This window comes from Pseudomonas psychrophila, from assembly GCF_001043005.1.
Classification (GTDB): Bacteria; Pseudomonadota; Gammaproteobacteria; order Pseudomonadales; family Pseudomonadaceae; genus Aquipseudomonas; species Aquipseudomonas psychrophila.
Map to the genome: position 1 here is coordinate 57,672 of NZ_JYKZ01000008.1, position 57,671 is coordinate 115,342.

The 57,671-nt window shown below is 60.3% G+C and carries 47 protein-coding genes (2 of these 47 cut by a window edge); 37 read left to right on the top strand and 10 right to left on the bottom strand.

The annotated features are described in order from the left end of the window. The 4 genes from speA to TU76_RS17230 all read right to left on the bottom strand — a co-directional run. Positions 1-1,076, bottom strand: partial view of an arginine decarboxylase gene (gene speA / locus TU76_RS17215; RefSeq protein WP_019825845.1) — the 5' portion only. It extends 844 nt beyond the left edge of the window; the window shows 1,076 of its 1,920 coding nt (coding positions 1-1,076); it begins with the start codon at positions 1,074-1,076; its stop codon lies beyond the left edge, outside the window. Between the two features lie 207 nt (positions 1,077-1,283). After that, positions 1,284-1,655: a translation initiation factor Sui1 gene (locus TU76_RS17220; RefSeq protein ID WP_019825846.1), complete on the bottom strand. Its 372-nt coding sequence runs from the start codon at positions 1,653-1,655 to the stop codon at positions 1,284-1,286. Between the two features lie 288 nt (positions 1,656-1,943). Then, the gene (locus TU76_RS17225) at positions 1,944-2,486 is read right to left on the bottom strand and encodes an NUDIX hydrolase (RefSeq protein ID WP_048352195.1); all 543 of its coding nucleotides are present in this window, start codon (positions 2,484-2,486) and stop codon (positions 1,944-1,946) included. Between the two features lie 3 nt (positions 2,487-2,489). Further along, the gene (locus TU76_RS17230) at positions 2,490-3,557 is read right to left on the bottom strand and encodes a DUF2333 family protein (protein ID WP_019825851.1); all 1,068 of its coding nucleotides are present in this window, start codon (positions 3,555-3,557) and stop codon (positions 2,490-2,492) included. 266 nt (positions 3,558-3,823) lie between these two features. On the opposite strand from TU76_RS17230, the gene TU76_RS17235 reads away from it, so the two are divergent. The 14 genes from TU76_RS17235 to TU76_RS17300 all read left to right on the top strand — a co-directional run bounded on the left by TU76_RS17235 (position 3,824) and on the right by TU76_RS17300 (position 22,810). Beyond that, a complete protein-coding gene (locus tag TU76_RS17235; protein WP_048352196.1) occupies positions 3,824-5,467 on the top strand; it encodes a response regulator in 1,644 nt (547 codons plus the stop codon). Between the two features lie 998 nt (positions 5,468-6,465). Further along, on the top strand, positions 6,466-7,509 hold the full coding sequence (locus TU76_RS25895; RefSeq protein ID WP_403212524.1) for a methyl-accepting chemotaxis protein: 1,044 nt from the start codon (positions 6,466-6,468) through the stop codon (positions 7,507-7,509). A gap of 404 nt (positions 7,510-7,913) precedes the next feature. Further along, positions 7,914-9,680 carry a protein-disulfide reductase DsbD gene (locus tag TU76_RS17245; protein ID WP_048352198.1) on the top strand — a complete coding sequence of 589 codons (1,767 nt, stop codon included), beginning with the start codon at positions 7,914-7,916 and terminating at the stop codon, positions 9,678-9,680. Between the two features lie 130 nt (positions 9,681-9,810). Then, positions 9,811-10,266 carry a type II 3-dehydroquinate dehydratase gene (aroQ, locus tag TU76_RS17250; RefSeq protein WP_019826878.1) on the top strand — a complete coding sequence of 152 codons (456 nt, stop codon included), beginning with the start codon at positions 9,811-9,813 and terminating at the stop codon, positions 10,264-10,266. Positions 10,267-10,291: 25 nt separating this feature from the next. Continuing rightward, positions 10,292-10,753: an acetyl-CoA carboxylase biotin carboxyl carrier protein gene (gene accB, locus TU76_RS17255; RefSeq protein ID WP_019826877.1), complete on the top strand. Its 462-nt coding sequence runs from the start codon at positions 10,292-10,294 to the stop codon at positions 10,751-10,753. 17 nt (positions 10,754-10,770) lie between these two features. Continuing rightward, positions 10,771-12,129, top strand: coding sequence for an acetyl-CoA carboxylase biotin carboxylase subunit (accC, locus tag TU76_RS17260; RefSeq protein ID WP_046810401.1), 1,359 nt, complete (start codon positions 10,771-10,773; stop codon positions 12,127-12,129). A 298-nt stretch (positions 12,130-12,427) separates the two neighbouring features. Further along, positions 12,428-13,306, top strand: a complete 879-nt coding sequence (gene prmA / locus TU76_RS17265) for a 50S ribosomal protein L11 methyltransferase (protein WP_019826873.1) — start codon at positions 12,428-12,430, stop codon at positions 13,304-13,306. 30 nt (positions 13,307-13,336) lie between these two features. Continuing rightward, a complete protein-coding gene (locus TU76_RS17270; RefSeq protein ID WP_048352199.1) occupies positions 13,337-14,590 on the top strand; it encodes a DUF3426 domain-containing protein in 1,254 nt (417 codons plus the stop codon). A 197-nt stretch (positions 14,591-14,787) separates the two neighbouring features. Continuing rightward, entirely contained in the window at positions 14,788-15,801 is a 1,014-nt protein-coding gene (gene dusB / locus TU76_RS17275; protein WP_019826870.1) for a tRNA dihydrouridine synthase DusB, read from the top strand. Further along, positions 15,798-16,118 (top strand): DNA-binding transcriptional regulator Fis, encoded by a 321-nt coding sequence (gene fis / locus TU76_RS17280; protein ID WP_003439210.1) that lies wholly within the window; start codon positions 15,798-15,800, stop codon positions 16,116-16,118. The genes dusB and fis overlap by 4 nt, the downstream gene beginning before the upstream one ends. Positions 16,119-16,199: 81 nt before the next feature. Then, complete coding sequence (gene purH / locus TU76_RS17285; protein ID WP_019826868.1) at positions 16,200-17,807, top strand: bifunctional phosphoribosylaminoimidazolecarboxamide formyltransferase/IMP cyclohydrolase; 1,608 nt, start codon at positions 16,200-16,202, stop codon at positions 17,805-17,807. Positions 17,808-17,975: 168 nt separating this feature from the next. Beyond that, on the top strand, positions 17,976-19,274 hold the full coding sequence (gene purD, locus TU76_RS17290) for a phosphoribosylamine--glycine ligase (protein ID WP_019826866.1): 1,299 nt from the start codon (positions 17,976-17,978) through the stop codon (positions 19,272-19,274). 99 nt (positions 19,275-19,373) lie between these two features. Further along, complete coding sequence (locus TU76_RS17295; protein ID WP_048352200.1) at positions 19,374-22,154, top strand: hybrid sensor histidine kinase/response regulator; 2,781 nt, start codon at positions 19,374-19,376, stop codon at positions 22,152-22,154. Positions 22,155-22,213: 59 nt separating this feature from the next. Then, a complete protein-coding gene (locus TU76_RS17300) occupies positions 22,214-22,810 on the top strand; it encodes a MarC family protein (protein ID WP_019826862.1) in 597 nt (198 codons plus the stop codon). A gap of 126 nt (positions 22,811-22,936) precedes the next feature. Here TU76_RS17300 and cobJ read toward each other — a convergent pair whose 3' ends face one another. The 4 genes from cobJ to cobG are packed head-to-tail and all read right to left on the bottom strand — an operon-like array spanning position 22,937 to position 27,282. After that, positions 22,937-24,604 (bottom strand): precorrin-3B C(17)-methyltransferase, encoded by a 1,668-nt coding sequence (gene cobJ / locus TU76_RS17305; RefSeq protein WP_048352201.1) that lies wholly within the window; start codon positions 24,602-24,604, stop codon positions 22,937-22,939. Continuing rightward, positions 24,601-25,335: a precorrin-2 C(20)-methyltransferase gene (locus tag TU76_RS17310; RefSeq protein WP_173667384.1), complete on the bottom strand. Its 735-nt coding sequence runs from the start codon at positions 25,333-25,335 to the stop codon at positions 24,601-24,603. Before TU76_RS17310 ends, cobJ begins: the two co-directional genes overlap by 4 nt. Next, entirely contained in the window at positions 25,332-25,958 is a 627-nt protein-coding gene (locus tag TU76_RS17315; RefSeq protein WP_046810051.1) for a precorrin-8X methylmutase, read from the bottom strand. The genes TU76_RS17310 and TU76_RS17315 overlap by 4 nt, the downstream gene beginning before the upstream one ends. Further along, complete coding sequence (cobG, locus tag TU76_RS17320) at positions 25,951-27,282, bottom strand: precorrin-3B synthase (protein WP_276617945.1); 1,332 nt, start codon at positions 27,280-27,282, stop codon at positions 25,951-25,953. Before cobG ends, TU76_RS17315 begins: the two co-directional genes overlap by 8 nt. A gap of 200 nt (positions 27,283-27,482) precedes the next feature. Between cobG and TU76_RS17325 the strand changes: the two genes are divergently transcribed. The 12 genes from TU76_RS17325 (at position 27,483) to TU76_RS17380 (ending at position 40,941) form a co-directional block, all read left to right on the top strand. Continuing rightward, positions 27,483-28,694 (top strand): bifunctional cobalt-precorrin-7 (C(5))-methyltransferase/cobalt-precorrin-6B (C(15))-methyltransferase, encoded by a 1,212-nt coding sequence (locus TU76_RS17325; RefSeq protein ID WP_019826856.1) that lies wholly within the window; start codon positions 27,483-27,485, stop codon positions 28,692-28,694. Further along, a complete protein-coding gene (locus TU76_RS17330) occupies positions 28,687-29,784 on the top strand; it encodes a cobalt-precorrin-5B (C(1))-methyltransferase (RefSeq protein ID WP_019826854.1) in 1,098 nt (365 codons plus the stop codon). Before TU76_RS17325 ends, TU76_RS17330 begins: the two co-directional genes overlap by 8 nt. Continuing rightward, complete coding sequence (locus TU76_RS17335) at positions 29,781-30,509, top strand: cobalt-precorrin-6A reductase (RefSeq protein ID WP_048352203.1); 729 nt, start codon at positions 29,781-29,783, stop codon at positions 30,507-30,509. The genes TU76_RS17330 and TU76_RS17335 overlap by 4 nt, the downstream gene beginning before the upstream one ends. A gap of 244 nt (positions 30,510-30,753) precedes the next feature. Then, the gene (locus TU76_RS17340; RefSeq protein WP_046810048.1) at positions 30,754-31,152 is read left to right on the top strand and encodes a DUF2946 domain-containing protein; all 399 of its coding nucleotides are present in this window, start codon (positions 30,754-30,756) and stop codon (positions 31,150-31,152) included. Between the two features lie 48 nt (positions 31,153-31,200). Next, positions 31,201-31,695 (top strand): copper chaperone PCu(A)C, encoded by a 495-nt coding sequence (locus TU76_RS17345; RefSeq protein WP_048352204.1) that lies wholly within the window; start codon positions 31,201-31,203, stop codon positions 31,693-31,695. 48 nt (positions 31,696-31,743) lie between these two features. Continuing rightward, the gene (locus TU76_RS17350; RefSeq protein WP_048352205.1) at positions 31,744-32,115 is read left to right on the top strand and encodes a DUF2946 domain-containing protein; all 372 of its coding nucleotides are present in this window, start codon (positions 31,744-31,746) and stop codon (positions 32,113-32,115) included. A gap of 99 nt (positions 32,116-32,214) precedes the next feature. Continuing rightward, the gene (locus TU76_RS17355) at positions 32,215-34,272 is read left to right on the top strand and encodes a TonB-dependent copper receptor (protein WP_019826846.1); all 2,058 of its coding nucleotides are present in this window, start codon (positions 32,215-32,217) and stop codon (positions 34,270-34,272) included. Between the two features lie 99 nt (positions 34,273-34,371). Then, a complete protein-coding gene (locus TU76_RS17360; RefSeq protein WP_048352206.1) occupies positions 34,372-35,748 on the top strand; it encodes a PepSY-associated TM helix domain-containing protein in 1,377 nt (458 codons plus the stop codon). Positions 35,749-35,913: 165 nt separating this feature from the next. Next, positions 35,914-38,043, top strand: coding sequence for a TonB-dependent receptor (locus TU76_RS17365; protein WP_048352207.1), 2,130 nt, complete (start codon positions 35,914-35,916; stop codon positions 38,041-38,043). Positions 38,044-38,198: 155 nt separating this feature from the next. Then, positions 38,199-38,987, top strand: coding sequence for an ABC transporter ATP-binding protein (locus tag TU76_RS17370; protein ID WP_019826841.1), 789 nt, complete (start codon positions 38,199-38,201; stop codon positions 38,985-38,987). Continuing rightward, positions 38,984-39,934, top strand: a complete 951-nt coding sequence (locus TU76_RS17375; RefSeq protein ID WP_019826840.1) for an ABC transporter substrate-binding protein — start codon at positions 38,984-38,986, stop codon at positions 39,932-39,934. Before TU76_RS17370 ends, TU76_RS17375 begins: the two co-directional genes overlap by 4 nt. Then, positions 39,931-40,941 carry a FecCD family ABC transporter permease gene (locus TU76_RS17380; RefSeq protein WP_019826839.1) on the top strand — a complete coding sequence of 337 codons (1,011 nt, stop codon included), beginning with the start codon at positions 39,931-39,933 and terminating at the stop codon, positions 40,939-40,941. The genes TU76_RS17375 and TU76_RS17380 overlap by 4 nt, the downstream gene beginning before the upstream one ends. Here the strand turns inward: TU76_RS17380 and TU76_RS17385 are convergent. Together TU76_RS17385 and TU76_RS17390 are read right to left on the bottom strand one after the other, a co-directional pair. Then, positions 40,938-44,384: a DUF4329 domain-containing protein gene (locus TU76_RS17385; RefSeq protein ID WP_048654708.1), complete on the bottom strand. Its 3,447-nt coding sequence runs from the start codon at positions 44,382-44,384 to the stop codon at positions 40,938-40,940. The two genes, TU76_RS17380 and TU76_RS17385, sit on opposite strands and share 4 nt — an antisense overlap. A 98-nt stretch (positions 44,385-44,482) precedes the next feature. Then, positions 44,483-47,932: a DUF4329 domain-containing protein gene (locus TU76_RS17390; RefSeq protein ID WP_330085976.1), complete on the bottom strand. Its 3,450-nt coding sequence runs from the start codon at positions 47,930-47,932 to the stop codon at positions 44,483-44,485. Positions 47,933-48,200: 268 nt separating this feature from the next. Here TU76_RS17390 and urtA point away from each other — a divergent pair, with 268 nt between their 5' ends. The 11 genes from urtA to ureC all read left to right on the top strand — a co-directional run. Continuing rightward, complete coding sequence (urtA, locus tag TU76_RS17395; protein WP_019826834.1) at positions 48,201-49,466, top strand: urea ABC transporter substrate-binding protein; 1,266 nt, start codon at positions 48,201-48,203, stop codon at positions 49,464-49,466. A gap of 149 nt (positions 49,467-49,615) precedes the next feature. Next, entirely contained in the window at positions 49,616-51,118 is a 1,503-nt protein-coding gene (gene urtB / locus TU76_RS17400; protein WP_046810042.1) for an urea ABC transporter permease subunit UrtB, read from the top strand. Beyond that, entirely contained in the window at positions 51,118-52,197 is a 1,080-nt protein-coding gene (urtC, locus tag TU76_RS17405) for an urea ABC transporter permease subunit UrtC (RefSeq protein ID WP_048352209.1), read from the top strand. Before urtB ends, urtC begins: the two co-directional genes overlap by 1 nt. Beyond that, on the top strand, positions 52,194-53,039 hold the full coding sequence (urtD, locus tag TU76_RS17410) for an urea ABC transporter ATP-binding protein UrtD (RefSeq protein ID WP_048352210.1): 846 nt from the start codon (positions 52,194-52,196) through the stop codon (positions 53,037-53,039). The genes urtC and urtD overlap by 4 nt, the downstream gene beginning before the upstream one ends. 121 nt (positions 53,040-53,160) lie before the next feature. After that, on the top strand, positions 53,161-53,859 hold the full coding sequence (urtE, locus tag TU76_RS17415) for an urea ABC transporter ATP-binding subunit UrtE (RefSeq protein WP_019826826.1): 699 nt from the start codon (positions 53,161-53,163) through the stop codon (positions 53,857-53,859). Between the two features lie 32 nt (positions 53,860-53,891). Beyond that, the gene (locus tag TU76_RS17420; RefSeq protein WP_048352211.1) at positions 53,892-54,731 is read left to right on the top strand and encodes an urease accessory protein UreD; all 840 of its coding nucleotides are present in this window, start codon (positions 53,892-53,894) and stop codon (positions 54,729-54,731) included. Between the two features lie 52 nt (positions 54,732-54,783). Then, positions 54,784-55,086, top strand: a complete 303-nt coding sequence (ureA, locus tag TU76_RS17425; RefSeq protein ID WP_016783355.1) for an urease subunit gamma — start codon at positions 54,784-54,786, stop codon at positions 55,084-55,086. A gap of 9 nt (positions 55,087-55,095) precedes the next feature. After that, on the top strand, positions 55,096-55,629 hold the full coding sequence (locus tag TU76_RS17430) for a GNAT family N-acetyltransferase (RefSeq protein ID WP_019826821.1): 534 nt from the start codon (positions 55,096-55,098) through the stop codon (positions 55,627-55,629). After that, positions 55,626-56,159, top strand: a complete 534-nt coding sequence (locus tag TU76_RS17435) for a GNAT family N-acetyltransferase (protein WP_019826819.1) — start codon at positions 55,626-55,628, stop codon at positions 56,157-56,159. Before TU76_RS17430 ends, TU76_RS17435 begins: the two co-directional genes overlap by 4 nt. Further along, complete coding sequence (locus TU76_RS17440; protein ID WP_019826818.1) at positions 56,156-56,464, top strand: urease subunit beta; 309 nt, start codon at positions 56,156-56,158, stop codon at positions 56,462-56,464. The genes TU76_RS17435 and TU76_RS17440 overlap by 4 nt, the downstream gene beginning before the upstream one ends. Before the next feature lie 116 nt (positions 56,465-56,580). Next, positions 56,581-57,671, top strand: the 5' portion of a protein-coding gene (ureC, locus tag TU76_RS17445) for an urease subunit alpha (protein ID WP_048352212.1). 610 nt of this gene lie beyond the right edge of the window; the window shows 1,091 of its 1,701 coding nt (coding positions 1-1,091); it begins with the start codon at positions 56,581-56,583; its stop codon lies beyond the right edge, outside the window.

Here is a 57,671-nt window from a genome sequence, read left to right on the forward strand (position 1 = left end):
TGCACCACCAGCATGGCGTGGTGCGCGGTCAGGGAACGGCCGCTTTCAGAAAAAATGTTGGGATGCGGCAGGTTTTGCGCGTCGCAGAACTCTTTGAGCATACCCACGACCACACCGGCGTAATCGTCCATGTCGTAGTTGATCGAGCTGGCGTTGCGCGAGTGCGTACCGTCGTAGTCCACGCCCAGACCGCCGCCCACGTCGATGTGGTCGACCGGCAGGCCCAGGTTGCGCAGTTCGCCGTAGTAACGGATCGCTTCCTTGAAGCCGTGCTGGTAGTCCGCCAGGTTGGCGATCTGCGAGCCCATGTGAAAGTGCAACAGACGGATGCCCTGGTCCAGACCGGCAGTGCGGAAACGCTCAACCACCGACAGCAGCTGCGCGGCAGACAGACCGAACTTGGATTTCTCACCGCCCGTGTCAGCCCACTTGCTCGAGGCAAGAGAGGACAGACGCACGCGCAGACCCACCTGTGGCTTGACCTTGAGCGAGGCCGCTTCTTCGATCACCAGGTCTACTTCGGATTCTTTCTCGATCACGATAAAGACGTTGTGGCCCAGCTTCTGGCCCATCAGTGCCAGACGGATGAACTCGCGATCCTTGTAACCGTTGCAGACGATGGTGCCGCCCTTGGGGGCCAGCGCCAGCACGGCCAGCAGCTCAGGCTTGGAGCCGGCTTCAAGACCAATGGACACGTCTTTGGTGGCGATGATGTTTTCGATCACCGCTTCTTGCTGGTTGACCTTGATCGGGTACAGCGCGGTGTACTTGCTCTGGTATTCCAGGCGCTCGATATTGGCATCGAAGGCACCGGTCAACTGGCGTACACGGTCTTGCAGGATATCCGGGAAACGCACCAGCAACGGCAAGGACAAGCCGCTGTTTTTGCGCAGTTCGTCGACCTGCTCGTACAGATCGATGGGCGAGCTGTTCGGGCCGTTCGGACGGACTTCTACGCGACCGGCTTCATTGATCGCGAAATACCCGGCCCCCCAATGGCGAATCCCATAAACGCTGCGGCTGTCCGCAACTGTCCATTGGCTGCCATCGTCTTTGCGTGTGCGTCGTACGGACATCGAAGTCCCCTATAAATAAGTCAAATAGCCCAGCCTGAAAGCAGGCTGGCGCAGTCTAAAGTGTGAAAGTGACGATTAGTCAGACCCTGACAACAGCGCCGAGTTTAGAAACCCGTGATAACAGGCTCTGTGAAAACCATGGCGAGCACGATCTGGCCAGCCCTCAGGGGCGTCAGATCGGCTATGCGGTGGTTTTCACAGAGGCTGCTAGCCGCCGGATTTCTTGGCTTTGAACCCGTGCTTGATCAACTCGCCAAGCAACAGCTCGACGTGATCGCCCTGGATTTCGATGATGCCGTCTTTCAAGGCACCACCCGTGCCACAGCGTTTTTTCAACGTCGTGGCCAGTTCCTTGAGCGCGTCTTCAGCCAGCGGCACACCGGTGATGGTCGTCACCGTCTTGCCGCCACGGCCTTTGCTTTCGCGACGCACGCGGGCAATGCCATCACCTTCGGGGATCAGGGTTTGTTTGCAGGTACAGGCGTCCACCGGCTGGCGACAGTCCGGACAGTGACGACCTGCGTCGGTGGAAAATACCAGGCCACCAAGGGCGGCGAAGGATGCGGCTTTTTTGGCCACCGGCAATCCTCATTCGGAGGACAAATAATTGGCCGGTGCATGGCGCTGTTGCGCCAAGGGATACCGACCGCGAAGCCCCACTCTGGCAGGGGCAGCGCAACTCAGGCGGGTAAACCGCCTGAGCCTGAAAAAGGTCGCGCAGTGTAACGACAAAATCGCTGCTGCCCAATAGCCAATCGGCGCAAAAGTCATCGCAAGGGCCACATGACCTTCAACCGTGGGAGCGAGCCTGCTCGCGAACAGCATTCGCGAGCAGGCTCGCTCCCACCAGGGCAGCTGTGCAGCGATCTACAGCGTGTTGATCTGAGCCAGATAACGTTTGAGTGCATCCAGTGAATCAGGGCAGTAGTCCTGTTGCGTACTCAAGCGCAGCGCCTCGTCCACAGGCATGAAGCAGGCCTGCTGAACTTCTTCGGGTTGAACCTGCAAGGGGCCGTCCCACACGGCCGAAAACACCGCGCACCACAGATGGTTTTGCGGGCCTTCAAAGTAAAACCGCTCATGGGCCGTCAGCGTTACACCACTGACTCCCAGCTCCTCGGCCAGCTCACGGGCCGCCGACTCGGCATAAGTTTCATCCAGGCCGACCATTCCACCCGCCGCCACGTCCCAAAAACCCGGGTAAAGCGCTTTGCTGAGGGTGCGCTGATGCACACACAGCTCGCCGGCAGAGTTGAATAATAGGATGAAGGTTCCGCGCCCGATCAGGCCGCGTTCTCGCAATTCGTGGCGCGGCAGTGCGCCCAGCAAACGATCATCACGATCGACCCAGGCAACTTGCTCGACATCAGAGGCCGCACGGTGTGCGGCCTCCAAAGCTGAAATAACCATCGCTTAGCCTTGCGACAGCAATTGACGAAGGTCCATGACCGCCGCGTTGGCGCGGGAAATGTAGTTGGCCATGACCAGCGAGTGGTTAGCCAGAACGCCATAGCCGCTGCCGTTCAGGATCATTGGGCTCCATACCGGCTCTTGAGCCGCTTCCAGCTCGCGGATGATCTGACGCACACTCACCGTAGCGTTCTTCTTGGCCAGCACATCGGCGAAGTCCACTTCAATGGCCCGCAGCAAGTGCGACAAGGCCCAGGCTTGGCCACGTGCTTCGTAGAACACGTTATCGATCTGCATCCACGGTGTTTCGACCACTTCTTCGTCAACCACCGGCACCTGGCCAGGTTGCAAGGACTCAGTCTTCAAGGCGCTATTAAGCTTTACCCGCCCGACACTGGCCGACAGGCGTTGCGACAACGAACCCAACCGCGTGCCCACATCGCCCAGCCAGTTATTCAGGTTATCGGCGCGGGCATAGAACAGTGCGTTTTTCTGATTAGGGTCAGACAGACGCGCCTGATAGCGGCTCAGGGAGTTAATACCTTCCTGATATTCAGACTCGCTGGACGGCAACATCCAGCTCTTGTTGTCGAAGTTGAAGCGCGGCTCAGCCTTGGCCAGGTCCGCGTCTTCCGCCGATTGCGACTGCGAGCGGGCGAAGTCTTTACGCAAGGCTCGGGTCAGGTCGCGCACTTGCACCAGAACGCCGTATTCCCAGCTTGGGATGTTGTCCAGAAAAATGCCCGGTGGAAGACGGTCATTGGACAGGTAACCACCCGATTTGCTGAGCAATGTACCGGCCACGGTCTTGAGGGTTTCGACGGTGGTAAAGCCCGGCACCATCTGCTTGCCTTCTTTCTCGGCCGCCATCTGGGCGTTTTGCTGCACAGGGAACAGGTCCGGTTCCTGGCTCCAGTACCAGCCCACGCCCAGGTTCACCACGATAAAAATCGCCACCAGGACCGCGATCGAGCGGCTCAGCAGAATGCTTTTGAAATAGCCACGCGACTGTGTTTTCGTCTCTTTGACCGACTCGCGGGCACTGCCCTCACGTTTTTTCCAGTCCAGCATGGCTATGTCCTTTCATATGCTTGATTCAACGGTTCGACCACAACCCTAACCCATCGTGCCTTGGGGGCACGGTTTTAAATCCAGGCCAGGCTTCCTGCCGTAACGCAGGGGCCATTTACGCCCGGCACTATAGAACAAGCACGCAGACGATGGGCAAAATGGCTGCCCGTGAGTTAATTTCAAGGAGAAACTCGAACATTTGAAACGAGCTGCTAGCATAGAGCCACTATTCAATTTCAGCATGCTCCCTAACCAGCAGCCAGGATATGACAGAGCAAGAAGACCCCAGTCGCGAACGCCTGAAAAATCACTTTGCCCAGCGGGTCACGCATCAGGCACGCCAGATCCTTGAGCTCTGGCAACGTTTACAAGCCAATGAATGGTCGCCTACCAGCCTGGCTGAACTCGACGACGCCAACTTGCGCCTGCTGCGGTTTGCCAAACGCTTTGAACAGCCGGAGCACACCGAGCTGGCCCGGGCGATCAACGTTGCGCTGCAAGACATGGCCGCCAATCAGAGCCGCCTGAGCAGCCAGCTCATCACTGAGCTCAACCGTTTGATGCAGCGTCTGTCGCGCACCGGCCTGCGCCAGGGCGATGTAGACGTCAACATCCGCCTGCCTGCGCTGCGCAAGCCGGTGTATATCCTGCTGCTGGATCTGGAACGGGCGGACCGCCTGGCCAGGCAACTGGAGTTTTTCGAGCTTACGGCACAAGCGTTCAGCAGCCCGACCGCCTTTCGCCACGCCATGGCCGAGCGCCATCCGGCCGCCATTGTGATGGACGTTGATTTTGGCGGTCCGGGCCTGGGTCTGGAACTGGCTGCTGAAGCCCAGGTCGGCCTGGAGCAAAAGCTGCCGCTGCTGTTTTTCAGCCTGCATGAAACCGATACCCCGACGCGCCTGGCCGCCGTGCGCGCAGGCGGGCAAGCGTTTATGACCGGCACCCTCGAAGCCTCAAGCCTGATGGAAAAAATCGAGGTGCTGACCTGTGTCGCTCAGTACGAGCCATACAAAGTGCTGATTATTGACGACTCCCGAGCACAGGCGCTGCACACCGAACGCTTGCTCAATGGCGCAGGCATTGTCACCCGCACCCTGATCGACCCGATTCAGACCATGGCCGAGCTTGCAGACTTTCAGCCGGACCTGATCATCCTCGATATGTATATGCCCAGCTGTACAGGCACCGAACTGGCCAAAGTCATCCGCCATAACGACCGTTATGTGAGTGTGCCGATCATTTACCTGTCTGCCGAAGACGACATGGACAAGCAACTCGATGCCATGAGTGAAGGCGGCGATGATTTCCTGACCAAACCCATCCAGCCCCGCCATCTGATCACCACAGTGCGCAACCGCGCCGCTCGCGCCCGCCACCTCAAGGCGCGAATGGTGCGTGACAGCCTGACCGGGCTTTATAACCACACCCATATCCTGCAATTGCTCGAAGACTGCACCTTTCGCGCACGCCGTGAAAATCGCCCCCTGAGTTTTGCAATGCTCGACCTGGATCACTTCAAACACGTCAACGATGGCTACGGCCACCCCATGGGCGACCGGGTGATCAAAAGTCTGGCGCTGTTTCTCAAGCAACGCCTGCGTAAAACCGACTTTATTGGCCGATATGGCGGTGAAGAGTTTGCGATCGTGATGCCCGATACCGATCAAGAGTCGGCCTACAAGGTGCTCAATCAGATTCGACAACGCTTTTCCGAGATTCATTACCCCGCCCAGCCAGCAGATCTGTCGTGCTCGTTCAGCGCCGGCGTGGTGCAAATGCAGGGCGAGGCCGACAGCCTGCTGATGGCCTCCCAGGCCGACGAGGCGCTGTACCGGGCCAAGAACAGCGGCCGCAATCAAGTGCAGCGGTTCTCCCACATAAGGCCAATTGCCACTATTTGCTCGTAACCCCCGCTTCCCGTCATACCGCTGTAACGTAAGTGCAATAACTTCTGCCGCTTCTGACTGTGTCGTAGGCAACATTCCACATGCGCCTGAAGCTGCTAACCAACCTCAATACACTGTTGCTGGTCGCCGTGTGCCTCGCCCTTGGCGCAACCTTGTGGTGGTCTCAACAGGCACTGGAACGGCCTTTCCTGTTGATGGAGCGCTACCTCAGCCTCTCACAGCAGTTCCAGAATAAAGTGGCACGCAACATCGAAGACTACCTGGCCAGCGGCGATGCCCTGCGCCTGAGTGATGCCAACAGCGCCCTGGACACGCTCAAGACCGAACTCGAGCCTTTACCACCGGCACTGGCTGATGCGCTGCGCCCCAGCCTTGAAAACCTGAGCACCTACAGCAACACGCAATTACTGGCCGCCGGTAAATTGGCCGGTGATCCACAGGCCTTACTGCTGCAAGCCGAACGCGAGCTGGGCGCCAGCCTCGAACAACTCAGTCAGTACGCCAGCGATGGGGCTTCACCGCAGGCCCGCGCCTATCTGCCTTTGTTGTTTGGCGCCTCGCAACACTTGGCCAAGCTGTCTCTTGGCCGCGACAAACTGGTCAGCAGCGGGCGCAGTGAACTGGCCGGCGACGTGGCGCGTGAACTGGACGGCATTGAGCGCCAGGCCAGACAAATCGACGCCCTGCCCCTGCTCGGTGTGAGCAGCAACAGCGCTTCGGGCACCGACGACTTTGCCGCCATGATGGGGCTTGAATCCGCCGCCACAGCCCAGGCCGAAGACGCCGGGATTGGCCTCAAGCGCGAACTCAACAGCCTGTTGAGCCGCTACCCGGCCGAACTCAAGCGCACTCAGAACCAGATCGAGCAACGCGCTCAACTCAGCGCTGCCACCCATCTAAAACTCGACGCCGTGCAGCAGGCCATAGCCGAACTGGAGCCCGTGGTACGCGCAGAACATGGGCAGATCCAGAACGAAGTGCGGCTGATCCAGGGACTGATGATTGGCCTGATCCTGTTGATTGCACTGCTGATCGACACCCTGCAACGCAAACTGGCGCGGGTACTGACGTATTTGGCACCGCTACTGTCGACCTGGGCCGAGGGCGACTTCAGCCGCGACATTCAACTGGGCAAAACCAACCGCGAATTGCGCGACATCGAAGCCTCACTCAACCGACTGCGCAGCTACCTGGTGAACCTGGTGGGTACCCTGCGTCTTAATGCCGAACAGGTCGCAGGCAGCAGTCAAACCCTGGCCGAACTGAGCACGGGCTTGCACAGCGGCGCACAACGCCAGGCCGGCGATACCGCGCAAATCCGCGACGCCCTGGGTGAGCTGGAAGCCACTATCTCTCAGGTAGCGGGCGATGCCAGTCAGGCCGCCGATGCCAGCCGCAGCGCCGGGCTGGCCGTGGCACAAGGGCAACGGGTGATCGGCCAAAGCCTGACCGGGCTGCACGCGCTGGTGGGGGAAGTGCAAGGGAACGCGCAGACCATCGAACGCCTTGCCGAAGAATCGGCCACCATCGGCGGGGTGCTGACCGTGATTCGTTCCATTGCCGACCAAACCAATCTGCTGGCGCTCAACGCTGCCATCGAGGCTGCCCGTGCAGGTGAAATGGGCCGAGGCTTCGCGGTGGTTGCCGAAGAGGTCCGCTCCCTGGCGCAACGCACGGCGGGCGCGACCAACGAAATCCAGATCCTCATTGGCGGGCTGCAACTGGCCGCCCGCCAATCGGTTGAAGGCATACGCGCACAAGTGACCCACGCTCAGGCCACCGCCCAGCAAGCCCAGGACGCGGACGGCGCGCTGGATGAGATTGTCGGAGCGATTGCGACCATCTCAAACACTGCCGTGCGAATCGCCGACGTCACGGCACAACAGACCGGCGCCGTCAGCGAGATTCGCGACCATAGCGAACGCATTCACGTGCTGGGCGACGAAAACTTGCAACGCATCGGCATTGCCCGCGACCAAAGCCAGCAACTGCTGGCGCTGGGTTCAGAGCTCAACACTGCGGTGCAGGCGTTTCGGGTGTAAGCCCAAACCACCTGCCCCTGTGTGGGAGTGAGCCTGCATCGCGAGCAGGCTCGCTCCCACAATAATCCCTGCAAGGCTCGAATTCTGTGGGCGCTGAAGCCCCTGTGGGAGCGAGCCCGCTCGCGAAGGCATCACCGCGTTCGTTACGGGTAAACCGCGTCGTGTGCATCGCGAGCAGGCTCGCTCCCACAATAATCCCTGCAAGGCTCGAACTCTGTGGGCGCTGAAGCCCCTGTGGGAGCGAGCCCGCTCGCGAAGGCATCACCGCGTTCGTTACGGGTAAACCGCGTCGTGTGCATCGCGAGCAGGTTCCCTCGGCTGAAGGTGAGGCAGCAGCTACAGACGACCAGCACAGGTTTATTGGCCGCGCTATCATGCCCCCACGTTTGATATGCGAGACTCCTATGCGCCGCCTGTTTTTGCTCCTGTGCTTGCTGTTTGCCGTACCCGCTCTGGGCGCGGGGTTGCTGGATAACCGACCCAGTGCGACCTTGGGTGCAATCAATAACAGCAGCGATTTCTTGCCGGTGCGCGAAGCGTTCAAACTGAACCTGATCGACAGCACACCCGAGTCGATCAAGCTGCGCTTTGTGCCCACCGAAGGTTATTACCTGTATCGCCACAAGTTCGCCTTCAAGACCGAACCCGCCGACATCGCCCTGGGTACCGCGCAACTGCCTCCCGGTGAAGCAAAGCACGATGAGTACTTTGGCAACGTCGAGGTCTATCACGGCATTCTCGATGTGGATATCCCTCGCCCAACCAACGATTCGCGTCCTTTCACGCTGGTGGTTACCTACCAGGGTTGCGCCGACAAGGGCCTGTGCTACCCGCCTGAAACCGAGCGCCTGAACATCGAGGGCAGCGCAGCTCCTGCTACTGGCCATCCCGTACAGTCGTGGAGCTGGCGCGAACTGGCGCTGTTTTTCCTCGCGGGCATTGGCCTGACGTTCACCCCCTGCGTGCTACCGATGCTGCCGATTCTGTCGGGCGTGGTATTGCGTGGCCAGGTCGGTGGCCTGCGCGGTTTCAGCCTGTCGCTGGCCTACGTGCTGCCGATGGCGGCGTGCTTTGCGTTGCTGGGTGCGCTGATGGGCATGTTCGGGGCTCAACTCAATCTGCAGGCCCGTCTGCAATCGGTTTGGGTGCTGGTGCCATTTGCACTGTTCTTCGGGATTTTTGCCCTCGCCATGTTTGGCGTATTTGAGCTGAAATTGCCGCAAGCCCTCAGCAGTCGCCTCGATCGCGTGGCCAATCGCACTCAAGGCGGCTCGCTTTGGGGGGCCGCCGTGTTGGGCGTAGTCTCCAGCCTGCTGGTGTCACCTTGCGTGTCCGCACCGCTGGCCGGCGCCTTGCTCTATATCAGTGCCAGTGGCGATGCGCTGGGCGGTGGTTTGAAGCTGTTCGCCCTTGGCCTGGGCATGGGCGCGCCACTGCTGCTGGTCGCCACCGGTGGCGCGGCCTGGCTGCCGAAGAGTGGGCCATGGCTGGTCAATGTCAAAAACGCGATTGGCGTACTGCTGCTCGGTCTGGCCATTGGTTTGCTCAGCCGCGTGTTGCCGGGCCCCGTGACCTTGCTTCTGATCGGTGCATTGGCAGCGGGCGTGGGCCTGTTTCTCGGTACGCTGGAGTTTGTCTACAAAGCCCCGCGCCAACGTCTGGCCCAGTTGCTCGGGCTGTTTTTGCTGGTCTATGGGCTGGCGTGCTGGTACGGCGCCCTGAGCGGCCAAAGTGATCCGTTCAACCCTATCGGGCGCTCGCAAGCCGCCAATACGGCAGTAACCGCTACCGCACAACCGGCCGACCAATGGCTTACCGTCAGCACCCCCGCCGAGCTGGACAGCGCACTGGCCCAGGCCAAGGCCGCTGGCCAGCCTGTCTTGCTGGACTGGTACGCCGACTGGTGTATCAGCTGCAAAGTGATCGAGCACGAAGTGTTGAACAACGCCCGCGTACTCGATCTGCTCAAGGGTTATCGACTGGTGCGTTTCGATATCACTGCCAGCAATGCCGAGCAACGCGCCCTGCTCGATCAGTACAAATTGTTCGGCCCGCCTGCGCTGATGTTCTTCGGAAAAAACGGCGCTGAAAAAAGTGACCAGCGGGTCATCGGAGAGATCAATGCAGCAGACTTCGCCGAACGTGTCGCTATCGCGAATGACCAGATCTAGAGCCGCAGTCACAAACTTTTCGCGAACATCGGTCATCGTGCTGGCTATTGCAGTTAACTGGACAGCGAATCCGCTTTTCGGCATAGTCGCCCGGCACTGACAACTGCACACAGATAATAAGGAACAGCAGATGGCGACTTTTCTGGTTCTACATGGCCCCAACCTGAACCTGCTTGGCACCCGCGAGCCGGGCGTCTACGGCGCAACTACCCTGGCGCAAATCAATCAGGATCTGGAACAGAGAGCCCGTGATGCCGGCCACCATTTGCTCCATCTGCAAAGCAATGCCGAGTATGAATTGATCGACCGCGTACACGCTGCCCGCAACGAAGGCGTGGACTTTATTCTGATCAACCCGGCGGCTTTTACCCACACCAGCGTGGCATTACGTGACGCGCTGATGGCGGTGAGCATCCCATTCATCGAAGTGCATTTGTCTAACGTGCACAAACGCGAACCTTTCCGCCATCACTCCTACTTCTCCGACGTTGCGGTAGGTGTGATCTGCGGCCTTGGCGCCAGCGGTTATCGACTGGCCTTGGAGGCCGCCCTGGAACAGCTTGAACTACAAGCTAAACGCCCCTGACAGACCCATTGGGAGTTGACGATTCATGGATATCCGTAAAGTTAAGAAACTGATCGAACTGCTGGAAGAGTCCGGCATCGACGAGCTGGAAATTAAAGAAGGCGAAGAGTCCGTACGCATCAGCCGTCACAGCAAGACTCCTGCTCAACAGTTCTACGCACCAGCGCCAATGCAGCAAGCACCGGCCGCAGCTCCAGTCGCTGTAGCTCCGGTTGCCACCGTGACCGAAGCGCCTGCTGCACCAAAACTGAACGGTTTTGTGGTCAAGTCGCCAATGGTCGGTACGTTCTACCGCACCCCAGCTCCAACCTCGCCTGCCTTCGTTGAAGTTGGCCAGACCGTCAAGGTTGGCGACACCATTTGCATCGTTGAAGCGATGAAAATGATGAACCACATCACGGCTGAAAAAGCCGGCGTTATCGAATCCATCCTGGTAGAAAACGGTCAGCCGGTTGAGTTCGACCAACCGCTGTTCACCATCGTTTGAACCGCGGGGAGCCAACGATGCTGAAGCCTCAGAAGCTGGAAAAAGTCCTGATCGCCAACCGTGGCGAGATTGCTTTGCGCATCCTGCGGGCGTGCAAGGAAATGGGGATCAAGACCGTCGCGGTGTACTCCACCGCCGACAAAGAGCTGATGCACCTGGGTCTGGCAGACGAAACCGTCTGCATCGGCCCGGCACCGGCCAACCTGTCTTACCTGCACATTCCGGCCATCATCGCGGCCGCTGAAGTGACCGGCGCCACGGCGATTCACCCGGGCTACGGCTTTTTGGCTGAAAACGCCGATTTCGCCGAGCAAGTCGAGAAATCCGGCTTTGCCTTCATCGGCCCGAAAGCCGACACCATTCGCCTGATGGGCGACAAGGTTTCGGCCAAGCACGCCATGATCGCTGCAGGCGTACCTACGGTTCCAGGTTCTGACGGCCCGTTGCCTGAAGACGAAGAAACCGCACTGCGCATCGGCCGTGAAGTCGGCTACCCGGTGATCATCAAGGCTGCAGGCGGCGGCGGTGGCCGTGGCATGCGCGTTGTACACCGTGAAGAAGACCTGATCGAAGCTGCCAAGCAGACCCGCGAAGAAGCCGGCGCCTGGTTCAGCAACCCGATGGTCTACCTCGAAAAATACCTGACCAACCCACGTCACGTGGAAGTTCAGGTCATTTCCGATGGCCAGGGTAACGCGATCCACCTGGGCGACCGCGATTGCTCGCTGCAACGTCGTCACCAGAAAGTGCTGGAAGAAGCACCGGCACCGGGCATCGACGAAACCGCACGCGCTGAAGTTCTGGCTCGCTGCGTAAAAGCCTGTGTCGACATCAACTACCGTGGCGCGGGTACTTTCGAGTTCCTGTACGAAAACGGTCGTTTCTACTTCATCGAGATGAACACTCGTGTGCAAGTAGAGCACCCGGTGTCCGAGATGGTGACTGGCATCGACATCCTGAAAGAGATGTTGAGCATCGCAGCCGGTAACAAGCTGTCCTTCACCCAGGCTGACGTGAACATTCACGGTCACTCGCTGGAGTGCCGGATCAACGCTGAAGACCCTGCGACGTTCATGCCGAGCCCTGGCATGGTCAAGCACTTCCACGCTCCGGGCGGCAACGGCGTTCGCGTCGATTCGCACCTGTACAGCGGCTACAAGGTTCCGTCCAACTACGACTCCCTGATCGGCAAGCTGATCACCTGGGGCTCGACCCGTGACGAAGCCATGGCGCGCATGCGCAATGCACTGGACGAAATCGTGGTTGACGGGATCAAGACCAACATCCCGCTGCACCGCGATCTGGTGAATGACGAAGGCTTCTGCAAAGGCGGCGTCAACATTCACTACCTGGAACACAAACTGGCTAACAAGTAAGTTTGTAATCCGTTCAACAAAGCCGCTTTCGAGCGGCTTTGTTGTTTCTGAGTTTGCAATACCTGTAGTCGCTGTCGAGGCAGAGATACTTCAAGCGTGGGAGCGAGCCTGCTCGCGAAGATCATTCGCGAGCAGGCTCGCTCCCACTGGGGCTTGACCTGGAACAGAGTATCTACAACGCCAGCAGCGATCACTTTTCATCGTTTTTGATTACCCCCCTCTCAGCCCGCTCGCGTAAACTTGCGCGCTTCTCGCAGCCCGACCGGCTGCACACTCCTATATTTCAAAGGTGCCCGCCATGCCTTGGCTGCAAGTACGCCTCGCCATCAGCCCGGAACAAGCCGAAACCTACGAAGACGCGTTCCTCGAAGTCGGTGCTGTTTCGGTTACGTTCATGGACGCCGAAGATCAACCGATTTTCGAACCTGAACTCAACACCACCCCCCTGTGGTCGCACACCCATTTACTGGCCTTGTTCGAAGGCGGTACCGAAGCCGAGCTCGTGCTGTCCCATCTGGAACTGCTCACCGGTTCGCCACTGCCTGAACACCACGCCGAAGTCATTGAAGATCAGGACTGGGAGCGCAGCTGGATGGACAACTTCCACCCGATGCGCTTCGGCCAGCGCCTGTGGATCGTGCCAAGCTGGCACGCAGCTCCGGAGCCTGACGCGGTTAACCTGCTGCTCGATCCGGGCCTGGCTTTCGGTACCGGCACCCACCCGACCACCGCGCTGTGCCTGGAATGGCTCGACGGTCAGGACCTGAAAGACTGCAACGTGCTGGACTTCGGCTGCGGCTCGGGGATCCTGGCCATTGCCGCCCTTCTGCTGGGCGCCAAGGAAGCCATCGGCACCGACATCGACGTACAGGCACTTGAAGCCTCCCGCGATAACGCCGGTCGCAACAATGTCGCCGAAGAGCTGTTCCCGCTGTACCTGCCAGAAGACCTGCCGCAGGTTCAGGCTGATGTCGTGGTTGCCAATATTCTGGCTGGCCCGCTGGTGTCCCTGGCCCCGCAATTGTCGAGCCTGGTCAAGCCGGGTGGCCGCCTGGCACTGTCGGGCATCCTCGCCGAACAGGGCGAAGAAGTCGCCGCGGCTTACGCCAAGGACTTCGATCTGGATCCGATTGCCAATCGCGATGGCTGGGTGCGCATCAGTGGTCGTCGGCGCTAGAATGCACGCCTGCTCAATCCGGATGGTCGCATGAACGATAGCTTCGTTACCCAGTGCCCACATTGCCAAACCAGCTTTCGCGTAAGCCACGCCCAATTGGGCATGGCTCGCGGAGTGGTGCGCTGCGGCGCCTGCCTGCAAGTGTTCAATGCCGCACAGCAACTGCTGAACCAGAGCCCTGAAACAGAGCAGCCGCCTGCGCTGGTGACGCCCGTCGTTGCCGCACCTGAAGTGATTGAGCCTGCACCCGTCCAGGCGCCTGCCACGCCTCTGCCGGCCAGCCCGGCACCGTGGCAGGCAAACGCCATGGACCTTGACCATCTGGATCTGGACGAAGAACTGGCCAAGCTCGAAGAGCGAGAAATCCAGCCCAGCAAAAGCTTCGGCCAACCGCACACACCCAAAAGCAGCGCCCTGAGTGCTCGTCGCGAAAGCTCTGACGCTGAAGAAGGCGAATGGTCTGACAGTCTGTTCAGTGAATCCGCTGCAGACCGCGCCGACACCGCCAAAGAAACCGAGAAAGCAGCCGAGCCCCCCAAGACAGGGCGCACAGAGCCGTCATTGTCACTCGATCTCGACGAACCGGACGACACACCACCGCTCCAGCTTTCACTGGACGACGACCTGGAGCCACCGCTGCCGGGCGAGCGCCTGTCGGCGACCGATGACGATGACGACGAGCTCCCTGAGCCCGCGCCCGTCAGCAAAGACAAGCGCAAGCGCAGTGAGCCGGCCATGCGCGAAGATCCGTTGATGGACCTGGTCGACGATCCTCTGCACCTGGACTGGCAAAAGCGCCGCACCCCCTGGGGCAAGCGCCTGCTCTGGACCTTGCTGGTATTGCTGGCCGCGGCGGCATTGGCCGGGCAGTACATTGCCAACCACTTCGACGAGCTGGCACGTCAGGATCAATACCGCCCGATCTTCCAGCAACTGTGCCCGCAGATCGGCTGCACGGTGCCGTCCAAAGTCGATATCGACCGAATCAAAAGCAGCAACCTGGTGGTGCGCAGCCATCCGGAGTTCACCGGAGCGCTGGTGGTGGATGCAATCCTCTACAACCGCGCACCGTTCTCCCAGCCCTTTCCACTGCTCGAACTGCGTTTCGCCGACCTTAACGGCAAAATGATAGCCAGTCGTCGGTTTAAACCCGGCGAATACCTGACCGGGGATCTGTCCAAAGCCGAAATGCCCCCGCAAACCCCTATCCACATTGCCCTGGACATCCTCGACCCGGGTCCCAAGGCCGTGAACTACAGCCTGAGTTTTCACTCTCCCGAATAACCGCGCTACGCTTTGAGTGACAAACCGCAAGCGGCAAGTGCGGGGCTGTTCAGCCTCCACTTGCCGCTTGCGGTTTGTGTCTTGCGGCTAATTGTTCAAAATTCATCCAATTGCGTCTTTAACCAGTCATCGAGAGCGGGTATCATGCCAACCCTTTTTCGAACTCCCAAGATCCGGCCCCACAACAGGGAAGTCCTATGTCGGCGGTACGCATCGGCCCATATACATTGCACAACGGTTTGATTCTCGCCCCTATGGCGGGCGTCACCGACCAGCCCTTTCGTCAGCTTTGTCGACGGATGGGTGCAGGCCTGGTTGTTTCGGAAATGGTCACCAGTGACATGAGTCTCTGGAACAGTCGTAAATCGCGCCTGCGCATGATTCACGACGGTGATCCCGAGCCCCGCTCGGTACAGATCGCCGGCGGTGATGCGCAAATGCTGGCAGACGCCGCCAGGGCCAATGTGGAACTGGGCGCACAGATTATTGATATCAACATGGGTTGCCCGGCAAAAAAGGTCTGCAACAAGGCCGCCGGCTCCGCGTTGCTAAAAGACGAAGCATTGGTAAACGAGATCCTGCAGGCCGTCGTGGCTGCGGTTGATGTACCGGTTACCCTGAAGATTCGTACCGGCTGGGACCGGGACAACAAGAACGGCATTACGGTGGCAAAGATCGCCGAACAAGCCGGCATTACCGCTCTGGCGGTGCACGGTAGAACCCGTGCCGACCTGTACACCGGCGAAGCCGAGTACGACACCATTGCCGCCATCAAGCAGGCGGTGTCGATACCGGTCTTTGCCAACGGCGACATCGATTCACCCCACAAGGCCCTGCACGTGCTGAACGCGACCGGGGCTGACGGACTATTGATAGGCAGGGCGGCTCAAGGGCGGCCCTGGATTTTCCGCGAAGTTGATCACTTTCTGCGTACCGGGCAACTGTTGCCGGCACCGGAATTGAGCGAAGTGGAACGTATTCTGCTAGAGCATCTGACTGCATTGCATACCTTCTATGGGGAGGTACTGGGCGTACGCATCGCCCGCAAGCATGTTGGCTGGTATCTGGCAACCTTGCCGGGCGCCAAGGAGTTTCGCGCCCACTTCAATCGTTTAGAAGATACGGAAGCACAATGCGCCAACGTTCAGGCGTTTTTCGCCGAACGACACAAGAGCCTGGTGACAGGGGACGAAGGATGGGTGGCCGCATGACGATGATGACCGAGACATTAGTGAGTGGAACAACGCCCGTGAGCGACAACGTCAACTTGAAACAGCACCTCAATACACCGAGCGAAGAGGGCCAGACCCTTCGCGGGAGTGTCGAAAAGGCGCTGCACAATTATTTCGCCCACCTGGAGGGCGCTGAAGTCACGGACGTCTACAACCTGGTACTTTCCGAAGTCGAGGCTCCCCTTCTCGAGTGCGTCATGAACTACGTCAAGGGCAACCAGACCAAGGCCTCCGAGCTGCTGGGCCTCAATCGCGGCACCTTGCGCAAAAAGCTCAAACAGTACGATCTGCTGTAAGCATTCAATCAAACCTGAAAGGCGCCCTGATAAAACAGGTCGCCTTTTTTGCTGACTCCTTTGCTTTTGATGGAAATCGAGATGACCGATCAGACTACCCGCCTGCCGATCCGCCGCGCTCTAATCAGCGTTTCCGACAAAACCGGAATCCTTGATTTCGCCCGTGAACTGGAAGCCCTCGGCGTCGAGATCCTGTCCACTGGCGGTACGTTCAAGCTGCTGCAAGACAACGGCGTAGCCGCCGTTGAAGTGGCTGATTACACCGGCTTTGCAGAAATGATGGACGGTCGGGTCAAGACCCTGCACCCGAAAATCCACGGTGGCATTCTGGGCCGTCGCGGCATCGACGACGACATCATGAGCGAGCACGGCATCAAGCCGATAGACCTGGTAGCCGTTAACCTCTACCCGTTCGAAGCCACCATCTCCAAGCCAGGCTGCGACCTGCCGACCGCCATCGAAAACATCGACATCGGCGGCCCGACCATGGTCCGTTCGGCTGCAAAAAACCACAAAGACGTAGCCATCGTGGTCAATGCCAGCGATTACGCCAGCGTTCTGGAAAACCTCAAGGCCGGTGGCCTGACCTACGCACAGCGTTTCGACCTGATGCTCAAGGCGTTTGAACACACCGCTGCCTACGACGGCATGATCGCCAACTACCTGGGTACCGTGAACCAGGCCGCCGAGACATTGAGCACCGAAGACCGCGGCCTGTTCCCGCGCACCTTCAACAGCCAGTTCATCAAGGCCCAGGAAATGCGCTACGGCGAGAACCCGCACCAGAAAGCGGCGTTCTACGTTGAAGCCAAGCCGGCCGAAGTCAGCATCGCGACGGCTACCCAGCTGCAAGGCAAAGAACTGTCATTCAACAACGTGGCCGACACCGACGCCGCGCTGGAATGCGTAAAAAGCTTCGTCAAACCAGCTTGCGTGATCGTCAAGCACGCCAACCCGTGCGGTGTTGCCGTAAGCCCGGACGCTGAAGGCGGCATCCGCCAGGCCTACGAACTGGCTTACGCCACGGATACCGAATCGGCTTTCGGCGGCATCATCGCCTTCAACCGTGAACTGGACGCCGAAACGGCCAAGGCCATTGTTGAGCGTCAGTTCGTTGAAGTGATCATCGCCCCGTCCGTGAGCGAGGAAGCCCGCGCCATCGTCGCGGCCAAAGCCAACGTGCGCCTGCTGGCCTGCGGCCAGTGGAGCGAAGACCGCGCCCCGGCCTGGGACTTCAAACGCGTCAACGGCGGCCTGCTGGTTCAAAGCCGTGATATCGAAATGATCGGTAGCGAAGACCTGAAAGTCGTGACCAAGCGCGCACCGACCGAGCAAGAGATCAACGACCTGATCTTCGCCTGGAAAGTAGCCAAGTACGTGAAGTCCAATGCCATCGTCTACGCCAAGGGCCGTCAGACCATCGGTGTCGGCGCGGGCCAGATGAGCCGCGTCAACTCGGCCCGTATTGCCGCGATCAAGGCGGAACACGCCGGCCTGCAAGTACAGGGCGCCGTCATGGCATCGGACGCGTTCTTCCCGTTCCGTGACGGCATCGACAACGCGGCCAAGGCCGGTATCACTGCGGTGATCCAGCCAGGCGGTTCGATGCGCGACAACGAAGTGATTGCAGCAGCAGACGAAGCCGGTATTGCCATGGTGTTCACCGGTATGCGCCACTTCCGTCACTAATCACTTTTGAGCGCACCGCAACCCTGTAGTCGCTGCCGAAGGCTGCGATAGGATGCACAGGGAACTTGAGGTAACGGGTTGCTTCGCAACCCTTCGCAGCCTAAGGCAGCGACTACCGGTTCAGGTTGCGGTGCTCACCAGAATTCAGCGTCATCCGAGGTTTTTGAAATGAATGTTTTGATCATTGGCAGCGGTGGCCGCGAACACGCACTGGCCTGGAAAGTAGCTCAGGACCCACGTGTCGCTAAAGTTTTCGTTGCTCCGGGCAACGCCGGCACCGCCATTGAAGCCAAATGCGAGAACGTCGCCATCGACGTGCTGGCCCTTGAGCAGCTTGCGGATTTTGCTGAGAAGAACGTCTCCCTGACCATCGTTGGCCCGGAAGTGCCCCTGGTAGCCGGCGTTGTGGATCTGTTCCGCGCCCGTGGCCTGGACTGCTTCGGCCCGACCGCCGGTGCTGCTCAGCTGGAAGGCTCCAAGGCGTTCACCAAGGACTTCCTGGCTCGTCACAAGATCCCGACTGCCGACTACCAGAACTTCACAGAAATCGAACCGGCTCTGGCTTACCTGCAGAAAGTCGGCGCACCGATCGTGATCAAGGCCGACGGCCTGGCCGCAGGTAAAGGCGTGATCGTCGCCATGACCCTGACCGAAGCCGAAGACGCCGTACGCGACATGCTCGCGGGCAACGCGTTTGGCGAAGCCGGTTCACGCGTTGTGATCGAAGAGTTCCTGGACGGCGAAGAAGCCAGCTTTATCGTGATGGTCGACGGCAAGAACGTTCTGCCAATGGCCACCAGCCAGGACCACAAACGTGTTGGCGATGGCGACACCGGCCCGAACACCGGCGGTATGGGCGCTTACTCCCCTGCTCCTGTCGTGACCGCTGAGGTTCACCAGCGCGTGATGGATCTGGTGATCTGGCCAACCGTGCGCGGCATGGCTGAAGAAGGCAATGTCTACACCGGTTTCCTGTACGCAGGCCTGATGATCGACAAAGCCGGCAACCCGAAAGTCATCGAGTTCAACTGCCGCTTCGGCGACCCGGAAACCCAACCGGTGATGCTGCGCCTGCAATCGAGCCTGGTACTGCTGGTTGAAGCCGCACTGGCCCAGGCGCTGGACAAGGTTGAAGCACAATGGGATCCGCGCCCAAGCCTGGGTATCGTCCTGGCTGCCGGTGGCTACCCTGGCGATTACGCCAAGGGCACGGTCATTCACGGCCTGGATGCCGCGGCCAAGCTGGAAGGCAAGGTTTTCCATGCAGGTACGGCACTTAACGAAGCAGGTGAAGTCGTAACCTCGGGCGGGCGCGTACTGTGCGCAACTGCAATGGGCGACACCGTTGAAGCGGCACAACACAAGGCCTACGAGCTGGCCAAGGCCATCGAGTGGGAAGGTTGTTTCTACCGTAACGATATTGGCTACCGAGCCATTGCACGCGAACGCGGTGACGACCAGGAATAAGCAATCTACATGGATAGGCAGGGGCTATCAGCCCTTGCCTAACTATTCCAGGCCCGCGCATAGTTATCATCTGGCTTCACTTTACGAAGGGATTTCGCCGTGCGCTGGCTCAGGATCGCCATAGCTTTTACCGTCACGTTGCTGGCCTCTGTGCTCTGCATGATGCCTGTGCAGGCGGCATCAGGGACCAGTTGGTCTGTATTGCCAGACCCACAGGCAACCCTGCAACTGAGCGACGTACGCTCACCCCGTTTATCCAGTCAGTTCGGCCCTGTCGAACTCGATCGAATCATCGCTGCAGAACCCGGCGAAGCCTTGTGGCTGCGGGTGCACCTGCAACCCGAAAAACATGAGCAGGTCCTGCGAGTGTTCGCCCCCGATCTGGCGAACCTCGACATGTATGTCTTCGATGATCAAAAACTGATCAGCGAAACCAACACCGGCACGGCATTGCCCCTCAACAGCAAACCTGTGCCCAGCAGCGACTACCTGCTGCCCCTGCCCCAAAGCTCCAAACCCCTGGATGTCTACCTGCGCATGGTCTCTGACCACCAGTTGCGTCCCCACATTACCCTCGACACTGCCGTCATGCTGGCTGCCAACCAGACCAAGCCCTTGCTATATGGTTTGCTGCTGGGCTGCATGGCGATGCTGTTGCTGCACAACCTTGTTCGCTTTGCCTTCAGCCGCTCACCCAGCAGCTTATGGCTGGCCATCTGTGAAATTCTGCTCATGGCCAGCTCCGCGCTGTTCCTGAACCTGCTGGATCCCTGGCTCCCGGAGTGGCACGGCATACAAACCCCCGGCGCCTACCTGACCTTGCTGCTGACCGCGCCATGCGGGCTGATGTTCACCTACAGCTTTTTCTCTACCCGTGGCGCGCATCGCCTGCACAAACTGCTACTGCTGGACATCCTGATCATCTGCCTCGGTGGCCTGTTACTGCTGTTTATCGACAATCTGCCGCTCAACCTCATTACCTACGGCCTGGTCGGTCTGGCAAGCATCAGCATCCTGGTGGTTTCGATTTACCACTGGCAAAAAGGTTACCGGCCTGCGCGCATGTTTGTCATAGGGATGGTGATTTTCAATATCGGCACCCTGGTGATTCTCCCCGCGTTGCTGGGTTTGACCCTCATCGCGCCGCAAGAGCTGGTCCTGGCGCTGATGGCGATCATTTGCATCAGCGGGTTACTGATGAGCATCGCCCTGAGCGAGCGTAATCGCAGCATCACCCAGGCTCAGTTCAGCATCAGCCGCGAGTTGGCCGCCAGTAATGCCGAAGTGAACGCCAAGGCCGAGTTTCTGGCCAAGATCAGCCATGAAATCCGCACCCCCATGAACGGTGTTCTGGGCATGACCGAGCTACTGCTCGGCACGCCGCTGTCGGTCAAGCAGCGGGACTACGTCCAGACCATCCACAGTGCGGGCAACGAACTGCTGACACTGATTAACGAAATTCTCGATATTTCCAAACTCGAATCGGGGCAAATCGAGCTCGATGACGTGCAATTCGATCTCAATGCCCTGATCGAAGACTGCCTGAGTATTTTTCGCACCAAGGCCGAACAGCAGAACGTCGAGCTCATCAGCTTCATCCAGCCACAAGTGCCACGGGTCATCAGCGGTGACCCCACGCGCCTGCGCCAAACCCTGCTGAGCCTGCTCGAAAGCTCCCTGAAAAAGACTGACGAGGGCGAGATCCTCATCGTTGTGGCACTGGAGGAACGCAATGGTCCGCCGCGACTGCGCATTGCCATTCAGGATTCCGGGCAGCCTATGGATGAACAGGAGCGTGACGCCCTGTTGCATGCCGAGTTGCACAGCAAGAACTTCCTCGCCGCGACCCGCCTGGGTGGCCATTTGGGGCTGGTTATCGCTCGCCAGCTGATCATGTTGATGGGCGGCGAATTCGGCATAAAACCCGGGCAAACCATCGGTAGCAACCTGTGGCTGACACTGCCCCTGGACCCGCAGCACCTTGAACGCCAGACCTGCGACCTGGACAGCCCGCTCAAGGGCGCACGGGTGCTGGTGGTTGACGACAATGACACCTGCCGCAAAGTACTGGTGCAGCAATGCTCCGCCTGGGGCTTGAATGTCAGTGCGGCGGCGTCGGGCAAGGAAGCCCTGGCCTTGCTGCGCACCAAGGCGCACTTGCGTGACTACTTCGACATCGTGCTGCTGGACCAGAACATGCCCGGCATGACCGGCATGCAACTGGCCGCCAAAATCAAGGAAGACCCCAGCCTCAACCACGACATCCTGCTCGTCATGCTCACGGGCATCAGCAACGCACCGAGCAAGATCATTGCGCGTAACTGCGGGATCAAACGCATCCTCGCCAAGCCTGTGGCCGGTTACACCCTCAAGACCACCCTGGCCGATGAGCTGACCCAACGCAACAAGGGTCATGCCGCCGCACACACCACCGCCAACGGCCCGGCCGCCGTACCTGTTTCAGTACCCAGTGACTTCCGCATCCTGGTGGCTGAAGACAACAACATCTCGACCAAGGTCATTCGCGGCATGCTGGGCAAGCTCAACCTGCACCCGGACACTGCCTGCAATGGTGAAGAAGCCCTGAAGGCGATGAAAACCCAGCAGTACGATCTGGTCCTGATGGACTGTGAAATGCCCGTGCTGGACGGATTTTCAGCCACGGAGCAATTGCGCGCCTGGGAGGTCAGCCATCAGCGTGTACGCACCCCGGTGGTCGCGCTGACCGCACACATCCTCACAGAGCACAAGGAGCGCGCCCGACAGGCCGGCATGGACGGGCATATGTCCAAACCCGTGGAACTGTCGCAACTGCGAGAACTGGTGGAGTTTTGGGTCGAACAACGTGAGTTGCGTCAATCCTCGACACAACTGTCCTAACACACAGCCGAACCCCTGATAGACTTTCCGGCGCCCCTCCTTCGATATGAGCCAAGACCATGCTTCATATGCTGTTCAGTGTGTATTTGAAGATGCTGGTGCTCTACAGCCCGTTTTTCGTGCTGTCGTGCTTTATCAGCCTGACCCGGGGTTACTCAAACAAGGAACGCCGCCGCCTGGCCTGGAAAGTGGCCCTGGCAACGCTGATCTCCAGCGTACTGCTGTACCTGTTTGGACGCGCGATCTTCAATGTGTTCGGCATTACCGTCGACGCCTTCCGTATCGGCGCGGGCAGCGTGCTGTTTATCTCGGCGCTGGGCATGGCCCAAGGCAAGTCTGCCGTCCAGACCGACAACGTGCAGCAGGACGTGACCATTGTTCCGCTGACCATTCCGCTGACCGTTGGCCCCGGCACCATTGGTGCGTTGCTGGTCATGGGCGTCAGCCAGCCCCATTGGGACGACAAGCTGATGGCGATCACCAGTATTGCGCTGGCGAGCCTGACGGTTGGCGTGGTGCTTTACCTCTCCAACCGAATCGAACGGATACTGGGCGAACAAGGGCTGCAGATCGTCAGCCGTTTGATGGGCCTGTTTGTCTGCGCCCTGGCGGCCCAGATCATCTTCACCGGGATCCGGGGCTACATGATCCCCTGAAACACACCGGACGGTGGGAGATCATCTTCACCGGAATTCCCCTGAAAACACACAGTGACTGTGGGAGCGAGCCTGCTCGCGAAGCGGTTCAAGACCATTTCGCGAGCAGGCTCGCTCCCACGGGGCTCAGGGCTTTTCGCCATACCAGCGCGGCGTGTACACCCACTGCGTACCATCGACCCGCGGGAACGTGCAGGTGGTCGACGACCCCACCAGCACCATCGTGCGCATATCCACCTGATCCGGCGTCAACTCGCCCAGCGTGGTCACACGCAGGGTCTGGCCCGGACGGCCGATATCACGGCCCAACACCACCGGCGTTTGAGGCGTACGATGACGCCTGACGATTTCCAGCGCCACGCCCAACTGCCACGGACGGGAACGGGAGATCGGGTTATAGAACGCCAGGGCCAGGTCCGCTTCGCTCGCCAGATCCAGTCGCTTTTCAATGATGCTCCACGGCTTGAGGTTGTCGGACAGCGACATCACGCAGAAGTCATGCCCCAACGGTGCTCCCGCCTGTGCCGCCGTTGCCAGCGAGGCCGACACCCCCGGCAACATCTCCAGGTCAACGCTGTGCCACTGCGGGTCCGTGGACTCGTGCAAGGCCTCAAGCACGGCCGCCGCCATGGCAAACACCCCCGGATCCCCCGAAGACACCACCACCACCGAACGACCCTGTGCCGCCAGCTCAAACGCATGGCGGGCGCGCTGCATTTCTTCGCGGTTGTCGGTGCAATGCATCACCTGATCGTCGCGAAACGGTCCGGCCATGCGCACATACGTCTCATACCCCAGCACGTCATTGGCACGCGCCAACTCGGCCTTGACCGCAGGTACCATCAGCTCGGCAGCGCCAGGGCCCAGGCCGATCACGGCCAGACGGCCACGGGCCCGACCCAGCTGCAACGGGTCCAATGGCGCGGGGGCAACGCCCAGGGACATGTCATTACCCATCTCGCGCCAGACAGCAGGCACTACCGGCTCACCCGCGCTGACAAAGCGCAGGGGCACCGCCAGTTCGAGGGCTGTTTCACGCAACGACGCGCTGGCCATCAAGGTTTCGTCGGCGACGATGCACGCCAGTGATTGCCACGCCAGCTTCGCGTCATGCAAGGCCTCGCGAATGGCCTGTGGCGACACTTCAGCAGCCACTTTCACCAGCACATTACGGGGATAGATCAGCAGTTCGTCAGCGGCCGGCTCACGCTCGGCACTGCCGATATGAATGGCCAGACGCGCCTGCTGACTTTCAGGCAACTGCGCGCTGGCCAGCCACGGGGCATCGCCTTCAATACGTACCGATTCGCCCGCCAGCAGGTCAGAGACAAAACGCTTGCCCAACTCCAGATCACCCAACGCATAACCCTGTGGAGGATTGAGCAGGCAGGTACCAAAACGCAATTCACCACTGGTGGTGATCGCAGGGGCAATGCCCAGCCCGGCAGCGATGTTTCGGGCCAGATCATTCACGCCACCCAACCCGCCCAGCAGCGGCACCACCGCACTGGCGTCTTCGGCCACGGCCAGTACCGGCGGCTCGGCGCCCTTTTCCAACAACAGTGGCGCCAGCGTGCGGATCACAATCCCCGCCGCGCACAGCGCAATAATCGGTGTGTTCTGTTGATACAGCTCACGCAGGGTGGCGCCAAAATCGCTGTAGCCGCGATCAGCACCTTCAACCCGCCCCGTCAGGCCGTAAATAAGCGCCTCGGGGTAGCACTGTTGAATACGCTGCGCGGTGCTCAGGCTGCCATTACCCAGAATGACAATGGCTGGCGCTGGACGACTCATCCTTGCCACCGTTCGCCGGGCACGATAATCAGCGAGAAATACGGCGAAGACATCGGTTCCACTTCGTTGAGCGGGACGATTTTCTGATTGCTCATGGTCGCGCGCTCGACATACAGCGCACGCTCGGCCAGCCCCAGTTCACCCAGCACTTCACGCACCTTATGAAAGTTGCGGCCCAGTTTCATGATCACCGCTGCATCGGCAACCGCCAGGCGCGACTTGAGTTCGTCGTGGGGCAGCACGCCCGAAAGCACCGACAGGCTCTGATTGCGATACACCAGCGGCACGCCCAGCACCGAAGCGCCACCCAGCATCGAGCACACGCCCGGCACTACCTGCGCTTCAAAACGCTGGGCCAGACGGTCATGCAGGTACATGTAGGAGCCATAGAAGAACGGGTCGCCCTCGCAGATCACCGCCACATCGCGACCGGCGTCCAGATGCACGGCCACTTCGACGGCAGCCTGATCATAGAAATCGCTGATCACTTGCTCGTACGACAACGGCTCGGGCAACACTTCAGTGGTCACTGGATACACCAGCGGCATCTGGGTTTGCTCAGCTTGCAGGTGGGCTTCGATGATGCCGAAGGCATTGCCCTTTTTGCCTTTGGCAACGAAGTACGCCACCACCGGCGACTCACGCAGCAGGCGCAAGGCTTTAACGGTAATCAGCTCCGGGTCGCCAGGGCCAACGCCCAGACCGATCAAACGTCCTGGTTGCGTCATCATTCGATCTCCGTCGCCAGTGCATTGACCGCGGCGGCGGCCATTGCGCTGCCGCCACGACGGCCTTGCATGATCACAAACGGCACGCCGCGGCTGTCTGCCGCCAGCATGGCCTTGGACTCAGCCGCGCCAACAAACCCCACCGGGAAGCCCAGGATCAGCGCCGGTTTCGGTGCTCCGGCGTCGATCATTTCCAGCAGGTAAAACAGTGCAGTGGGCGCGTTGCCGATCACCACAACGCTGCCTTCCAGGTACGGGCGCCACAGCTCAAGGGCCACGGCCGAACGGGTGTTGCCCTTCTCCAGCGCCAGCTCTGGCACGCCTTCTTCACGCAGGGTGCAGATCACCGGGTTGTTAGCCGGCAAGCGGGTACGGGTGACGCCTTCGGAGACCATGCGCGCATCGCACAAAATTGCAGCGCCAGCGGCCAGTGCATCGCGCCCGGCCTTGCCTGCACCCGGAGAAAAGCGCAGGTCTTCAATGGCGTCGACCATGCCGCAGGCATGAATCACCCGAACCGCGAGTTTTTCCAGATCCGCCGGGATGCTGTCCAGGTTGGCCTCGGCACGAATAATGGCGAACGAGTTGCGATAGATCTCTTGACCATCGCGGATGTAATCAATCATCGGTGTTGCTCCGTTGGCGGGCCTCAAGCCAGGCGCCTGCCGCTTCAATAGTAAGGTTGCGCTCACGCAGAACACCGAATCCCGGCTGCTCTGGGGCACGTAAATAAAGGTCGTAATGACCGGGCGCCACGGCCAGCAATGTGACCGGCGCGACATGGGCTGCCGCGCAAGAGCGCAGGCATCCGGTCAAATGAATACTCAGCGGTTGCGACAGGTTCGCGGCCAGTTGGCGGGCGTCCTGCTTGGTGTCGGCCAGGCCTTTGGCGCAGGCGCTGGAGCCGGTGCAGGCGATCAAGTGGGCCAACGGGTTGCCCACGTCACAGCACAACCCCAAGGCGTGTAGCTGCCGCGTGACGGTCGACGCGTCTGCAGCCCGTACATTGGGCAGCAACACACTTTGCCACGGGGTAAACCGCAGCGTGCCATCGCCATACTCCCGGGCCAGATGCGCCAACCCCTCAAGCATGCCCGCACTCAGCCGACCCAGCGGTGGAGCGGCGCCGATATAGACCCGGTCCGTATCGCGCTGCGGGTACGTGCCGATGTGCAAGGACGCCGCGCCGGGCTCCCGCCGCCAGCTCGAAAGCGCAATGAGCGGTACCGGCAGGCGCTGTGCCAACTGCGCCATAAACGCCTCGACCGGCAACTCCTTGAGCAGGTGGCGCATGCGAATGTGCTCGGGGCGGGCCAGGTCGAGGAACAGCGTAAGTACCGCCAGCACCACTGCATGCCCGTGCTCGACGGGCACGCCAGCCAGGGCCGGATCGTGTGCCGGGCAGCCCGCAAGACCAAAGGCCAGTAGCGTCTGGCCATTTAGGTCAACGGCAGACAACCAAAGGTCATGATGATGCTCAAGCATCGCCAGCGCTTCGCCGCCGTCCAGTTGCACGGCGAACTTGGCGGACAACTCGGCAAAACGCGCCGTACTTTGCAGGCTGTCGAGGACCTGACGCGCCAGAGGCCAGGTATCTATCAACAGATCACGGTCGATACCTGCCGTGGAGCTGAGCATCAGGTTGCGCACATCATCGCTGGCAGCCGTGGCGGGCCCCAGCCCTGCGTCCAGCAAGGGACCGATCAGCGCAGCATGCTGCGGGCCAACCCCTCGAATTTGCAGGTTGCCCCGGTTAGTCGCCTCGATCACACCACTGGCATAGCGCTGGCTAACATCGGCCACCGCACGCGCCTGTGCAGCCGTTATCGAACCACCGTCCAGCTTGACCCGACAGATACCGCCATCCATCGCCTGGACAATGCGCAGTAACCCCGGGCAAGCCGAAGGGCGCACAGACGTCGTGACAGGAATTTCAGGTGGCAAGGTCAATGGTCGATCCAGAGCAGGCAATGAGCTATTGCAGGTGGCGCATTATGCCTGCTTTGGACAGCCGCATGAAAAGCCTGCCGGACGGAATGAATGCACAAGGCATCTGCAGCCCGAGGCTGCGCTATCATGCGGCCTGTATTCGCGCGGTCGTGCAAACCTGCTGGCGGATGGAACATTTGGCGTTATACAAGAGGATTGGCATGTCGCCCTGGCTAACAATTGTGGGAATCGGTGAAGACGGCTTTAGCGGGCTGGGAAAAAATGCGCGTCGCACCTTGCTCGGCGCAACCACCGTATTCGGCGCCCAGCGTCAGCTCAACCTGCTGCCTGCCTGCATTCGCGCCGAACGCCAAGCCTGGCCAAGCCCGTTTTCCCTGGCGCCGGTACTGGCATTGCGCGGCCAGCCGGTCTGCGTTCTGGCCAGCGGCGACCCGATGCTGTTCGGTGTCGGCGCCAGCCTGGCGCGAGTGATTGCCAGTGATGAGATGCAGGTGCTGTCGTCACCGTCATCCTTCTCACTGGCTGCCGCCCGCCTGGGCTGGCCGCTGCAGGACGTGGTCACGCTGTCAGTGGTGGCGCGCCCGGTGGCGGCCCTCAATGCCCACCTGCACAGTGGCGTGCGCTTGCTGGTTTTGAGCAACGACGGCAAAAGCCCTGCTGCTATTGCCGCTTTGTTGCGCGAACGTGGTTTCGGCCCCAGCCGCCTGCACGTACTGGAACACGTGGGTGGCCCCGCCGAACGGCAGGTCGAGGCCACCGCCAATGACTGGAGCGATCCGCCCATCGCCGCGCTCAATTTGATCGCTATCGACTGCCTGGCCGATGACACCGCCCAGCCGCTGTCACGCACGGGCGGGCTCCCCGACAGCGCCTTTGCCCATGATGGCCAGTTGACCAAACGCGACGTGCGCGCCATCACCCTCGCCCGCCTTGCCCCCTTGCCCGGTCAATTGCTCTGGGACGTGGGCGCGGGCAGTGGCTCCATTGGCATCGAGTGGATGCGCACGTGGCCCAGTTGTCGCACCCTGGCGATTGAAGCCGATGCCGGGCGCCAGCAACTGATTGAACACAACCGCGATGCTCTGGGCGTGCCCGGCCTGCAACTGATTCGCGGTAAGGCACCGCAAGCCCTGGCAGGACTCGAACGCCCGGACGCGGTTTTTATCGGCGGCGGCGTCACCCGCGAAGGCGTGCTCGACACCTGCTGGCAACAGCTCAAGCCCGGCGGGCGTCTGGTGGCCAATGCCGTCACTCTGCAAAGTGAAATGCTCTTGATGAGTTGGCGTGAACGCCACGGCGGCGAGCTGACACGGGTTCATATCGCTCAGGCACAACCTTTAGGCGAGTTCGACACCTGGCGCCAGGCGCTGCCTATTACTCTTCTCGACATGACCAAACCCCTCGATGCGTGACGAAACCGCCGAACAACCCGCACCGCTGCGCAGTGGCCTGACCACCGGCAGCTGCGCCACCGCCACCAGCCTGGCTGCGGCCCGCTTGCTGCTGGGCGGCGTCAGCCATGACGCGGTGGAAATCACCTTGCCCAAAGGTAAAAAGGTGCAGATGCGCCTGGAGTTCTGCCGCCTGAGTGAAGACGGCGCCGAAGCGGGCACTATCAAGGATGCGGGCGACGACCCGGACGTCACCCACGGCGCACTGTTGTACTCGCGGGTGCGCCTGCGCCCGGAACCGGGTATCGGTTTTATCGCCGGACATGGCGTCGGCACCGTGACCCGTCCGGGGCTGGTGCTGAACGTGGGCGAGCCGGCAATCAATCCGGTACCCCGCCAGATGATCACTGATCACTTGCAGCAATTGGCGGCCGAGCTGAGTTACGGCGGCGGCTTTGACGTCACCGTCAATGTTCAGGACGGTGAAGCCCTGGCCCTGAAAACCATGAATCCGCGCCTGGGTATTCTCGGCGGGCTGTCGATTCTGGGCACCAGCGGCATCGTCCGCCCGTTTTCCTGCGCCGCCTATATCGCCTCGATCCATCAAGGCATCGACGTGGCCAAAACCAATGGTTACCTGCATATCGCCGCCTGCACCGGCAATGCCAGTGAAGACACCATGCGCCGGGTATACAACCTGCCGGAAATTGCCCTGATCGAAATGGGCGACTTCGTCGGCGCGGTCCTCAAGCACCTGCGCAAAGTCCCTGTGGATAAGTTGAGCATTTGCGGCGGCTTCGGAAAAATCAGCAAACTGGCTGCCGGGCATATGGACTTGCACAGTCGCCACTCCAGCATCGACCTGCCGCAACTGGCCGAGTGGGCCGCCGCCATCGGTGCAGACAGCGCGCTGCAAGACGCCATCCGCCAGGCCAACACCAGCCAGCAGGCGCTGGCAATGGCCAGCGCAGTGGGTATCGCGCTGGGGGATGCGGTGTGCCAGCACGCACTGGATTTTGCCCGCAGCGTGGTGCCTGCCCAGGTGCAGATTGAAGTGTTTGCCATTGATCGCCAGGGCGCAATTGTTGGCCACGCAGGAGCCTTTGCATGAAGCGGATACTGTTGCTCGGTGGCGTCACCGAAGCGTTAGCCATCGCCCGCACGCTGGGCCCGCACCACGTCTACAGCCTGGCCGGAGTTGGGCGGGTGCCGACCGATCTGACCTGCGAGGTACGGGTGGGCGGTTATGGCGGTGCAGAAGGTTTGGCCCGGTACATTCGCGACGAGCGCATCGATTTGCTGCTGGACGCCACTCACCCTTACGCTGCGCAAATAAGCCAGAACGCGGCGTTGGCCGCAGCCGCCAGCGCCATCCCGTGCTGGGCCTTGCGCCGCCCCGCGTGGGTTGCGCAACCGCAGGATGACTGGCGCGAAGTGGCGGATTGGCCCGAACTGGTCCAAGCCCTCAAGCCTTTCAAGCGCCCGCTGCTTACCTTGGGCCGCGAGCCGCTGGAGCATGTGCATGAGATCCCCGAACAGCAGTTCTGGACCTTGCGCGCCCTCGACGTCTATCCCGGCAATGAACGCTGCGAAGTGATCGGCGCACGGGGACCGTTCCTGATCGACCAGGAGCGAGCGTTGTTCGAGGGGCGGCAGATCGATGTGCTGATCAGCAAAAACAGCGGCAGCAGCGCCACCGAACCCAAGCTGGAAGTGGCCCGTGAACGCGGGGTGCCCGTGTTGATCCTCAAGCGGCCGGAGTTGGCGCAGGTGGATCGGGAGTTTTTGACGACCAAGGACGTGCTGGAGGCGTTGGCGTGGGGAAGTTATGTGTAAGTCATCCCTTTTATGAACACCCCGTTACCAGTGAGAGCTGCGGGGCGACATGCCTGCTATGCAAACGACGAGGCCTGTCAGGTATGTCTTCGCGAGCAAGCCCGCTCCCACAGAAAAGCCCTATGAGTAGTACAAAACGCACATTAGCTATACTTGCGCGACACTTCGCCACACCCGCTCTTTTTACTTACGCCGATCATTCAGGCTAAATAGCCGCCTGATCGCTTCACTCATGGAATTGCTCATGTCCCGACAACGGTTTGCATTTGCCTGGATCGCCTGCTTTGCAGTGCTGTTCAACATGCTCGCCATGTCGACAGCCGGGGCGATGAGTGACACTAAACAAGCCTCAACCGAACAGTTCATGTGGAGCAGCTTTTGCACCTCCACCGGCACCAAGATGGTCGCCGTGTCGCTGGGCCAGGTTGACGCTGGCGACAGTCAGAAAGACGATCACTCCACCATGCAGCACTGCTGGTGCTGTTCGGGTTCCGCCTCTGTCGTGGCCCTGCCCGCCCATATCCCAACGCTGTACTTTGCGGCCATCGAGCATGGTCACAGCCAGGTCCCTGACCACCTCAAACGTCCTACCCCGCGCCAGCAATGGCCAAGCCTCAACCCCCGCGCCTCGCCCCTGGTCTGATTCATCCTCGCAACCCCTTTGCGTTTTGAATCGTTCCGGAGAATTGCCATGTTGAACCTTTCCCTGTTCAAGCACGTCGTGATCGCGGCGGCTGTGTTGCTGCCTGCCTGTTTTGCCAATGCCCATGAATACAAAAGCGGCGACCTTGAAATCGCCCACCCGTGGTCGCAAGAGCTACCGCCCAACGCTCCAACGGTGGCCGCCTATTTCGTGATCCACAACACCGGCAACAGCGCAGACCGTTTGATCAGCGTCGACACCCCCATTGCCGATAAAGCAGAACTGCATCAGCACGTGATGGAGGGCGACTTGATGAAAATGCTGCCCGTGACCAGCGTCGAAGTACCCCCCGGTGGCACGGTCACGTTTGCGCCCATGGCGTACCACGTGATGATGTTCGGCCTTAAAGACCGCGGCCTGCTGCAGGACGGCAAGCACTTCCCGCTGACCCTGCACTTTGAAAAAGCCGGCGCCGTACCGGTTCAAGTCAACGTACAGAAACAGCCCCCGGCTGACAGCATGGAACACATGCACGCCCACTAACGGCCAAGGTTTCTGACCCCCGTGCGCGAACCTCGCGCCAGGCACTCCATGTCGCCCGTTCGCGGCAGTTGGCTGAGCCTGTTTGCCATGTTGATGATCTTTATCGGTCCGCTGATTTCACAGTCGATGCCGATGGATCATCACGACTCCATGCCAATGCCCATGTCGATGGATATGGGCATGGACATGTCTGCGCACGCTGAACATAAACAACCCTCCCCTGACCACCATGCCATCTGGGCAAAGTGCGGCTACTGCACGTTATTGTTCAGTTGTCCAGCGCTCCCCGGCAGCGTGGGCCTGGCGCTGTTTGATGCGCCCGCACCCGAACGTTATCTGGCCTCCAACCCCCGACTGGGCCACGCCCGGCAACCGGTCTTCCCTGGCGCCCGCTCCCGAGCTCCGCCCGTATTCCTTTAGGCACCGACACAACATCTTCATCGAGCCAACCTGCATGCGCTGCTTAAGACAGCCGCAGGTTCCTGGCCGCGTTGTACTCGCTTGAATACTGGAATGCTTATGTCCCGTTTTACTGCTGCCTCACGTTTGCCTTTTGCCCTTAGCACCCTGTGCTGCGCAATCCTGGCGTCTACCGCTGTCGCCGACGAACATGCCGGTCACACTAATGAGCTAAGCCCTTTGGTGATTACCGCCGTCGCGCCCAGTTCGCCCCTGACCGTCGTCACCAACCCTAAAGATCCGCGCCAGCCGGTGCCCGCCAGTGATGGTGGCGATTACCTGAAAACCATCCCCGGCTTCGCCCTGATTCGCAACGGCGGCACCAACGGCGACCCGGTGTTACGTGGCATGTTCGGTTCACGCCTGAACATCCTCACCAACGGCGGCATGATGCTCGGTGCCTGCCCCGGCCGCATGGACGCGCCAACGTCCTATATCTCCCCCGAAACCTACGACAAGCTCACCGTGATCAAAGGCCCGCAAACGGTGCTTTGGGGCCCCGGCGCATCCGCGGGCACCATCCTGTTTGAACGAGAGCCCGAGCACTTCGGCGAACTGGGCACCCGGGTCAACGCCAGCCTGCTGGCCGGCTCCAACGGCCGCTTCGACAAAACCATCGATGCCGCCGCCGGGGGTCCGCTGGGTTATGTGCGGGTGATCGGCAACACCGCCCATGCCGACGACTACAAAGACGGCAATGGCGACACCGTGCCCTCGCGCTACGACAAGTGGAACGGCGATATCGCCCTCGGCTGGACCCCGGACGCCGACACCCTGCTGGAACTGACTGCTGGCAAGGGCGATGGTGAAGCCCGCTCTGCAGGCCGCGGCATGGATGGCAGCCAGTACAAGCGAGAAAGCCTGGGGCTGCGGTTTGAGAAGTCCAATATCGGCGACGTTCTCGACACGATCGAAGCCCAGATCTACTACAACTACGCCGACCATGTGATGGACAACTACACCCTGCGCACCCCGTCGGGCACCGGCATGATGGCAGGCCCGATGGCGTCCAACGTCGACCGCCGCACCCTCGGCGCACGAATCAAGGCCACCTGGCGCTGGGCTGATTACCAGTTGATCAGCGGCATCGACGCGCAAACCAACGAACACCGCAAACGCTCCGGCATGGGCATCGACACCTACAAGGATCAGAACTGGAGCAAAGATGCCGACTTCCACAACTACGGTGCTTTTGGCGAACTGACCTGGTACGCCGCCGAGCGTGACCGGGTAATCAGCGGCGCGCGGCTGGACCGAGCTTCTGCCAAGGATTACCGGGCGCGCCTGGGCTCGGGAATGATGAGCAAACCCAACCCGACCCTGGACAAAACCCGCGCCGACACCCTGCCCAGCGGCTTTGTACGCTATGAGCACGACCTGGCCGACAGCCCGACCACGCTCTACGCAGGTCTTGGCCATACCCAACGCTTCCCGGACTACTGGGAACTGTTTTCGCCCAGTTCAGGCCCGGCCGGCTCGGTGAACGCGTTCGATGCCATCAAACCCGAAAAAACCACCCAGCTCGATATGGGCCTGCAATACAAAACCCAAAACCTGGAAGCCTGGGCCTCGGTGTATGCCGGTGAAATCCGCGATTACATCCTGTTCGATTACGCCAATGGCGCGTCACAGGCACAGAACATCAACGCCCGGATCATGGGCGGTGAAGTGGGTGCTGCTTATCAGTTGACCTCCAACTGGAAGGCCGACGCCACCCTGGCCTATGCCTGGGGCAAAAACACCAGCGATGGCAAGGCACTGCCACAAATGCCGCCGCTGGATACCCGCCTCGGCCTGACCTACAGCGAAGACGACTGGAGTGCTGGCGCCTTGTGGCGAGTGGTGGCCCCCCAGGACCGCATCGACCGCAACGCGGGCAACGTCGTGGGCAAGGACTTCAACAAGAGCGCAGGTTTCGGGGTGTTCTCGCTCAATGGCGCCTACCGCATCAACAAAAACCTCAAGGTCAGCGCCGGAGTCGACAATTTGCTGGATAAAAACTACAGCGAGCACCTGAACATGGCGGGGAACGCGGGTTACGGCTACCCGGCCAACGATCCCAGGGCGATCAATGAACCGGGTCGCACGCTCTGGACCAAGGTGGATGTGAGTTTCTGATAAACCCCAGGCCCTCACCCCAACCCTCTCCCGATGGGAGAGGGCCAGGGTGAGGGGCATTGCTGACAACAACATTTTTGAACTTGCGGAGCCGCTCACATGAGCCAACCAACACCGTCTTTCTACAACTTGGCCTGGCGCTGGCATTTCTATGCCGGGCTGTTTGTCGCCCCCTTCATGATCCTGCTAGCCCTGACCGGGATTATCTACCTGTTCAAGCCCCAGCTTGACTCCCTGATGTACGACCATCTACTCAACGTGACCCCGGCCCATCACAGCCTCAGCGCCGATGAGCAGCTCAACCGCGTGAAAGCCGCTTATCCACAAGGCCACATCAGCCAGTACCTGCCGCCCATCAATCTTGAGCGCAGCGCCCAGTTCGTGCTCCACAACGGCGGGCGCGAACTCAACGTATTCATCAATCCGTACAACGGCGACGTGCTGGGCGAGCAAGACGCCAAGCTCAATCTGCAAGCCGTGGCCCGTGCACTGCATGGCGAGCTGATGATCGGCACCCTGGGCGACCGGCTAGTGGAACTGGCCGCAGGCTGGGGGGTGGTGCTGGTGGTATCCGGCCTGTACCTGTGGTGGCCACGAGGGCAATCGGCCGCCGGAATACTCTGGCCGCGCCTGAGCCGTCGCGCACGCCCGCTGTGGCGCGACTTTCACGCCGTTACCGGTTTCTGGGGCGCAGCCCTGCTGCTGTTCATGCTGATCAGCGGCATGACCTGGACCGGCTTCTGGGGCAAGCAATACGCCGACGTGTGGAACCAGTTCCCGGCAGCGATGTGGAACAACGTACCCACGTCCGATATTGAAGCCCGCAGCCTCAACACCGCCACCCGTCAAACCGTGCCCTGGGCGCTGGAAAACACGCCGATGCCGGTCTCCGGTGCCCACGCCGAGCACATGGGCCACGGCGCGACGCCAAGCGGCCCTGCGGCACCGGGCATCACGTTGCAAGACGTAGTCGACATCGCCACCGCACGCAAGGTCGAACCCGGCTACAGCATCACACTGCCAACCACCGCCACTGGCGTCTTTACCGTGGCCGTCTTCGCCGACGACCCGCGCAACGATGCCACCCTGCACGTTGATCAATACACCGGCCAGGTGCTGGCGGATGTGCGCTGGCAGCATTACAGCAATGTCGCCCGTGCCACTGAAATGGGCGTGATGCTGCATGAGGGCAAACTCTTCGGCTCGCTGAACCAGATCGCAATCTTGCTGGTGTGCCTGATGATCCTCCTCAGCTCGATCAGTGGCCTGGTGATCTGGTGGAAGCGCAGGCCCCAAGGCCGTCTGGGCGTGCCGCCTCTACGGCACGATTTACCGACCTGGAAAACGGGCGTTGCAATCATGATCGCCCTGGCAATTGTGTTCCCGCTGGTGGCTGCCTCCTTGATTGCGGTGTGGGTGCTTGATCGTTTGCTGCTGTTGATCCGCAAAAAACGCCCACGTGAGCACCTCTCATAATGCGCATGAGGCATCCGAGTGGCGCATTCCTGAGCCACTGCGATAATGGCACGTCAGTATCACGCGCGAAATAAATGTTACTGTATAACAAAAGCGTTTAAGCTCTATCACCCGCCGCCAGGAGGCAGCGGGGACACCTCTTGAAATAAGCGACTCACTGCCCCGATGAACACGTACCTTTTATCCAGTCTCTGCCTGCTGGCGATCAACAGCGCCCAGGCCGATGACAGCGCCCCTTCCCTGATGTTGCCCGCCGCGAGCATCACTGCTCCTGAAGTCGACATTGAAAGCATCGACCTCAAGACCGCCACCTCTGCCGGTTCGCGTCTGAACCTCAACAGTCTCGAAACCCCGGCCAGCGTCGAAAGCCTGACGGGCGCGCAAATCCGCGCCCGTGGCGATCGCAGTGTGCAGGACGCCGTGACACGCACCACCGGCATCAGCAACACCGGCACACCGGGCAACGGCGGCTCGTCGTACTCGGCCCGCGGCTTTGTCGGCCAGGGTTCGGTGATGCAGTTGTATGACGGGATTCGCATGTACAGCGGCGCAGGCACCGTGACCTTCCCGGTGGACGACTGGTCGGTGGAGCGCATCGACGTGCTGCGCGGCCCTGCCTCGGTGCTGTATGGCGAAGGTGCCACCGGCGCGGTGATCAACGTGATCCCGAAAAAGCCCTTCAGCGGCGAAATCGAGAACCATGTCCGCCTGGGCTACGGCTCCTACGATGCCCACCAACAGGCGCTGGACAGTGGCGGCTCACTCACCGACACCCTGAGCTACCGGTTGAATATCAACCATATCCAGAGCAATGGCTGGATCGACCACGGCGACTCCGAAAGCACCTTTATCAGTGCCGCCCTGCGCTGGCAGGCCAACGACGACCTGGCATTCACCCTGAGCCACGACTACGGCGACCAGGAGCCGAAGAACGACTTCGGTGTGCCGCTGATCAATGGCCATTATCACAAGAGCCTGCGCGACAAGAACTACAACGTGCGTGATGCCAAGCTGCATTACAACGACCAGTGGACGCGCCTGAACACCGAGTGGCAGATCAGCGACGACCTCAGCGCCAGCAACGAGCTTTATTACCTCAAGGCCCAGCGCCGTTGGCAGAACGCCGAGCGCCATGCCTGGAATGAGGACCGCCAGACCTTGCTGCGCAGCGGTTACTTCAGCATCAAGCATGAGCAGGAGCAGGTCGGCGACCGCCAGACCTTTACCCTCAACCACGACCTGTTCGGCCTCAAAAGCAGAACCCTGGTGGGGGCGGACTACAACCGTATCCACTTCAACCTGCACAGCAACTCGCCGTATACCGATGTGAATACAAACGGCCAGCCGATCGACCTGTACCACCCGGATCGTGGTCAATTCGAAAGCCGCTCGCCGTACCTTGACCAGTTCAAGACCACGACCCAGCAGGTCTCGCTGTTTGCCGAAAACCGCACCGAACTGACCGATCAGCTGTCGCTGGTGACGGGAGTACGCCGCGATATCGTGCATCTGGACAACGATAACCTGGTCAAAGACACGCGCAGCGATCGCAGTCTGTCGGCCAATAGCTGGAAAGTCGGGCTGGTGTATGAGTTGACGCCGGACATGTCGATCTATGCCCAGCAGGCCACCAGTGTTGACGGTGTGGCCGGGCTGATCAGCCTCTACCCGGACGAGCAGGGCTTTGACCTGGCCCGCGCCCGCCAGACCGAAATCGGCTTCAAGCAGATGTTCTGGGACCAGCGCGGCGAATGGACAGTGGCGGCTTATCACATCGTCAAGAAAGACCTGATCACGGCCGACCCGAACAATCCGGGCATCTCGCAACAAGTGGGCGAACAGTCCTCCAGTGGCCTGGAAGCCAACCTTGATCTGCAACTGCCCCATCGCTGGCAGCTACAGGCCAATGCCTCGGTGGTACGCGCCCAATACGACACATTCGATGAAAACGTGAACGACGTGGCCGTCTCTCGCAAAGGCAACCGCCCCACCGACGTGCCGCGCCGTACCGCCAACCTGTGGCTGAGCAAGGCCGTGACCGATGACGTGAACGCCGGCGCCGGCGTGCGCTATGTCGACTCGCGTTATGCCGATTACGCCAACACCGTCGAGCTGCCGAGCTACACCGTGGTAGACGCCACCGTCAGCTGGAAAGCGCTGCCTAAAACCACCCTGGGCGTGCGCCTGAACAATTTGTTCAACCGCCAGTACGCCGTAACCCAATACAATAACGGCCAGCAGTGGATCATGGGCGAACCGCGCTCGCTCTTCGTGACCGCTGATTATGCCTTCTGACCCAATCTGTGCACTTCAACCGTGGGAGCGAGCCTGCTCGCGAAAAGCATTCGCGAGCAGGCTCGCTCCCACAGGGGCGCCTTGATCGCAAACAGAGTCTCTGCACAGCTCCAGGCAGCACACCACATTCTCAACATTGGCCAACCCGGATTTTTATGACTCGCCTCACCCTCACCCAACTCGCCTGGACCCCTCTGGGCCACGGCCATTGTCACCACCAGTTCCAGCTGCGTGATGCCAACCTGCACGTCGCGGCGGGTGAGTTCGTGGGGTTGATCGGGCCTAACGGCAGCGGCAAGACCAGCCTGTTGCGCTGCGCTTATCGCTTCAGCAAACCCGAGGCGGGCGAGGTCCACCTGGGCCCGCACAACCTCTGGCAGCAATCGCCCCGCTGGTGTGCCCGGCGCATCGCGGTGGTGTTGCAGGAATTCCCCGACGCCTTTGGCCTGACCGTCGATGAAGTGGTCGCCATGGGCCGAACCCCGCATAAGGGCCTGTTCGACGGCGACACCGAGGCCGACCGCCAACTGGCCAAAAACGCTCTGCAGTCAGTGGGTCTCAGCGGCTTTGAAGACCACGCTTTCGCCACCCTCTCGGGGGGTGAAAAACAGCGCGTGATCCTAGCCCGAGCCCTGACCCAGCAACCTGAACTGCTGATCCTCGATGAGCCGACCAATCACCTCGACCCGCGCTATCAGCTGGAGCTGCTGCAACTGGTCAAGCGCCTGAAGATCGGCACCCTGGCCAGCATTCATGACCTCAACCTGGCCGCCGCGTTTTGCGACCGGCTGTACGTGATCAACCACGGCAAGATCATCGCCAGCGGCACCCCGCGCGAAGTGCTGACCGTCGAACTGCTGCGCGATGTCTTTGGCGTGGCGGCCTTGATCGACGATCACCCGCTGTCCGGCTACCCGCGAATTACCTGGATAACCCAACCATGAAGCTGATCCGCCTAGCACTCGGCCTTTGCGCATTACTGGGTGCCCAGCTGACCCTGGCTGACACCACGCAGTACCCGCTGACGATCAAGAGCTGCAACCGCGAGGTGACCTTTACCCACGCCCCGGAACACGCAGTCAGCCACGACATCAACATGACCCAGATGATGCTCGCCCTGGGCCTCAAGCCGCACATGGCCGGCTACAGCGGCATCAGTGGCTGGAAGGCGGTAACGCCCGAGATGAAAGTGATCCTCGATGGCCTGCCGGAACTGGCAAGCAAATACCCGTCGGTAGAAACCCTGCTCAACGCCAACGTCGACTTCTTCTTTGCGGGCTGGGATTACGGCATGCGCGTTGGCGGCGACCTCACCCCGCAAACCCTGACCCCGCTGGGCATCAATGTTTACGAGCTGACAGAGTCCTGCGCCTTTGTGATGAAGCGCCCGGCCGCCAGCATGCAAGACACCTACAACGACCTGCGCAACCTGGGCAAAATCTTCAATGTGCAAGACCGCGCCACGGCACTGATCGTGCAGATGCAACAAAAAATCGCCGAGGTGCAAACCTCTTTGCCCGCCACAAAACCCCGGGTGTTTTTGTACGACAGCGGCGAAGACCGCGCCATGACCTCGGGCAAGCTCGGCATCCCCCACGCCCTGATCGAAGCAGCAGGCGGCAATGACATCCTCAGCGACATCGACGCCAGTTGGACTCGCATCAACTGGGAAACCGTGGTCGAGCGCAACCCCGAAGTCATCGTGATCGTCGACTACAGCGAAGTCAGCGCCGAGCAAAAACAGCACTTCCTCCAGACCAACCCCGCGCTGCAATCGGTCGACGCCATCCGCAACAACCGTTTTATCGTGATCCCCTACGTGCAGGCCACGCCGGGCATCGATAACGTGCTGGCAATAGAAACCATGGCCAAAGGTTTCCACCCACAATGATGGCTCGTCGCTACGCCTTGTTGCTGATCGGCCTCGGCGCACTGCTGCTGGTGTCGTGTGTGGTGTCCCTGGGCTTTGGTCCGGCGCGGGTGCCCGTGGACGTGGTGTGGCACATTTTGCTTAACAAACTGTTCGGCCTGGGCGAGGTGAGCTGGAGCGCTGGCCAGGAACATATCGTGTGGCTGATCCGGGTGCCGCGCATGCTGCTCGGGGCCTTGGTCGGCGCCGGCCTGGCACTGATCGGCGCAGTGCTGCAAGCGGTCACGCGCAACCCGCTGGCCGACCCGCATCTACTTGGCGTCACCAGCGGTGCCACCTTGGGCGCGGTGATTGTGGTGCTGCACGTGGGTGAAATCGTCGGCCTGCTGACCCTGCCCATCGCTGCGTTTATCGGGGCCTTGCTGAGCATGCTGCTGGTACTGGCCATCGCCAGCCGTCATGGGCGCCTGGACAGTGACCGCCTGTTGTTGTGTGGGGTTGCGGTGTCATTTGTGATGATGGCCGTCGCCAACACACTGCTGTTTTTGGGCGACCATCGCGCCAGCTCCGCCGTGCTGTTCTGGATGCTCGGCGGCCTGGGACTGGCGCGCTGGGAACTGCTGGCAATCCCCAGCGCCAGCGTGCTGCTGGGGCTGGTGTTACTGCTGGGCATGGCCCGCCCGCTGAACGCCCTCATGGCCGGTGAGCAAACCGCTGTCACCCTGGGCCTGAATGCGCGCAACGTGCGGCTGCGGGTATTTTTGATCGCCTCGCTGATGACTGGCGTCTTGGTTGCCATCAGCGGTTCGATTGGCTTTGTCGGCCTGATGATCCCGCACATCGCACGGCGCCTGGTGGGCGCCGAACACCGGCGCCTGCTGCCGGTATCCGCCTTGTTGGGCAGTGTGTTTCTGGTGTGGGTCGACGTCGCTGCCCGTACCTTGATCGCCCCCGAAGACTTGCCCATCGGCGTCGCCACGGCAGCGATTGGTGGTCTGTTCTTTATTGGCCTGATGCGTAAACGTTAAAGCTCATCGCGTACCGGCCCCACCTTTAACTGCGCCACCGGCGTACCGGGGGTCACCCCTTCATAGTCAAACGAAAGCGGTTGAGTCGACACCGTCAGGTGCGTGTCGACTGCCCCGGCTCGCGGCCAGGTAGCGCTGGGTTCCAGCACCTGTAAAACGCCCGAATTGAGCACCTGGGTCAGCAGATCCTCGGGGTTGCTCGGTGTTCGGGTTGGAGCATTGTTTTCAATGAAGTAGCGCTCATAGGTGAAACTGGCGCCACTGACATACTCACACAACCGGTCATTAGCCTCCTTGCTCCCCCGGGTGTACTTCAACAACGCACCGTCGTCGGTCGTGAGGTACAGATCATCCAGGCTCGCGTCGTTCAGTTGCCGGTGAAGGGTTCGCGTGGCGTAGCAAATGTCGACCGGCCAAAACATGTTTTTAAGCAGATTGGTTTCGACAGGGCTACCCGCCGATTGCCCGTTTACATCACGGGCAAAATGCAGGCTATTGATTGAATAGCCCGTCGGCAAAATTGCTTTGGCAGCCATCAGGTTCGGTATCGACAAATGGGTGTTGAGGATCATCTGCGCCACATTGACCGGCTCGCCGTTTTCCACTGATTGCAACGCCACGCAGATGTCGTAGGCCCGATGGCGTAAAACACCGCCCATCACACTCCCGGTCTGCGCACGCTTGAGGTGCAAATGCTCATACCGCGCCGCATCATCGGGGTGGCTGAATACAGGGCTCATAGCGAACAGGCGGATACTCCTGGCGGCCGCGCTGGGCACCTCCAGCCCAAAGGGGCGCCATGTGGGCGATACGCGACCCGGATTGAGCCAGAGCGGGTTGGTTTTGATCACCTGTAGATCCCCTGCCATCGCAACACGGCGCACATAGTCCAGTGGCGTCAATTTAAGCGTCATGAGTTGATTGAGTGTGGTCTGGCCCCCGTTCTGGAACACACCGGTGGACAGCTGTGTCGCTGCCGAGCGGTCCAGATAGCGCAACAGCGCCCCGTCGCTGGTGGACAAGTAGAGCACCGCAGTAGCAGGAACCACTGCGTTCTGCTCCTTGATGCTGTCACTGAGTATCAACCCCTGCGCCATATGCACCGGGGACACAAACCCTTCATAGATCCTGCGGGTGTTCATGCCTTCCACCTGAGGCGGCATTTTAGGCGCGGCCACATACACCCCTTGAAAGGTGAACCCGGGGGACAGGTTGAATTGGCCGTCCAACCCATCCAGTGGAAACAGTCGATTCAAGGTAAATGGCTCATCTGGGACCGGCAGAGTCGCCACGTATTCATTGCTGTGGGGGTTGCCGAGGATCAAGCCGTACTGAGCCGCTTCACCATGAACCATTCGTTCATGGGTATAGCGCATGGCATCTTGCAACTGACTGAACACAGGGCTCAGGGCAGGTTGTCGAATCGTCCCGGCCGACGGAGCTGGCCGTGAATTAGGGGTGAAATCTGACGTTACCTGCCCCGCTGTCCCCCACAGTGTGCTGCCAACCACCACCTGCAGATCCCCGGCCCGCGCGACCCGGCGGATGTATTCACTGGGTTTGAGAGCGTTGGCCCGCATCGCCATGTTGATCGCGTTTTTACGCACCTGCTCAGGGTGCTCGACAGGGGCCGCTATCTGCTTGCGCAGTAAATGTTCGCTCACCGAGTCGCTGGGCGTGTACTTGAGCAGCGTGCCATCCCGAGCCGAAAAATAACGGCTGGGTGCCCACTCCCGGTCCCTGATCGCGGCGTTCAACTCATGGGGCTCAAGCATGGTTTGAAACAGCTGCTCTTCAGCCGCCGTTCGCCATAGCTGCAAAGGATGCACCCGGTGCGTGTGATACACCGCAACCACCGAGCAACCGTGAGGCGTGAGTGCAATCAGCTCCGGGGGGATGACGCATGTCGGATCGAAGGTCTCGTTGTGGCAAGCCAGGGGCTCGGTTGCGACAAAGCGGTTGTCCAGCCGTTGATAGATCAGCCCGCCGTAAACCTTATCGTCGCGACGGGCAATTTTTTCGTGGGCATCGCGCGCAGCATCATCCGCCGAAAGAAAGGACGGCCCCAGCGCCCGGCGACTGAACCCCTGGTAAGGCTCCCAGGTGGGCTTTACCCGCCCGGGCCTGCTCCATAAATCACTGGTATGCAGCACGCTCAGCTCGCCTGCGCTGGCCACATGGCGGATATAGGCAAGGGTTGTCGTCATGCCACCCAGCAGCTCGCGCTCAATGGCCAGCCCCGGCCCTTCGCTTTTTGGCAAAGGCTGCGAAAAGGATGTTTCAGCACTGACAGAGGTCGAGACGTACTTCAAGACGGCACCGTCGCGGGTGCAGATAATGAGCGGCACCGCCCGTTCAGGCGAGGAGTCGGCAACTGCTTTTGCCGCATTGATCCCGTTGACCAACGTCGCAGGGGCCACAAAGTTCTTGAACAGCGAAGGCTGCTGCGCAGGGATCAGGCTTGGATCACGGTAAAAACCATCGCTGCAATAAAAGCTTGCCACTTGGTACTGCGTCGGCAGGGGCAATGGGTTACTGGGCGTCGGCGGAAAAATCTTCGACAGCGAAAAATCCATGTCCCCTGTCATCGGCTCAGAGGCCACAAAAATAGGTCGGGTTTTATGTTTGAGGATCACCCCGAACACGGGCTCGCTGGTTTGATTTACCCGGGCCCGCACTTCTTTGACCGCCTGTTCCAGGCTGTCGTTAATAGGTCCAAATGCCGGCTGTTGAACAATCACAGGGGCAATATCCAAAGATTGGGTGGGCGCATACACCTTGAAGTCAGGTTGCACCCGGCCGACTTTTCCACCCCAGACTTCCGTGGCCTGGATCATCCTTAATCGGCCCATACTGGCCGCCGCCTGCACGAACTCTGCGATGGTTTCAAAGGTGATTTTACCGGCCAGGGTATCGAGCGCTATTCGCTCGACAAGCGCATTTTCCAGGGCCGAGCCGCTGGGTATGTACTTGATCAGCGAACCGTTTACACCCGATAAATAATGCGCGGGAGCAAAATTGGCATTTAGACGGTTGAGCACCATGTCCGTCGAAGAAAAGGCATTGATCGACGTGTAAATGTCTTCTGGGCTCCAGTGCTTGAAACCGCTCTTTAACCGGTCATAGTCCGCCGGATGAGAGTGGTAGAGAGCGGCACAGGCATAACCCGGCGGGCTGATGAACTCCCCTGCGCTGTTGGTTGAGATCACCAGCGTAGGGTCGAAGGAGTCGGTTTTGCCTCGCACCGGGCGCGTCGCAAAGTAGCGGCCTTCGGCGTCCGTCAAGATAGCCCCGCCATACTCCACAGAACGATAATCACCAATCAATTGATGGGCAAAGCGCGCGGCGTCGTCGGCATTGATAAAGGGCGGACTCAAGGTCGGTAACGAGACGTGTATGTTGGGGCGTGCATGCCGTTTATCACGGCCGTCAGTCTGTTCCATGGCACTGGCTTCCTTTATGAAAAGAAGGGCGAAAAAATTGCGCCCTCCTTGCATAGTCCCGCCAGCCACCGCGTTACGGGCTGTACATAGTTAGTAGCCTAGAGTTCATCCCTGTTTGTAGCCTGGGACCTGGCCCAGGGCGCACTGGTTGACGGTCCGTATTGGGCGGTCCACGAACCTACATCCTGCTTCCAGCCGGGCGTCACCCAGCTGATTGCCGGCCAGTCACGACTGGTCTGAACCACAATCAGTTCACCGGCCTGAAGCAATGCTTTGAGGTACTCATCTTCTGTCTCGCGCCCTGTGTCGAGCTGCTGTTGATGGACGTACTGGTTGTCCCAGTAATCCGACCCCCTCACGCGTTCACACAGGTCATCTTCGGCCTTGCCCCGGCGACGTACGTATTTCAACAACGCGCCGTCATTACCCGACACGTAACCGATCTCCAGCGCAAACCCCAGGCGAGGCAGGCTCTTGGTCATGTAGCAAATATCACTCGGCCAAAAGACGTTATCCATCCACTCGCTTACACCGTGCTTGGCATAGACGGGCGTTCGAGGGCGGTGCGCGTAATAGACCGCCCAAGGGGCAAAACCGGGGGGAAAAATCGGCAGTGGTCGATTGCTGCTGGTGCCCTGTTCAAACAGCGCATTTAAAAAGATTCGATCCTGGCCATTTACCACAACCCCATTGGTTAAAGGCTCTACAGCCACATAAAGGTTTTTGACCGACGAGCGCAACATCGCCCCCATCACATCCTGTGCATGGGGGTGCGGCAGGCGTCGATGGCAATACAGAGCTGCATCATCGATATGGTTAAACACCGGGCCCAGGCTCAGTACATTGGCCCGCGAACCGCTGCCGATCGGTATCTCGAAAGCGTTGGGGCGCCATGCTGTGGTCACCCGCCCCACAGTGGCCCACAGGCTGCTCGACAGCAGCACCTGCAGCTCGCCACTGCCTGCCACATGCCTCACATACTCCGTGGGCCTGATCTTGCCGGAGATCAAACCGCCCAGCATTGAAGACTGGGACGAGAAAGGTCCGTCCAGATCCAGCAGCGGATTACGCCCCCCGGCGCGATAACTCAAGAGAGCGCCTTCGCGGGTCGAGATATACAGCAGCGGGTAAGCCGATCCCCTGGGCAAGTCATCTCGAACAGTGCTCATGAGTACTGCACTGTCGGCCAGGTCTTTGGGCGCAATAAAATCGGCGTATACACTCCCCGGCACCCGGTCTGCAGGCTCTTTAGGGGCCGCTATATACACCGAATAGCAGGCGAATCCGGCAGGCAGGTTGTGCACCTGAGTACCGGATAAAAGAGGAAATAGAGTGGATAACAGGATCGAGTTGCTGTCAGCCAAGGTCGGTTCGGTAGCGATGTACTCATCGTCGCGAAGGCTTTTCAAGATAACGCCAAACTGGCGACCGTCACGCGTGCCCATACGTTCATGGGCATAGCGCATGGCATCCAGTGCCTGGGTGAAGATGGGGCTGAACGCCGGCTGGATTTTCGACGTGTAGAGCCTGGCTCTAGGCTGGGCCGGCTTCCACAGTGGCGTCACTTTGCCCCGCTCGCCCCATAAGGCACTGCCCACCACCACGCGCAACCCGCCCACACGGCTCACCTGGGCCACGTATTCGGTGGGTTTGAGAACGTTGGCGCGCAACTTGACGTGCATCGAATTGTTGAGGGCTTGCTCCGGATGTTCTCTGGGCGGCGAGATCAACGCCATGAAGTCTGTTTCAAGGGGCGATCCGCTGGGTGTGTACTTGAGCAGTACGCCGTCCCGGGTGGATAAATAGCGTGACGGGGCCCATTCCCGCTCCTTGATTGCGGTACACAGCTCATGGGGATAAAACATGCTCTGGTTCAACTGCTCTTCAACCGGCGAACGCCACAGGCGCAACGGCTCAACTCGATGAGACTGGTAGACCGCCACCACGGCTGCGCCGTGCGGCGTAAATGACAGCAGCTCCGGGGGAATCACTCGTTGTGGATCAAACACCCGGGTATGCACTGCCAGTGGCAGCGTGGCGAAAAAGCGGTTATCCAGGCCCTGAAAAATCAACCCGCCATAGACCGCATCGACCCGCCCGGCAATCTGCTCATGGGCATAACGTGCGGCGTCGTCGGCGCTGATAAACGAAGGGCTCAGGGTGCGTCGCATAAAGCCCAGGAAGGGCTGCCAGTGGGTCTGGACCCGGCCGGTTCTACTCCAGAGTTCGCTGGTACGCACAACACTCAATTCACCGGCATGGGCCAGTAGATGGATATATGAAAGGGTTTTTTCGACATCGGCCAGCAGGTTCCTGATCAACTCCATGCCGCCGCCCTCAGCCTCGGACAACGTGGCGAAGAGGGTTTTTTCATCCGCCGAGTACCGGGACACATACTTGAGCATCGCGCCATCACGGGTGCCGATAAACAGGGGCAAAGCCCGGTGTTCCAACGGTTGGCCCACTAACCGGGCAACCTCAATCCCTTTTTCCAGAGACACCGGGTGCATGAAGTTTTTGAACAGCGAAGCCTGCTCTGCGGGAATCAGCGTCGGGTCGCGGTACTCACCGTCACAGCCATACAACGCAAAGAGCTCATAGCCCGCCAGCAGTGCCGGCTTGTTGTCCGCGGACTTGATAAACACTCGAGCCAGAGAGAAATCCATCGGCCCGGTGACCGGTTCGCACACCACAAACTCATTGCGTTGAGCATGCTTGAGAATCACCCCGAAGTGTTCATCCGCCGTTAGATCCATACGCGTTCGGACGTAATCCAGAGCCAGTGCCTGGCTGGTAACGATCGGCCCGAAAGCAGGCCGCTGCACACTCACGCGGCCCATATCCAACGAGTTCAAGGCGGCCGCTACTTCAAACGTCTTGTCCAGCGGACCGACCCTATTGCCCCACAACTCGCTGGACTGAATCACGCTGACCGTCCCAAGACTGATCAAAATATGTACAGCCTTGGCCAACGTATCAATCGCTTCATGGGCATGATCCCGAGCTCGGGCCAGGAGCTCGGCGATTTTCTTTTCCTCATCGGAGCCGCTGCATTCGTACTTGATCAGAGAGCCATTGAGTCCCGACAAATAACTGACCGGGGCAAAGCTGGCCATTCGCAGCATGTCGTAAATATCCACAGGCGAGAAAAAATTGACCCGCCTGAAACTGTCTTCACTGGGCCAACCCTCAAAGAGCACTTGAGCCTGCCCATAGGTGTCGGCATGGGAGTGATAGAAAGCGACGCAGGTGTACCCCGGCGGATGCTTGAACCTGCCCAGTTTATTGGTGGACATGACGCGCTCGGGTCTGAACAGGGCCGCGGCCCCCTTCAGCGGGCGTGTCGCGTAAAACTGCCCCTGTGTATTTTTTAAAATCGCCCCGCCGTATTGAACGTCGCGATGATCGCCAATCAACTCGTGGGCAAATCGTGCCGCGTCGTCAGCGCTCACGAACGGCGGACTCAAGGTGGGGAGCGATACGCTCACATCGGGGGCCGCCCAGCCGGGCGGGGGAATATCTGAAAGGTCCATGGAGAGTGGTCTCATGCTGGTGGAGGATCGACTTCCATCCTTCGCTTCATGGTCCGCTGCCCGGTGGTAGTTATTTACAGCGCCCCTTGAGCTGCAGGCACCAAGGCGGCGCACTCGGTGCACCACGCGCCCCCTCAAGCCCCGTACTGGTGCGCCAGCACGCCCAATCTTCGCGCAAAGCCCTGATACAGAGCCTTTTCTCCATCCCGGCACAGCCTTTGCTAAGACCTTCCCAGTGTTCAGATCAGCCCTCTAAAAAAATCAGATACCTGGAGATCGCACCATGAAGCGTCGTAGCTTGATCAAGGCTTTCACCCTGACCGCCTCTATCGCGGCCATGGGCATGACCTGGACGGTGCAAGCCGCCGAGACCATCAAGGTGGGGATTTTGCATTCGCTGTCCGGAACCATGGCGATCTCCGAAACGTCGCTTAAAGACATGGCGCTGATGACCATTGACGAGATCAATGCCAAAGGCGGCGTGAATGGCAAGATGCTCGAAGCGGTGGTCGTCGACCCTGCATCCAACTGGCCTCTGTTTGCCGAAAAGGGCCGGCAGTTGCTGACCCAGGACAAAGTGGCCGTGGTGTTCGGTTGCTGGACGTCGGTGTCACGCAAATCGGTGCTGCCGGTATTCGAAGAACTTAATGGCCTGCTGTTCTACCCGGTGCAATACGAAGGCGAAGAAATGTCGCCCAACGTGTTCTACACCGGTGCGGCGCCTAACCAGCAGGCCATTCCGGCCGTTGAATACCTGATGAGCGAAGACGGCGGCAGTGCCAAGCGCTTTGTGTTGCTGGGCACCGACTACGTGTACCCGCGCACCACCAACAAGATCCTGCGCGCGTTCCTGCACTCCAAAGGCGTGGCCGACAAGGACATCGAAGAGGTCTACACCCCGTTTGGTCACAGCGATTACCAGACCATCGTGTCCAACATCAAAAAGTTCTCGGCAGGCGGCAAAACGGCGGTGATCTCCACGGTCAACGGCGACTCCAACGTGCCGTTCTATAAAGAACTGGCCAACCAGGGCCTGAAAGCCACCGACGTTCCGGTGATCGCGTTCTCGGTGGGTGAAGAGGAACTGCGCGGCATCGACACCAAACCGCTGGTGGGCAACCTGGCCGCCTGGAACTACTTCCAGTCGGTAGAGAACCCGGCCAACGATAAATTCGTCGCCGACTGGAAAGCCTACGCCAAGAAACACAACCTGCCGGGCGCCGACAAAGCCGTGACCAACGACCCGATGGAAGCCACCTACGTGGGCATTCACATGTGGGCCCAGGCCGCTGAAAAAGCCAAGTCCACCGACGTGGATAAAGTGCGCGAAGCCCTGGCCGGCCAGACCTTTGCCGCGCCGTCGGGCTACACCCTGACCATGGACAAGACCAACCACCACCTGCACAAGCCGGTGATGATCGGCGAGATCCAGCCTGACGGTCAGTTCAGCGTGGTGTGGCAAACCGAAGGCCCGATCCGTGCCCAGCCGTGGAGCCCTTATATTTCGGGCAACGACAAAAAACCGGACTACGCGGTGAAGGGTAACTAAGGCCAGCCTCATCGTTGTGCTTTTGTGGGAGCGGGCTTGCTCGCGATGCAATCAACACGGTTTCACTGAAAGACCGCGTTGCCTGAATCGCGAGCAAGCCCGCTCCCACAGGTGTGTTGAATTGCTTCTATCTGTGCAAGGCCATAACTATGCCCACTGCCCTTTACCGCGTTATCGTCGCGCTACTGCTGTTGCTGCCCCTGGCCGTACACGCCGATGACGCCAGGGATTTCGCTGCTGCCAACAATTCACAGCAGGCCACACTGCTGCAAAGCTGGGCCGCGCAACCCGCCCCTGCCCGCGTCGAACTGATCAACAGCCTGCAACAAGGTCAGCTCACGGTAGACGGCCAGACCAAAACCCTGCGCCTGAACAACCGTCTGCGCGGGCTGATCGACACCGCACTGGCCAGCCATCAGTTGCTTGCCAGCGATCCCAAGCTGCGCCTGAGTGCGGCGCAACACCTGCAAAAATCCGCAAGCCCTGCACAACTCTCATTCCTCGACCGGCAACTGGCTGGCGAAACCGACAGCGATGTACACACCGCCCTGAGTCTGGCACTGGCCAATCTGCAACTGGTCGACCCCGACCCTGCGGTGCGTCTGGCCGCCGTGCGCCTGCTCGGAGAAACCGGCGAACCGCTGGCCCGTACCCGTCTTGAAACCCTGCTGCAACCTGGCGTCGAAACCGATGCCACGGTACACACCGCCGCCGAGACCAGCCTGTCCCAGGTCAAGCGCAAACTGATGATCGGCGACCTGCTGGGGCAGGCGTTCAGTGGTTTGTCCCTGGGTTCGATTCTGCTGTTGGCGGCGCTCGGACTGGCCATTACCTTCGGCCTGCTGGGCGTGATCAATATGGCCCACGGCGAGATGCTGATGCTCGGCGCCTATTCCACGTACTGCGTGCAGTTGCTGTTCCAGCGCTTTGCTCCTGGCGCCATCGAGTTCTACCCCTTGCTGGCATTGCCGGTCGCGTTCTTTGTCACCGCAGCCGTGGGCATGGTGCTGGAGCGCACGATCATTCGTCACCTCTACGGCCGTCCACTGGAAACCCTGCTCGCCACCTGGGGCATCAGCCTGATCCTGATCCAGCTGGTACGCGTCCTGTTCGGTGCACAAAACGTTGAAGTGGCCAACCCGGCATGGCTGTCGGGCGGGCTGCAAGTGCTGCCCAACCTTGTACTGCCGTACAACCGCCTGGTGATCATCGTCTTCGCATTGGCCGTGGTGGTACTGACCTGGCTGCTGCTGAACAAGACCCGTCTGGGCCTCAACGTTCGGGCCGTCACCCAGAACCGCAACATGGCCGCCTGCTGCGGCGTACCCACCGGGCGTGTAGACATGCTCGCCTTCGGCCTCGGCTCGGGGATTGCCGGGCTTGGCGGCGTGGCCTTGAGCCAGGTCGGCAACGTCGGCCCGGACCTGGGTCAGGGCTACATCATCGACTCGTTCCTGGTGGTGGTGCTGGGCGGTGTCGGGCAACTGGCGGGCACTGTTTACGCGGCCTTTGGCCTGGGCATTGCGAATAAGATTCTTGAACCGCAGATCGGCGCCGTACTCGGCAAAATCCTGATCCTGGGGCTGATCATTCTGTTTATCCAGAAGCGTCCGCAAGGGCTCTTCGCGCTTAAAGGACGGGTGATCGACTGATGAATCAGCCTCTGATGGTCACTGCGGCACAAAAAGCCGGGCCCACCGTTACAACCCTGGTGGGTGGCCTGGTCCTGCTGGTATTGCTGGCCTTGCCGCTGCTCTCCCTGTTGCCTGCCGACAGCCCGTTTCAGGTCTCGGCCTACACCCTCACGCTGGTGGGCAAGATCCTCTGCTACGCCATTGTCGCGCTGGCGCTGGATCTGGTCTGGGGCTACGCCGGGCGGCTGTCCCTGGGTCACGGCTTGTTCTTCGCCCTGGGTGGCTACGCGATGGGCATGTACCTGATGCGCCAGGCCTCGGGCGATGAATTGCCCGCCTTCATGACCTTTTTGTCATGGACTGAACTGCCCTGGTACTGGGTCGGCACCCAACACTTCTGGTGGGCCATGTGCCTGGTGGTACTGGCTCCCGGCTTGCTGGCACTGGTGTTCGGCTTTTTCGCCTTCCGCTCGCGAATCAAGGGCGTGTATTTCTCGATCATGACCCAGGCCCTGACCTTCGCCGGGATGCTGCTGTTTTTCCGCAACGAAACCGGGTTTGGCGGCAACAACGGCTTCACCAACTTTCGCAGCATTCTGGGCTTTGGCATCACCGAACCCGGTACCCGCGCCGCGTTGTTTTTCGCCACCGTACTGTTGCTGGTGGTCAGCCTGTTCCTCGGCTGGAAGCTGGCGCGCAGCAAGTTTGGCCGCGTACTGACCGCGCTGCGCGATGCGGAAAACCGCCTGATGTTCTGCGGCTACGACCCCCGTGGCTTCAAGCTGTTTGTGTGGGTGTTGAGCGCTGTGCTGTGCGGCCTGGCCGGGGCCTTGTATGTGCCGCAAGTCGGCATCATCAACCCCGGCGAAATGTCGCCGACCAACTCCATCGAAGCTGCCGTGTGGGTTGCCCTGGGTGGACGCGGCACCCTGATCGGCCCGCTGCTGGGTGCAGGCGTGGTCAACGGCATGAAAAGCTGGTTCACCGTGGCCTTCCCCGAATACTGGCTGTTCTTCCTGGGGGCGCTGTTCATCATCGTGACCCTGTACCTGCCCAAAGGCGTGATCGGCCTGTTGAAGAAAAAGGCCGACCAATGAGGAATGTCATGCTCGAACCTATCCTCGACCCCAACAAAGACGCAGGCAGCAGCCGTGACGCCATCAGCTTTGGCCAGCGCGTTGAACCGGGCCTGAACACCCGCCACGGCACCATCCTGACCCTGGAAGACATCAGCGTCAGCTTCGATGGCTTCAAGGCGCTGAACAACCTCAACCTGTACATCGGCGTTGGCGAATTGCGCTGCATCATCGGCCCCAATGGCGCGGGCAAGACCACCATGATGGACGTGATCACCGGCAAGACCCGGCCCAGCGAAGGGCAGGCCTGGTTCGGCGAAACCCTGGACCTGCGCCAGATGAGTGAAGTGCAGATTGCCCAGGCCGGGATCGGACGCAAGTTCCAGAAGCCCACGGTGTTCGAAGCCTTGAGCGTGTTTGAAAACCTGGAGCTGGCGCAAAAGACCGACAAGTCGGTGTGGGCCAGCCTGCGGGCAACGCTGAGCGGCGAGCAGAAGGACCGCATCGGCGAAGTGCTGCACACCATCCGTCTGAGCGGCTCGGCCCATCGACCTGCCGGGTTGTTGTCCCACGGCCAGAAGCAGTTTCTGGAAATCGGCATGCTGTTGGTGCAAGACCCGCAACTGTTGTTGCTGGACGAACCGGTGGCGGGCATGACCGACGCCGAAACCGAGTTCACCGCCGAGCTGTTCAAAAGCCTGGCGGGCAAACACTCGCTGATGGTGGTGGAGCACGACATGGGGTTTGTCGGCTCGATTGCCGATCATGTGACCGTGCTGCACCAAGGCAGCGTGTTGGCGGAGGGCTCGCTGGAGCAGGTGCAGGCGGATGAGCGAGTGATCGAGGTGTATCTGGGCCGCTGAATGCCTGCCTTGGGTGGGCGCGGGCTTGCTCGCGAATCAGGCGACGCGCTCTGTCAGTCAATACGCGGTGATGCTATCGCGAGCAAGCCCGCTCCCACAGGGGCATGGGGAGATTTTGAATATGCTGGAAGTCCGGAAACTGCATCAGTACTACGGCGGCAGCCACATCCTGCGCGGCCTGTCGTTCGAGGTAAAAGTCGGCGAGGTCACTTGCCTGCTGGGCCGCAATGGCGTGGGTAAAACCACATTGCTCAAATGCCTGATGGGCTTGCTGCCTGTCAAGGAAGGCGATGTGCAGTGGGAGGGTAAAACCATCACCACGCTCAAACCCCACCAGCGGGTCCACTCCGGAATCGCTTACGTGCCCCAGGGCCGGGAGATTTTCGGGCGCCTGACGGTGGAGGAAAACCTGCTGATGGGCCTGTCGCGCTTCCCCGGTTCCGAGGCCAGGGAGGTTCCGGCGTTTATCTACGAGCTGTTCCCGGTATTGCTGCAAATGAAACATCGACGCGGCGGCGATTTGTCCGGCGGCCAACAGCAACAATTGGCCATTGGCCGCGCGCTGGCCAGCCGTCCGCGCTTGCTGATCCTCGATGAGCCGACTGAAGGCATCCAGCCTTCGGTGATCAAAGAGATCGGAGCGGTCATCAAAATGCTCGCCGCACGGGGGGACATGGCGATTTTGCTGGTGGAGCAGTTTTATGACTTTGCCGAAGAATTGGCCGACCAGTATCTGGTGATGTCACGGGGCGAAATCGTGCAGCAAGGTCGAGGTGAAAATATGCAAACAGAGGGTGTACGCGGGCTTGTAACGATTTAATCTGCGTCTCTATTTAAAGAAAAGTCCTACAAATGAACCTGTCCGCCAACACTGCATTGTTCACCCCCAGCTGGCATGCCGAGCTGGAGCTGGGCTATGGCCGTTTTGGCGATAGCACGCGCCCTACCCTGCGCCGTCATCTGGGCCCGTTGCGGGTGCAAAAGCATCTGTACGCCGAAGGGCCGCAGGTTTGCCAGCACATCATCGTCCATCCTCCGGGCGGGATTGCCGGTGGCGATCAATTGAATATCAGTGCCAGCGTCGGCCCGGATGCCTGGGCTCAACTGACCAGCCCCGGCGCAGCCAAATGGTATCGCGCGGCCGGGCCGGCCTATCAGAACCTGACCTTAAAGGTCGCGTCCGGTGCGACCCTGGAATGGCTGCCCCAAGAAACCATCGTATTCAGCGCGGCCCAGGCCGAACTCTCGACCCGTATCGAACTTGAAGGCGATGGCCGGTTGTTTTACTGGGACATAGTGGCCTTGGGACGACTGGCCAGTGGCGAGCGTTTCGAGCACGGGCACTTCCAGTCGCGGCTGGATCTGCGCCGCGACGGTCAACTGCTCTGGCATGAGCGCCAGCGCATTGTGGGCGGCGACGGGCTGCTGGATTCGCCCATTGGCCTGGACGGCAACCCGGTGTTTGCCACGTTGCTGGTGACGGGCGAGATCAGCGCCCAATTACTGGAAACCTGTCGCTCGCTGCCCAATCCGGTGCGCGGCGACTTGACCCAGTTACCGGGTTTGCTGGTAGCCCGCTGCCTGGCGGGTGAAGCCTTGCAGGCACGGGCCTGGCTGATTGATTTATGGCGTCTGTTGCGTCCGGCGCTGCTGGGGCGAGAAGCGCTGGCCCCCAGGATCTGGAGTACTTGAGCCGCCCGCTCCCACACTCAACATTTTTAAACTGCCGAACACGGACCCGACCATGGACCTGACCCCTCGCGAAAAAGACAAGATGCTGATCTTCACCGCCGGCCTGCTGGCGGAACGTCGACTGGCCCGCGGCGTGATTCTCAACTATCCGGAAACCATCGCCTATATCTCTGCCGCCCTGCTCGAAGGCGCCCGCGATGGCCGCACCGTGGCTGAGCTGATGCACTACGGCACCACCCTGCTGACCCGCGATCAGGTGATGGAAGGCATACCGGAAATGATCCCCGACATCCAGGTCGAAGCCACCTTCCCGGATGGCACCAAACTGGTCACCGTCCACCAACCCATCGCCTGAGGTCGCACCATGCCTTACGTTATTCGTGATGCTGTCCCGGCCGATCTGCCGGCGATTCGCGATATTTACAACGATGCGGTGCTCAATACCTTGGCCATCTGGAATGAGCAGACTGTCGATCTGGACAACCGCCAGCAATGGTTCAACGCCCGCCAGGCCCAGGGTTATCCGGTTCTGGTGATCGTCGACGACGCCAATATCGCCCTGGGTTATGCCTCGTTTGGCGACTGGCGCCCGTTTGAAGGGTTCCGTCACACGGTCGAGCATTCGGTGTATGTCCACCCCGAACAACGGGGTAAACGCCTCGGTCCGCACTTGTTGAGCGAGTTGATCAAGCGTGCCCGGGCCTGCGACAAACACGTGATGGTTGCGGCCATTGAGAGCGCCAATGCGGCCTCGATCCACGTGCATAAACAACTGGGCTTTGTCACGAGCGGGCGCATGCCACAGGTGGGGATAAAATTCGGCCGCTGGCTCGACCTGACCTTTATGCAACTGATGCTCAACCCCGGCGCATTGCCACCCAAGGAACGTGCTCAATGAACATCGAACAGGTGGTGCGTGTCACGGCGCAGAGCTTTGCCCACTATCGTGAAGACTTGATTGTGCTGCTGCTCGACGCCGTCAAACATGGCGCATCAGTGGGCTTCATGAACGACCTTGACCAGCCCCAGGCCATCCGCTATTTCAACGAGGTTCATGCCCAGCTGGAGCAAGGCAACCTGCTGCTATGGGTCTTGGTTGAAGACCAGCGCGTACTGGCCAGTGTGCAACTGATCTTGTGCCAAAAGGCCAACGGCCTGAACCGCGCCGAAGTCCAAAAGTTGCTGGTGATCAACGAAGCGCGGCGGCGCGGGCTGGGCCAGGTGTTGATTCACGCACTGGAACAAGGTGCGCGGGAGCTCAAGCGGGGCTTGCTGCATTTGGACACCGAAGCGGGCTCCCCCGCCGAGAATTTCTACAGCGCCCTGGGTTATACCCGTGTTGGCGAATTGCCCAACTACTGCCAAAGCCCCAACGGCCATTACAGCCCGACCGCCATCTACTTCAAAACCTTGAGTGAACCGCAATGATTCCGGGCCAATACCACATTGAAGCTGGCGAGATCGAACTGAACGTGGGCCGCCGCACCCTGAGCCTGAGCGTGTCGAACCGTGGCGACCGTCCGATTCAGGTCGGTTCGCACTACCACTTTTACGAAACCAACGACGCCCTGATCTTTGACCGTGGTGACAGCCGCGGCATGCGCCTGAACATCCCGGCGGGCACGGCGGTGCGATTCGAGCCGGGGCAAACCCGTGAAGTGGAACTGGTGGAACTGGCCGGACTGCGCCGGGTGTTCGGCTTTGCCGGGCGGGTGATGGGCAATCTGGATTGAACCGCCCCCGTGGGAGCGAGCCTGCTCGCGAAGCTCCCGGGAGCAACACAATTACCCCATGAATTCGCGAGCAGGCTCGCTCCCACAGGGCTCGAACCAAATTTTAGGAACTCACCATGAAAATATCCCGTCAGGCCTACGCCGACATGTTCGGCCCCACCGTGGGTGACAAGGTTCGTTTGGCCGATACCGAGCTGTGGATCGAGGTCGAGCAGGACTTCACCACCTACGGCGAAGAAGTGAAGTTTGGCGGCGGCAAAGTGATTCGTGACGGTATGGGCCAAAGCCAGTTGCTCGCCTGCGAGGTGGTCGACACCCTGATCACCAACGCGCTGATCATCGATCACTGGGGCATCGTCAAGGCCGATGTGGGCCTCAAGAACGGTCGCATCCACGCCATCGGCAAAGCCGGCAACCCGGATATCCAGCCCAATGTGACCATTGCCATCGGCGCCAGCACCGAAGTGATCGCCGGCGAAGGCATGATCCTCACGGCAGGCGGCATCGACACCCATATCCACTTCATCTGCCCGCAGCAGATCGAAGAAGCACTGAACAGTGGCGTGACGACCATGATCGGCGGCGGCACCGGCCCGGCCACCGGCACCAATGCCACGACCTGTACGCCAGGCCCGTGGCATATGGCGCGCATGCTGCAGGCCGCCGATTCGTTCCCAATGAACATGGGCTTTACCGGCAAGGGTAACGCCAGCCTGCCACAGCCGCTGATCGAGCAGGTGGAAGCCGGGGCCATCGGCCTCAAGCTGCACGAAGACTGGGGCACCACCCCGGCGTCCATCGACAACTGCCTGAATGTAGCCGACCGCTATGACGTGCAAGTCGCAATCCACAGCGACACCCTGAATGAATCGGGCTTCGTCGAAACCACCCTGGCCGCGTTCAAGGGCCGCACGATTCACACTTATCACACCGAAGGTGCCGGTGGCGGCCATGCGCCGGACATCATCAAGGCCTGCGGCCTGGTCAATGTGCTGCCCAGCTCCACCAATCCGACCCGGCCCTTTACCCGCAACACCATCGACGAACACCTCGACATGTTGATGGTGTGCCATCACCTGGACCCGAGCATTGCCGAGGATGTGGCCTTCGCCGAAAGCCGTATCCGCCGCGAAACCATTGCCGCCGAAGACATCCTCCATGATCTGGGCGCGTTCTCGATGATCAGCTCCGACAGCCAGGCCATGGG

Bases quoted from the DNA above. Each gene is read 5' to 3' on its own strand.
- TU76_RS17225 (WP_048352195.1), bottom strand. From the start codon at position 2,486: ATGGTTATTTCAGCTTTGGAGGCCGCACACCGTGCGGCCTCTGATGTC.
- TU76_RS17230 (WP_019825851.1), bottom strand. From the start codon at position 3,557: ATGCTGGACTGGAAAAAACGTGAGGGCAGTGCCCGCGAGTCGGTCAAA.
- TU76_RS17235 (WP_048352196.1), top strand. From the start codon at position 3,824: ATGACAGAGCAAGAAGACCCCAGTCGCGAACGCCTGAAAAATCACTTT.
- TU76_RS25895 (WP_403212524.1), top strand. From the start codon at position 6,466: ATGATTGGCCTGATCCTGTTGATTGCACTGCTGATCGACACCCTGCAA.
- TU76_RS17245 (WP_048352198.1), top strand. From the start codon at position 7,914: ATGCGCCGCCTGTTTTTGCTCCTGTGCTTGCTGTTTGCCGTACCCGCT.
- aroQ (WP_019826878.1), top strand. From the start codon at position 9,811: ATGGCGACTTTTCTGGTTCTACATGGCCCCAACCTGAACCTGCTTGGC.
- accB (WP_019826877.1), top strand. From the start codon at position 10,292: ATGGATATCCGTAAAGTTAAGAAACTGATCGAACTGCTGGAAGAGTCC.
- accC (WP_046810401.1), top strand. From the start codon at position 10,771: ATGCTGAAGCCTCAGAAGCTGGAAAAAGTCCTGATCGCCAACCGTGGC.
- prmA (WP_019826873.1), top strand. From the start codon at position 12,428: ATGCCTTGGCTGCAAGTACGCCTCGCCATCAGCCCGGAACAAGCCGAA.
- TU76_RS17270 (WP_048352199.1), top strand. From the start codon at position 13,337: ATGAACGATAGCTTCGTTACCCAGTGCCCACATTGCCAAACCAGCTTT.
- dusB (WP_019826870.1), top strand. From the start codon at position 14,788: ATGTCGGCGGTACGCATCGGCCCATATACATTGCACAACGGTTTGATT.
- fis (WP_003439210.1), top strand. From the start codon at position 15,798: ATGACGATGATGACCGAGACATTAGTGAGTGGAACAACGCCCGTGAGC.
- purH (WP_019826868.1), top strand. From the start codon at position 16,200: ATGACCGATCAGACTACCCGCCTGCCGATCCGCCGCGCTCTAATCAGC.
- purD (WP_019826866.1), top strand. From the start codon at position 17,976: ATGAATGTTTTGATCATTGGCAGCGGTGGCCGCGAACACGCACTGGCC.
- TU76_RS17300 (WP_019826862.1), top strand. From the start codon at position 22,214: ATGCTTCATATGCTGTTCAGTGTGTATTTGAAGATGCTGGTGCTCTAC.
- cobJ (WP_048352201.1), bottom strand. From the start codon at position 24,604: ATGAGTCGTCCAGCGCCAGCCATTGTCATTCTGGGTAATGGCAGCCTG.
- TU76_RS17310 (WP_173667384.1), bottom strand. From the start codon at position 25,335: ATGATGACGCAACCAGGACGTTTGATCGGTCTGGGCGTTGGCCCTGGC.
- TU76_RS17315 (WP_046810051.1), bottom strand. From the start codon at position 25,958: ATGATTGATTACATCCGCGATGGTCAAGAGATCTATCGCAACTCGTTC.
- TU76_RS17325 (WP_019826856.1), top strand. From the start codon at position 27,483: ATGTCGCCCTGGCTAACAATTGTGGGAATCGGTGAAGACGGCTTTAGC.
- TU76_RS17330 (WP_019826854.1), top strand. From the start codon at position 28,687: ATGCGTGACGAAACCGCCGAACAACCCGCACCGCTGCGCAGTGGCCTG.
- TU76_RS17335 (WP_048352203.1), top strand. From the start codon at position 29,781: ATGAAGCGGATACTGTTGCTCGGTGGCGTCACCGAAGCGTTAGCCATC.
- TU76_RS17340 (WP_046810048.1), top strand. From the start codon at position 30,754: ATGTCCCGACAACGGTTTGCATTTGCCTGGATCGCCTGCTTTGCAGTG.
- TU76_RS17345 (WP_048352204.1), top strand. From the start codon at position 31,201: ATGTTGAACCTTTCCCTGTTCAAGCACGTCGTGATCGCGGCGGCTGTG.
- TU76_RS17350 (WP_048352205.1), top strand. From the start codon at position 31,744: ATGTCGCCCGTTCGCGGCAGTTGGCTGAGCCTGTTTGCCATGTTGATG.
- TU76_RS17355 (WP_019826846.1), top strand. From the start codon at position 32,215: ATGTCCCGTTTTACTGCTGCCTCACGTTTGCCTTTTGCCCTTAGCACC.
- TU76_RS17360 (WP_048352206.1), top strand. From the start codon at position 34,372: ATGAGCCAACCAACACCGTCTTTCTACAACTTGGCCTGGCGCTGGCAT.
- TU76_RS17365 (WP_048352207.1), top strand. From the start codon at position 35,914: ATGAACACGTACCTTTTATCCAGTCTCTGCCTGCTGGCGATCAACAGC.
- TU76_RS17370 (WP_019826841.1), top strand. From the start codon at position 38,199: ATGACTCGCCTCACCCTCACCCAACTCGCCTGGACCCCTCTGGGCCAC.
- TU76_RS17375 (WP_019826840.1), top strand. From the start codon at position 38,984: ATGAAGCTGATCCGCCTAGCACTCGGCCTTTGCGCATTACTGGGTGCC.
- TU76_RS17380 (WP_019826839.1), top strand. From the start codon at position 39,931: ATGATGGCTCGTCGCTACGCCTTGTTGCTGATCGGCCTCGGCGCACTG.
- TU76_RS17385 (WP_048654708.1), bottom strand. From the start codon at position 44,384: ATGGAACAGACTGACGGCCGTGATAAACGGCATGCACGCCCCAACATA.
- TU76_RS17390 (WP_330085976.1), bottom strand. From the start codon at position 47,932: ATGAGACCACTCTCCATGGACCTTTCAGATATTCCCCCGCCCGGCTGG.
- urtA (WP_019826834.1), top strand. From the start codon at position 48,201: ATGAAGCGTCGTAGCTTGATCAAGGCTTTCACCCTGACCGCCTCTATC.
- urtB (WP_046810042.1), top strand. From the start codon at position 49,616: ATGCCCACTGCCCTTTACCGCGTTATCGTCGCGCTACTGCTGTTGCTG.
- urtC (WP_048352209.1), top strand. From the start codon at position 51,118: ATGAATCAGCCTCTGATGGTCACTGCGGCACAAAAAGCCGGGCCCACC.
- urtD (WP_048352210.1), top strand. From the start codon at position 52,194: ATGAGGAATGTCATGCTCGAACCTATCCTCGACCCCAACAAAGACGCA.
- urtE (WP_019826826.1), top strand. From the start codon at position 53,161: ATGCTGGAAGTCCGGAAACTGCATCAGTACTACGGCGGCAGCCACATC.
- TU76_RS17420 (WP_048352211.1), top strand. From the start codon at position 53,892: ATGAACCTGTCCGCCAACACTGCATTGTTCACCCCCAGCTGGCATGCC.
- ureA (WP_016783355.1), top strand. From the start codon at position 54,784: ATGGACCTGACCCCTCGCGAAAAAGACAAGATGCTGATCTTCACCGCC.
- TU76_RS17430 (WP_019826821.1), top strand. From the start codon at position 55,096: ATGCCTTACGTTATTCGTGATGCTGTCCCGGCCGATCTGCCGGCGATT.
- TU76_RS17435 (WP_019826819.1), top strand. From the start codon at position 55,626: ATGAACATCGAACAGGTGGTGCGTGTCACGGCGCAGAGCTTTGCCCAC.
- TU76_RS17440 (WP_019826818.1), top strand. From the start codon at position 56,156: ATGATTCCGGGCCAATACCACATTGAAGCTGGCGAGATCGAACTGAAC.